The following is a 56,460-nucleotide window of genomic DNA, read 5'->3' on the forward strand; positions in this document are numbered from 1 at the left end:
CCCCGCGCCGTGTGCACGGCCCCGTCGCCGTTGACCCACACCTCCTCGACACCCGGGTCGTCGAGCAGCGGCTGCAGAGCACCGAAGCCACTCACCGCCGCCAGCACGTCCCGTACGCACGCCTCTTCGTCCTCGACGAGCACCCCACCCCGCGCGAGCGCCCGATCATCGTGACGCCGCACCTCCGCCCGGGCCACCTCCCGCGCCCGCTCCGGGTCGGTCGCCGGATCCACCCCCTCGGACCGCAGCCGACGCCGCACGAGGTCGGCGATGATCGACGCGGGCTGCTCCATCCCTGCATCCTCGCAACGATCCGCTCCCGGCCCGCGGAGTTATCCACACCCCATGCGCGGCCTCCGAAGCGGAGACCGTCCAGCACCCGGTACCGTGCAGGCATGAAGCGGTTCACTGTCTCGTGCGGGCTCCTCGGCGTTCTGCTCCTGTCCGGCTGCACCGGGGGTGCCGATCTCCTGCAGTGCCAGAGCGTGGCCGCCGTCGACACGGAGCTCGAGGCCTTCTTCGCCCAGGACACGGTCGGCGGCACGCCGAGCCCGGAGCAGACCGAGCGCCTGAAGGAGCTCGCGGACGAGTACGCCGATCTGGAGGTCGACGGCGAGGTGCAGGAGGCTGCGACCGCGGTGAGCGACGACCTGCGCGCGCTTTACGACTACCGCGTCGGCGTCCAGAACGGCGACGACGCGGACCCCGACCGCGAACAGGAACTCCGCCGGACCGCGATCGATACCTTCGTCGAGGGGCAGGCCGTCTGCATCGAGGGCTCCTCCTGACGCCTCCGTATCGAGCCGCCCGCCGTGGTGTCAACCGGTACGTCCTCCGTCGTCGTGCTCCCTAGGCTGAGGAGCAGACCTGCGAGGAGACGACGTGCACCGCGCCACACCAGCCGCCCCCGAACCGACCCTAAGCGTGGTCATCCCGGTCAAGGACGACGCGGCGGAACTGCGGCGGTGTCTCCGCGCCCTCGCCCGGCAGACGCTTCCTCCCGACGAGATCATCGTCGTGGACAACGCCTCGACCGATGATTCGGCCGCCGTGGCTGTCCGGCAGGGTGCACGGGTCGTGCGGTGCGACACCCCGGGCATCCCCGCGGCGAGCGCGACCGGGTACGACGCGGCGACGGGCGACGTGATCCTGCGACTCGACGCGGACGGTGTCCCGGGGCCGCGGTGGATCGAGACGATGGCAGCCGCGTGCATGCGGGATCCGCGGGTCGGCGCCTGGACGGGCGGCGCTCATTTCGTGGACGGCCCTCGGTTCTTGCGCCGCCCCCTCGCGGCGGCCTACCTCTTCTCCTACGTCGTCGTGTGCGGCTCGGCTCTCGGTCACGTACCGCTGTTCGGGTCGAACCTCGCCCTCCGCCGCTCGACGTGGCTCGCCGTCCGGGACCGTGTGCACCGCGACGACGCCGCGCTTCACGACGACCTCGATCTCGCCTTCCACGTCGGCGAGCGCCACCGCGTCCGCTGGCTGCTGCACACCGACATGGGCATCTCCATGCGCCCGTTCGGCAGCGGCCATTCCTTCGCCCGTCGCGCCTGGATCGGCGCCCGCACCGTCCTCGTGCACTGGCCGGAGGACTTCCCTCCCGTGCGCTGGGTGCGGCTCACCCTGCGCCGCGTACTGCACCGGCTCGGCGTCCCCGCGCCCGGAGCCCGCCGATGATCGCCGCGCTCCTCGGAACACCGTCTGCCACCGAGCTGCACGTCATGACCCTCAACATCCGCCGCGACCTCGGCGCGCTCGCCTGGCCGCGCGCCGACCGCTGGGAGACCCGACGCTCCCGGCTCACCGCGCTCCTGCGCACGGAGCAGCCGGACGTCCTCGGTGTGCAGGAGGCCCTCCCCGCGCAGGCTGCCGCCGTCTCCGCCGCGCTCGGCCCGTCGTTCCGCCGCGTCGGCCACGGCCGCCTCCCCGGGCCCCGCGGCGAGGGCTGTCCGCTCTTCTACGACACCGACCGGCTGGAGCTGCGCACCTGGCGACAGATCGCGCTCTCCCGCACCCCCGATCGCCCCGGTTCCCGCTCCTGGCTGAGCGTCACGCCGCGGGTGGCGGTGGAGGCGTCCTTCCGCGACCGCCGCACGGACGCCATGCTCACCGTGCTCAACACCCACCTCGACGCCTTCTCGCCGTGGGCGCGGCTCCGTCAGGCGCAGGCGGTGCACGACGTCGCCGCCGCCTCTGCGGCCCCCGTCATCCTCCTCGGGGACATCAACGCCTCCGCCGGCTCAGCAGCATGGCGCGCCCTCGAATCCGACGACGTCCTCCGCGATTCGTGGACGGCCGCCGTGTCCCGCCGAACCCCGGCCTGGGGCACGTTCGCCGGCTACCGGACGCCGCGCCGAGGGCGCCGCATCGACGGCATCCTCGTCTCCCCCGCGCTTCCCGTGCGCCGAGCCGGCATCGACGCGCGGCAGTATGGAGGGGGCTGGCCGTCCGATCATCTCCCCGTGCACGCCCTGATCGATCCGGCCTCGCCCGCCGCCGTCCCACCCGAGGAGCACGCATGAAGGAGGACTTCCTCCGCCCGCCGCACTCCGCAGCGGAGTACGGTGCCGACGCCGTCCGGGTGATCGGCATCCTCAGCGTCCTCGTCGCGGCGATCTGGTCCACCCCGACCGACGCCGGCATCCTCGCGCTCGCCCTCCCCGCCCTCATGCTCCCCCGCGTCCTCGGGATGCGCGGCGGCATCGACCTCGCGATCGGCCTGATCGTGCTCATCGCCGCCGCGAGCAACGTGTTCGACCTGTACCGCACGCTCACCGGGTGGGACCTCGTCGTGCACTTCGTCTGCACCGGCGCCCTCGCCGCCACCGGCTACCTCGTGCTCTCCCGCCTCGGCATCGTCACCGCGCAGGAGTCGCCGACGTTCCGTCCCCGCATGCCGATCGTCCTCTGCACCGTGATCGGGCTCGCGGCCAGCGCCGTGTGGGAGATGATCGAGTGGGCGGGTCGTACGTTCATCACCGACGAGATCTTCGTCACCTACGAGGACACCATCGGTGACATGGCCATGGGCGGACTCGGTGCGCTCGCGGCGGGAGTCCTCGTCGCCGTCGTCCGGTTGGAGCGTCATCGCCCTGCGTGACGGCGCGGAACTGCGGGAGGATCCCCAGGGTCGAAGAGCGCGCGGGTCAGTAGACTGAAGCCACCGCGCGGGAGTGGTGGAATTGGCAGACACGCAGGATTTAGGTTCCTGTGCCCCAGGGCGTGTGGGTTCAAGTCCCACCTTCCGCACGACGGGTGCTTCGGCGCCCGCATCGCTCCACCGCCGACACCTCACGACCGACGGGAATCCCGCCAGTGCTCGAAAGCATGCTGCACGCCCCCACCGCGCTCATCCCGTGGCTCGATCCGCAGACGATCATCGGGGCGGCGGGTCCGTGGGCGCTCCTCGTGGTCTGCTTCATCATCTTCGCCGAGACCGGTCTGCTGGTCGGCTTCCTCCTGCCCGGTGACACGCTGCTCATCATCGCGGGTCTGCTGACCCACACGAGCAACGTCTTCGGCGTGAACATCTGGGTCGTCTCGCTGCTCATCGCACTCTCGGCGTTCATCGGCGGCGAGGTCGGCTACGTCATCGGACACAAGGGCGGCCCCGCGGTGTTCGAACGCAAGGAATCCGGCCTGTTCAGCAAGAAGAACGTCGAGCGCACCAACGCGTTCTTCGAGCGCTTCGGCGGCCTCACCGTGATCCTGGCCCGCTTCGTGCCGATCGTGCGCACGTTCGCCCCGGTCGCGGCCGGCGTGGGCCACATGCCCTGGCGGCGCTACTCGCTCTACAACTTCATCGGGGCGATGATCTGGGGCTTCGGCCTCACCATGGTCGGCTACCTCATCGCCTACATCCCCTGGATCCGGCACCTGGTCGTGGAGTACATCGACATCATCCTGCTCGTCGCCGTCGGCGGGACGGCGATCGTCACCCTGTGACACTACCTTTCCGAGCGTCACAAGGCGAAGAAGGCCGCGGCCGCGGGCGAAGACGTGGTGACCGACCATGCGGAGGCGGAGGAGCTCGTCCTCGACGCCGACGTGTTCGACCGGGCCCCCGACCTCGACGGCGACGGCAAGCACTGATCCCGTCGCGGGTCAGCCCGCGTTCTTCGAGCGCTTCTCCTTGGAGCGTGCCACGCTCGCGCGCAGCGCCTCCATCAGGTCGATGACCTCGCCGCCGTCGGCCGCCTTCTCGGCGTCTCCGCCGAACGTCTCGGCCACGTCGAACGTCTCCCCGGCCTCGATCTTCGCGTCGATGAGGGTGCGCAGCTCCTTCTGGTACTCGTCGACGAACTCCTCGGGATCGAAGTCGGCCGAATAGCTGTCCACGAGCGAAGACGACAGCTCCAGCTCCTTCTTCGAGATCCGCACGTCCTCGTCGAGGGACGGGAACTCCGCCTCCCGGACCTCGTCCGACCACAGGAGCGTCTGGAGCACGAGGACCTTGCCCCGCACGCGCAACGCGGCGAGCCGGGTCTTCTGGCGCAGCGTGAACCGCACGATCGCGGTGCGGTCGGTCTGCTCCAGGGTCTTGCGCAGCAGCACGTACGCCTTGGGAGACTTCGAATCCGGCTCCAGGTAGTACGGCTTGTCGAGCGTGAGCGGATCGACCTGTTCCGAGGGCACGAACTCCACGACATCGATTTCGCGGCTCTTCTCCGCCGGAAGCGCGGCGAGGTCGTCCTTGGTGAGCACGACCGTCTGGCCGTCGTCGACGTAGGCGCGGTCGATGTCGGAGTACGCGACCGTCTCGCCGCACACCTCGCACGTGCGCTGGTAGCGGATGCGGCCGCCGTCCTTGTCGTGCACCTGATGCAGCGGCACGTCGTGGTCCTCGGTCGCGGAGTACACCTTGACCGGCACGTTCACCAGCCCGAACGTCAGGGCGCCCTTCCAGATCGTCCTCATCACACCAGTAGACACCAGCCCCACCCGTCACGACCACCCCTTGACTACGCTGGCTCCATGGTGGGAGAGGCGCAGGTCGTACAGGTCGACGGCCGACGACTGCGCGTGACCAACCTCGACAAGATCGTCTATCCGGAGACGGGCACGACCAAAGGCGAGGTCATCGCCTACTACACCGCCATCGCACCCCTGCTCCTGCCACTCCTCGACGGCCGCCCGGTCACCCGCAAGCGCTGGGTCGAGGGGGTCGGCACCGCCGCCGCCCCCGAAGACTCCTTCTTCACGAAGCAGCTCGAGCCCGGGGCTCCGGACTGGATCCCGCGGCAGGACATCCAGCACTCCGACGGCCCCAAGGCGTATCCGCTGGTGGAGGACGTGCCCACGCTCGTGTGGCTCGCGCAGGTCGCCGCGATCGAGCTGCACGTGCCGCAGTGGCGGTTCACCCCGGAGGGTCTGCCCGGACGCCCGGACCGTCTCGTGCTCGACCTCGACCCCGGACCCGGTGCCGACCTCGCGCAGTGCGCCGAGGTCGCCCGGATCGCCCGGACGCTCCTCACCGGCATGGGTCTCGACCCTCTTCCCGTGACGAGCGGCAGCAAGGGCATCCACCTCTACGCGTCCCTGCCCGGCGAGCAGACCAGTGCCGAGGTCTCCGCCGTGGTCAAGGAGCTAGCCCGAATCATCGAGAACGAGCACCCCGATCTTGCGACGAGCGTCATGTCCAAGGCCGTGCGCGGGGGCAAGGTGTTCCTCGACTGGAGCCAGAACAACGGTAAGAAGACGACGATCTCCCCGTACTCCCTGCGCGGGCGCGCCCGCCCCGGCGTCGCGGCGCCGCGCACGTGGGAGGAGCTCGACGACCCGGGGCTCGCCCACCTCGAACTGGACGACGTGCTCGCACGCGCGGCTGCGGGATTCGACCCCCTCTCGTCGCTCCGCCCCGACGCTCCGGCACTGCCCGCGAACGCGCCCGCCGCGACCCCCGCACCCGCGATCCGGGCGGCGGCTCCCGCCCCCGCCCGCCGCGGACGGCCCCTCGCCGCGCCCGCACCGTCCCCCGCCGGCGCCACCCTCCCCTCCCTCGCCCCGATGCTCGCCGAGAACGGCACCCCCGCGATCGCTCGAAACCTCAGCACCCCCTCCTGGGTGGAGGTGAAGTGGGACGGCATCCGGGCGATCGGCACCTGGCGCGACGGGCACATGTCACTGCACGCCCGTCGCGGCACCGACATCACCGCGCGCTATCCCGAGCTGACGGCCGACGGTGCCCCGTTCCTCCCGGTCGACGAGGCGATCGTCGACGGGGAGATCGTCGCCTTCGACAGCGCCGGCCGGCCGAGCTTCTCGCTGCTCCAGAACCGCATGCATCTCACCCGGCCGCGCGAGATCGAGCGCGAGGTCGTGCGCACCCCCGTCGTGTACATGCTGTTCGACCTGCTCCGTCTCGACGGGCATGATCTCACCGCGATGCCGCTGCGCGAGCGGCGGACGCTGCTCGGCGACATCGTGGCGGGGGTCGACGCGCCCATCCAGGTCCCTCCCGTCTTCGACGACGTGGACGCGGCGCTGGCCGCGAGCGACGAGTTCGGTCTGGAAGGCGTCGTCGTGAAGGATCCGGTGTCACGGTATCGTGCCGGCCAGCGCTCGCCCTCCTGGCTCAAGCTCAAGAACACCCGCATGCAGGAGGCGGTCATCGTCGGCATCCGCCCGGGGAAGGGCGAGCGGGAGGGCACTCTCGGCTCCCTCCTCCTCGCGGTCCCGGAGGGCGGCGACCTCCGCTATATCGGTCGTGTAGGCACCGGCTTCACGGACCGCATCCTCCGCGATCTCCTCGCGCGCCTGGAGCCGCTGCGGGTGCCGCGCGCACCGCTCGACGGCGTCCCCCGCCCCGATGCCTCCGACGCGCTGTGGGTGCGCCCCGAGCTCGTGGGCGAGGTGGAGTTCGCGAACTGGACGCCGGACGGCATCCTGCGGCACGCCCGCTGGCGGGGTCTGCGTCCCGACAAGACCGTCGACGAGATCACCGTCGAGACATGAGGGGCACGCCGCTCAGGCGTGGTGCGGTTCGCAGTCGCTCTGCTCGGCCGGTTCGATCTGGAACGTGGAGTGCGCGACGTCGAAGTGATCCGCGAGGCACGCCTGCATCTCCGACAGCAGCGCCGCCGAGCGGCCGTCCGCCAGCAGGTCCGGCCGCACGCTGACGTGCGCGGTGAAGACCGGAGCCCCGCGGGTGAGCTGCCACACGTGCACGTCGTGGACCCCGACGACGCCGTCGTAGCCGAGCAGGTGGGTGCGGATCTCGCCGACGGCCATGCCCTTCGGCGCCGACTCGGCGAGCACGGAGAACACCTCCTTGAGCAGGACGAACGCCCGCGGGATGATCATCGCCGCGATGAACAACGAGGCGAGGGCGTCGGCCGGCATCCAGCCCGTCACGAGGATCACACCCGCCGCGATGATGACCATGAGCGAGCCGAGCAGGTCGCCCATCACCTCGAGGTAGGCGCCCCGCACGTTGAGGTTCGTGCGCTGGGCACGGCTGAGCAGCCACATCGACACGGCGTTGGCGACGAGGCCGACGACCGCGACGACGAGCATCAGCCCGCCGGCGACCTCGACCTCGGAGGGGTTCAGCAGCCGCTGCACCCCCTGCACGGCGACGACCGTGGCGAGGGCGATGAGGATGACCGCGTTGAGGAGCGCGCCGAAGACCTCCGCGCGCTGATAGCCGAACGTCCGGCGGTCGTCCGCGGGACGCGCCGCCACTGTCGCGGCGATGAGGGCGATCACGAGCGCCGAGGCGTCGGTGAACATGTGCGCGGCGTCCGCGAGCAGCGCGAGCGAGCCCGTGAGCAGGGCTCCGACGACCTGCACGATCATCACGGTCGCCGTGAGGGTCAGCGAGATCGCGAGCAGGCGACGGCTGCTCGCCGAACGGAGACCGCCGGGCGCGGGCGCGTGATCGTGCATGCCCCCAGGCTAGCCCGGCATCGGGTGCGGAGAGGCCGTTTCCGCCTAGTCGGGAACAGTAACGATTCTCACCGTCAGCAGGGGTTCTTCTCCTCGACGCTCAGAGCGCGGTGAGCAGCGGCACGAGCGCCGTGAAGGCGCGGGCGCGATGCGACTGCGCCTGCTTCTCCTCCCCGGTGAACTCCCCCACGGTGCGCTCCGCGCCGTCCGGCTGACCGTCCGGGATGAAGATCGGGTCGTAGCCGAAACCGCCGCTCCCGGAGGCTTCGTGGGCGAGGCGTCCGGGCCAGATCCCCTCCACGACGTGCTCGCGACCGTCCGGGAGGACGAGCGCGATGGTCGACGTGAAGTGCGCGGCACGGTGCGGGTCGGCGATGTCGCGCAGCTGGTCGAGCAGCAGCTCCAGGTTCGCGGTGGCGTCCTTCTTCTGCCCGGCCCAGTACGCCGAGAACACCCCGGGCGACCCGCCGAGCACGTCCACGCAGATGCCTGAGTCGTCGGCGAGCGCCGCGAGGCCGGTGTGCGCGGCAGCCGCACGCGCCTTGAGGAGCGCGTTCTCGGCGAACGTCACCCCGTCCTCGACCGGCTCGGGACCGTCGTAGCCGACGACCTCCAGGTCGGGCCGCGTCTGCTGCACGATCTGCTGGAACTCCGCGACCTTGTGCGGGTTGTGGGTCGCGAGGACGACGCGCATGCTCAGGCTCCTGCCAGAGCGGCGAGCTGCCGTTCCTTCAGGTCCGCGCAGCCGGCGATGCCGAGGTCGAGGAGCGCGTCGAGCTCGCGCTTGTCGAACGGCGCCCCCTCGGCCGTGCCCTGCACCTCGACGAACAGGCCGCGGCCGGTCACCACGACGTTCATGTCGGTCTCGGCACGGACGTCCTCGACGTAGGCGAGGTCGAGCATCGGCTCCCCGTCGACGATGCCGACCGAGACCGCGGAGACGGAGTCGAGCAGCGGCGTCGAGTTCTTGCCGATGAACTTCTTGTCCCGTCCCCACTCGATCGCGTCGGCCAGGGCGACGTAGGCACCGGTGATCGCGGCCGTGCGGGTGCCGCCGTCCGCCTGGAGCACGTCGCAGTCGATGACGATGGTGTTCTCGCCCAGCGCCTTGGTATCGACGACCGCCCGCAGGGCGCGACCGATGAGGCGGGAGATCTCGTGCGTGCGGCCGCCGATGCGTCCCTTCACGCTCTCCCGGTCGTTGCGGCTGTTCGTCGCGCGCGGGAGCATCGCATACTCGGCCGTGACCCAGCCCTTGCCCTTGCCGGTCAGCCAGCGCGGCACTCCGTTCGTGAACGAGGCGGTGCACAGCACCTTCGTCCCGCCGAAGCTGATGAGAGCCGAGCCCTCGGCCTGCGCGCTCCAGCCGCGCTCGATGGTGATCTCGCGGAGCTGCGAGGTGGAACGGCCGTCGGCGCGGACGATGTCGGTCATGTGCTTCTCTCGGTCGGGGATGGAGCGACGGGCTCAGCGCGCGTCGAGGGCGGAATCGGGAAGCGTGATGACGCCGGTCTGGACGAGCTGCACGTCGCGCACCTCACGGCCCATGAGCCGGTTCGCGAGCGCCGTGAAGTCGTCGGCGGAATCGCCTGTGGCCTCGTAGACGTACGTCGCGGTGGCGTCGGGCGGCGCCAGCAGATCGCCGCGCACGAGCTGGCGATACACGTCACCCGCGGTCTCGTCGTCGCTGGAGACCAGGGTCACGCCCTCCCCCATGACGTAGCTGATGGCGCCACGGAGGAACGGGTAGTGCGTGCAGCCGAGGACGAGCGTGTCCACGTCGGCTTCCCGCAGCGGCGCGAGGTACTCCTCGGCCACGGCCAGCACCTCGGGGGTCCCGGTGACGCCGGCCTCGACGAACTCGACGAACCGGGGGCAGGCCGCCGTGAACACCTGCAGGCGCTCGTTCACCTCGAGCATGTCCTGGTACGCCCGGGAGCCGATGGTGCCGACGGTGCCGATCACGCCGACCCGGCCGTTCCGCGTCGTCGAGACCGCGCGTCGCACGGCCGGACCGATCACCTCGACGACGGGCACGTCGTAGCGCTCGCGCGCATCGCGCAGCATGGCCGCGGAGGCGGTGTTGCAGGCGATCACGAGCATCTTCACCCCCTGGTCGACCAGCGTGTCCAGGACTTCGAGTGCGTAGCGGCGCACGTCGGCGATGGGCTTGGGGCCGTACGGCGAGTGGGCGGTGTCGCCGATGTAGACGAACGATTCGCGGGGCAGCTGGGCCCGGATGGCCCTGGCCACCGTGAGCCCGCCGACACCGGAGTCGAAGATCCCGATGGGCGCGTCGTTCATGACTCCCCAGCCTACCCGCGTGCGCGGCGCCTCGTGCATCCTGGCCTCACTAAGCTGAGCGCATGACCACGTCGACGGCGCTGCTCACCGACCGTTACGAGCTCACGATGCTCGCCGCCTCGCTCCGGGACGGCACCGCCTCCCGTCCGAGTGTCTTCGAGCTGTTCTCCCGTCGGCTGTCCGGCGGACGCCGCTTCGGCGTCGTGGCCGGCACCGGGCGACTGCTCGGGCTGCTGCGCGATTTCCGCTTCGGAGACGACGAGTTGCGCTTCCTCCGCGACGAGCGCGTCGTCGACGCCGAGACCCTCGCCTACCTCGAGCGCTACCGCTTCACCGGGACCATCCGCGGCTACCGCGAAGGCGAGCTCTACTTCCCCGGGTCGCCCATCCTCACGGTGGAGGGCTCGTTCGCGGATGCGGTGGTCCTGGAGACCCTGGCGCTGAGCGTGCTCAACCACGACTCCGCCGTCGCCACGGCCGCCGCGCGCATGAGCATCGCCGCCGGGGAGCGACCGCTCGCCGAGATGGGCTCGCGCCGCGCGGCGGAGCGCTCCGCCGTCGCTGCGGCACGGGCGGCCTACATCGCCGGCTTCGGCGCCACGAGCAACCTCGAGGCCGGGCGCGCCTGGGGCATCCCGACCATGGGCACTGCCGCCCACTCCTGGACGCTGCTGCACGACAGCGAGGAGGACGCCTTCCGGGCGCAGGTCGAGAGCATGGGCGTGGACACCACGCTCCTCGTGGACACCTACGACATCCGCACCGGCGTCGAGACCGCGATCCGCGTGGCCGGGACCGGACTGGGCGGCGTCCGCATCGACTCCGGCGACCTCCCGATCGTCGCCGCGGAGGTCCGCGCACAGCTCGACGAGCTCGGCGCCACCGAGACCCGCATCACGGTGACCAGCGACCTGGACGAGTACGCGATCGCAGCCCTCGCCGCCTCCCCCGTGGACGCCTACGGCGTCGGTACCTCGGTCGTCACCGGCTCCGGGTATCCGACCGCGAGCATGGTCTACAAGCTCGTCGCCCGGCAGGACGCCGACGGGGCGTGGATCGGGGTCGCCAAGGCCTCGGCCGACAAGGCGTCGTTCGGCGGGCGAAAGGCGGCCTTCCGCACCGTCGACGATGGCGTCGCCGCAGCGGAGACCGTCGTCGTCTCCGACGGGTTCGAGGCGCTCGACACCCCTGCCGAGCACCCGGACGGACGACCGCTCCAGGTCACCCTCGTCGACGGCGGCGAGATCGACTCCGCCTACGAGGGCGCGGCGGGGACCGCTGCCGCCCGTGCGCATCACCTGCGTGTGCGCGAAGAGCTGCCGGTGCGCGCGCTCGCACTCAGCAAGTCGGACCCGGCGATCCCGACGGTCTACGTCGAGGCGGACTGAGGCGCAGACGGCGGTCGGCGGTCAGCCGACCATCGACTCGTAGATCTCCTTGCACGTCGGGCAGATCGGGAACTTCTCCGGATCACGACCGGGCGTCCACTTCTTGCCGCAGAGCGCGCGGACGGGCTTGCCCGTGATCGCCGACTCGAGGATCTTGTCCTTCTTGACGTAGTGCGAGAAGCGCTCGTGGTCGCCCGGTTCGATGTTCTCCTCGCGGAGGAGCTCTTCCAGTTCGCGATCAAGCGTTGCCACGCCGCCCTGATCGGGGCTGTCCAGCGGAGTACTCATCCCGTGATTCTAGCCGCGTCCGAGCCTCGACGGGGCGGGTCTCACGCCGTCTCGACGAACTCCATCAGACGCTCGCCGCTGTGCTCGAAGATGCGTCCGCCGATCACGGCTCCGCCGATGAACGCGACCGCTCCGGTGACGATGCCGACCCAGAACGCCGCAGGCGCGAAACCGGGATCGGCGACGATGCTCGCGCCGAACAGCCACATGGTCGGCACGCTCAGGAGGATCGCACCGAGGAATGCCGCCGCCGGGCCGTAGACCCCCCGGGAGGTCGGTCGCTGCGGCTGCTGGAACGGGCTGTCCCCGGGGCGGGACACCGCATACGGCGCCACCACCGACACCACGCTCGAGATGCCGAGAGCAGAGAAGAGCAGGCTCGCGCCGAGGCCGACGAGCGGGAGGAGAAGACCCCAGCGGCCGGCCAGCACGAGCGAGAGCGGCACGGCGATCGCCAGCACCGGCACGGCGACCAGGAGCACCGGCACCAGGCGCCCGAGACGATCCGGGACTCCCCGGACGCCGCTCGCGACGTGCGTCCAGAGGGCGGTCGAGTCGTAGGCGACGTCGTTGTGCGGCAGCCATCCGAAGAAGAGGGCCATGACGGGCACGGGGACGAGCGCGGCGATCTCGACCGGCACGCCCGCGACGATCAGCGGGAACACGGTCAGCACGCCCGCCACGGGCACCACGATGATGTTCATGATGTACCGACGGTCGCGGAGCCAGTACACGAGGCTTCGCGCGGCGATGGCGCCGAAGGCGTTCGAGGGCAGCAGGGCGAACCACCCGAGTCCGGTGCGCTCGCGTGCCGCCACCGGACGCTCCGTCGTCGTCAGCAGGCGCCGCACGAACCAGGTCCAGGCGAGCCACAGCAACGCCAGGGTGGCCACGGCAATCAGTCCGCTGACCCAGGCCGCAGCCGTCTCACCGGCGGCCGCGGCGAACATCGCCGCCGGCGACGCGGCGAGCGGGGTGAAACCGATCACCGAGGTCAGGGTCGCCAACGATGCCGGCACCTCGCCGTCCCAGCGGAGCGAGCCGAGGAACACCGCGACAGGGAAGGCGATGACGATCAAGGCGAGGGCGAACAGCGCGGTCAGCTCGCGGGATCGACGCTCCGGCAGCAGCAGCGCGTTGAGCGCCATCCCGACTCGGGAGAGGAGGATGGTCGACAGCAGCCCGACCGCCGCCAGGAGGACGGCCGGCACCCACGGCGCGCCGGCGCGGACGGCGACGATCGTCACGCTGACGTAGACCGCGAGGAGCGCAAGGCTGGGCACGCTGATCAGTGAGGCGATCGCGAGGACTCCGGGCATCTTCCGCTCGTCGACCCCGAACACCGCGAAGCGCCGCGGATCGAGCTGGTCGACGGCCCCCACGAGCAACGGCCCCACGAGGAAGCCGAGCAAGACGGCCGCACCGCCGAGCACTGTCACCGCCTGGGAGACGGGAACCGGCGCGTCGCCGAGGCTGAACACCGCCACGCAGACGACCACCGTGACCGCGATGACGGCGCCGAAGGAGAGCAGGGTGCGCCCCCGGTGTTCCCCACGCAGGGCGCCCAGGAGAAGCGCGAACCTCAGTCGGAGAACGTGTGCAGCCACTCGAGTCCCTCCACCTCTCCGCTGGAACCCGCGAGCTCCACGAAGCGCGATTCGAGCGTCTGCCCCGCGCGCACCTCGTCGATCGTGCCCTCGGCGAGCACCTCGCCGTTGACGATGATGGCCACCCGGGAGCACACGCGCTCGACGAGGTCCATTCCGTGGCTCGACAGGATCACGGTGCCGCCGTGCGAGACGTAGGCGCGCAGGATGTCGAGGATCACGGCGGAAGAGACCGGATCGACGGACTCGAACGGCTCGTCGAGCACCAGGACGCGCGGCGAATGGATCATCGCGCCCGCGAGCATGATCTTCTTGGTCATACCCGCCGAATAGTCGGACACCACCCGGTTGAGGGAGTCGCCGAGATCGAAGGCCCGGGCGAGGTCGCCGGTGCGCTTCTCGATCACGTCGGCGGCGAGGCCGCGGAGCAGCCCGTAGTAGTAGAGCAGCTGCCGGCCGGTGAGGCGGTCGAACGTGCGCAGCCGGTCCGGCAGGACGCCCATCACGCGCTTCGCCGCCAGCGGCTCGCTCGCCTGGTCGATGCCGCAGATGAGGACACTGCCCTCGTCCGCACGCAGGAGGCCGGCGACGATCGACAGGGTCGTCGTCTTGCCGGCACCGTTGGGGCCGACGATGCCGTAGAACGAGGCAGCGGGCACGGTGAGATCGATGCCGTCGACCGCGCGGTTCTCGCCGAACTGCTTCACGAGACCGCGGATCCGGATGGCTTCGGTGGCGGGCTCCGCCGCCTCCGCCTCGACGACCTCGGCCGGCGGCTCCTCGGCGGTCACGCCTTCGACCACTTCGACGACCTCGACGTCCGCGACACGGCTGTCCTCCAGCGCAGGCTCCTTCGTCACCGGGAGTGCGGTGTCCGATGTCTCGACCGTGGACTCCGTCGAGGGGGACTCCGCGATGGCGGTGGGGTCCTCGACGCGCGTCGCCGACTCGGAAGTGTCGTCGTCCGACGTCGCCACCTCGGCAGACGCGGTGTCGGATTCACCGACCTGTGCGGACACGGTCGGCGCCGGCGTCGTGCTGGGCTCGTCGGGCTGCGCCTCCGCGGCAGCCTCGGCTTCTGCCGCCTTCGCCTCCGCGGCCGCGGCTTCCGCGGCCTTCGCGGCAGCCGCCTTGGCCGCAGCCGCCTTCGCCGCAGCGGTCTTGGCGGCGGCGGTCTTGGCCGTCGTCTTGGCCGCGGATGCCTTCGCGGCGGCCGTCTTCGCGGCAGCCGCCTTCGCCGCAGCCGCCTTGGCCGCCGTCGTCTTGGCGGCAGCCGTGCTCGGCTTCGTGGTCGTCGCCGACGGACGCTTCGGGCTCGTGGTCCGCGCGGCGGTGTTCTTCACCGCGGCCGCCCGGGCGGCGGACGCCGTGCGAGCGGCCGCGGGATCCACACTCGCTGCGGGCGTCGGCTCGACCACGACCTCAGACGTGGGGGCCGCCTTCTCGGCTGCAGCCTTGGTCGGTGCGGGCCGCGCGGCGGTCGACTTCTTCGCCGCGGGGGTCTTCGCCGCGGGAGTCTTCGACGCCGTCGAGGACTTCGCCGGGCTGGAGGACTTCGCCGGGCTGGAGGACTTCGCTGCCGTGGACTTCGCCGGAGCGGCCTTGGCACCGGTCGTCTTCGCCGGAGCGGCCTTGGCACCGGTCGTCTTCGCCGGAGCGGCCTTCGTATCGGCGGCCTTCGCCGCCGTGGACTTCGGGCTCGTGGACTTCGTAGCGGCGGTCTTCGCTGAGGTGGATTTCGCAGCGGTGCTCTTCGAGGCAGCGGTCTTCGCCGCTGCCGACTTCGGCGCAGAAGACTTCACTCCGGTCGTCTTCTTCGCGCCGGCGGAGGACGAGGCAGATCTCTTGGTGGCCGGTTTCCGAGCGGGCGCGGAGGCCTCGGTCGGAGTCTCGGCTCCCTCTGCCTGGGGGGTGGGGTCATCAGGGGAGGAAGTCACCGTCCTACGGTATCAACGGGTGGCTGAGAGCCAAGGCCCCACGCGACAATCCGCAATCCGATCCCCTTCTCTGCGCGTTTCGCAAGGGGGTTGTCGTCCCTGTGCATTGCGTGTGTACTCGATCACGAAATGGCAACGGGGCCCGCCTGGCCCCGGGCTTCTCAGGGGGAATCGCTAGCATGATTCCCGGCACGACGAAGTGTCTGGTCGGTGAACCGACCGTGAACACAACTTCCTTAGGAGTATTCGTGACTCTTCAGACCGTCATCCTCGCAGCCGGAATGGGCTCCCGCCTCGGCCATGCGCTGCCCAAGCCGCTCACCGAGCTCAACGACGGCCGCACGATCATGGGCCAGCAGCACGACAACATCCGGGCCGCTTTCGGATCCGACGCACGCATCACCACGGTGGTGGGCTACCGCGCGGAGACCATCATCGAGGCCTTCCCCTCCGTGAACTACGTCCACAACGACCGCTACGACGAGACCAACACCTCGAAGAGCCTGCTGCGCGCCTTGAGCGCCACCGGCAAGAGCGGCGTGCTGTGGATGAACGGCGACGTCGTCTTCGACCCCATGATCCTCGGTCGCGCCGCCGCGTACATCGAGCGTGACCAGTCGTTCGTCACCGTCAACACCGCCAAGGTCAGCGATGAAGAGGTGAAGTACACCGTCACCGCGGAAGGCTTCATCAAGGAGCTGTCGAAGTCCGTCAAGGGCGGCCTCGGTGAGGCGGTCGGCATCAACTACATCTCCTCCGGCTTCAAGAAGGCGTTCATGCGCCAGCTGCAGCGGGTCGAGGACCAGGACTACTTCGAGCGGGGTCTTGAGCTGGCGATCGCCGAGGACGGCCTGCTGCTCGAGCCGATGGACGTCTCCGACCTGTACGCGGTCGAGGTCGACTTCGCGGAAGACCTGGAGCGCGCGAACCTCTTCGTGTGACGTTCCCCTCCGAGAGCCCCGTTCCGCCATGGACCGGGGCTCTCGGTGTTTTCGCGGACGGGCTTCATAGGATCGGCACATGGCCCCCAAGGTGCACAAGATCCACTCCCTGCCGGACGACGCCCCGTGGGACAAGGGTGTGCCGCCGGTCGGCTCCCCGGAACACCCGATGATGGTCCGCGGGCTCGACCGGGTGCTCTCGATCCAGCGCCCGCTGGTGCTCGCCCACATCCGCAGCATCCGGCTCCGCAACCCGCACGCGACCCCCGACGAGATCATCCGGATCCTGGAGCGCCGCTACCTCGCGGCCGTCACGACCGGCGGAGCCGCGGTGGGGGCGACCGCCGTCGTGCCGGGTATCGGCACGGGGATCACCCTCGCGCTCTCCGGCGTCGAGACCGTGGGGTTCGTGGAATCCACGGCCCTCTTCGCGCAGTCGGTCGCCGAGGTGCACGGCATCGCGGTGGGCAACCCCGACCGTGCCCGCGCTCTCGTCATGACCCTCATGCTCGGCAAGGAGGGCGTCGACCTCGTCGGGCAGCTCGCCCGGCAGGTCACCGGTCGCGGCAGCAGCCGGTCGGCGTACTGGGGCGAGCTGGTGACGAAGTCGCTCCCCCGCGCCGCCGTGGGGCCGCTCGTCGACCAGCTCAAAGGGATGTTCGTGAAGCAGTTCGCAGCCAAGGGCGGGGCTTCCTTCATCGGCAAGGCGATGCCCTTCGGGATCGGCGCGGCGATCGGCGGGGCGGGCAACCACATCCTCGGACGCCGCGTGCTCACCACCTCCCACCGAGCCTTCGGAGCCGCGCCCCTCACCCTCCCCGCCGAGCTGGAGCCCATCCCCGGCGCCGAGAAGGTGGAGCTGCGGATGCTGCGAGGAGCGCGCTACGCCGGCAACGCGGTCGCAGGAGCCGCGGGCACCGTGGCGCGCGGCGCGGGATGGGTCGGGCACCGGGTCGGCGAGATCGCCGGTCGCCGACGTGAGCGCCCCACGAAGGAACTCGACGCCGGTCCCGGAGACGGCGATCACGGGCTGCCACCGCGACCCGGTTCCGACACGACCACCGAATGAGGGAGCGCGCACCTCGCCAAAGGATCCGCCGCCCCGTTGTGCCGATCATCCAACGGACGGCGCGGACCCGACGCTAGGGTGGAATCCGTGACGGACAAGCCCGACCCCTTTACCACCGCCGGAAAGATCGCGGATCTGCGCGCTCGCTACACCGAGGCCGTCGTCGACGCCGAGACGAAGGCGAAGGAGAAGCAGCACGCCAAGGGCAAGATGACCGCCCGCGAGCGCATCGAGCTCCTCGTCGATCCTGGCAGCTTCGTCGAGTTCGACGAGTACGTACGCCACCGCACCACCGCGTTCGGCATGGACCGCTCGCGCCCGTACGGCGACTCCGTCGTCACCGGCGTCGGCACCATCCACGGCCGCACCGTGGCCGTGTACTCGCAGGACTTCTCCACCTTCGGCGGATCGCTCGGCGAGGTCGCCGGCGAGAAGATCGTCAAGATCATGGAGTTCGCCCTGGCCGGTGGCATGCCCTGCATCGGCATCCTCGACTCGGGCGGCGCGCGCATCCAGGAGGGTGTCGTCGCGCTCGGCAAGTACGGCGAGATCTTCCGCCTGAACACCCGAGCCTCCGGCGTGATCCCGCAGATCTCGATCATCATGGGTCCGGCGGCCGGCGGCGCGGTCTATTCCCCCGCCCTCACCGACTTCGTCATCATGGTCGACAAGACCAGCCAGATGTTCGTCACCGGACCCGACGTGATCAAGACCGTCACCGGCGAGGACGTCGGCATGGAGGAGCTCGGCGGCGCCTACACGCACAACACGCGCTCCGGCGTCGCGCACTATCTGGCCGAGGACGAGGACGACGCGATCGACTACGCGCGCACGCTCCTCGGCTTCCTGCCTGACAACAACATGGCGGAACTGCCGTCTTACGAGAGCGCGTTCGAGTTCGAGACCACGGACGCGGACCGCACGCTCAACACGCTCATCCCGGACTCCCCGAACCAGCCGTACGACATCCACACCGTGATCGAGCACGTCGTGGACGATGGCGACTTCCTGGAGGTCCAGCCGCTGTTCGCGCCGAACATCGTCATCGGCTTCGGACGCATCGAGGGCCGTTCGGTCGGCATCATCGCCAACCAGCCCTCGCAGATGGCGGGCACGCTCAACATCGAGGCGGGCGAGAAGGCGAGCCGGTTCGTGCGTTTCTGCGACGCGTTCTCGCTGCCGATCGTGACCCTCGTCGACGTGCCGGGGTACCTGCCCGGCACCGACCAGGAGTGGACCGGCGTCATCCGCCGCGGAGCCAAGCTCCTCTACGCCTACGCCGAGGCCACCGTGCCGCTCGTGACGGTGATCCTGCGCAAGGCCTATGGCGGCGCGTACATCGTCATGGGCTCCAAGCAGCTCGGCGCCGACGTGAACCTGGCCTGGCCCACCGCGGAGATCGCCGTGATGGGCGGCCAGGGCGCTGTCAACATCCTCTACCGCGGGGAGATCCGCAAGGCGGAGGAAGCGGGAGAGGACGTCGCCGCCGTCCGCACCCGCCTCGCGAACGAGTACACGTACAACGTGGCCTCGCCCTTCCTCGCGGCCGAGCGCGGCGAGCTCGACGGGATCATCGAGCCGGCGAACACGCGGGTGGCGATCGCGAAGGCGCTCCGGGCCCTGCGGGGCAAGCGTGCCGAGCTGCCCCCGAAGAAGCACGGGAACATCCCGCTGTGAGCGGCCAGGAACCTGCCGTCGACGGGGCGATGCCTGCGCCCGTGATGCTGGAGGTCACCCGCGGCACCGCGACCGAGGAGGAGCTCGCAGCCCTCATCGCCGTGCTCGGGGACGCCTACGCGAACGAGCGGGCGGAGGCGACGGTCGAGGAGCCACGGGTCTCGGCATGGACCCGCACGCAGCGTCCGCTGCGTCGGCCCCTACGCCGGGACATTCCCTGGGGACGTTTCGCCGGCTGAGCCGGTCGCGGATTTTGTCCCCCAAAATACCTACAGACAACCGTTGCGCGACCCCGCAGACTGAAGGGGACGCTTCGCGTTCGGCTGGTCTCTCTGTCCCAGGGTAGACAGACGCTGATCGGCCACCAGCGGACGGTTTTCGGGTAACTGTCCGCACGGCGAGGGGCAGGCGGATTCGCCGCCCCTCGCCCACTCTCAGCTCCGCGCGTCGGACGCCGTCCCCCGCCGCTCCCTCGCGATCTCGTGCCAGAGGTCGACGGAATCGTCGTCCGATGCCCGAAGGCCCGCGCGACCGACGACGGTGACGGCGACGAGCGGGTCTCGTGCGGAGCGGATGATGATGCGCCCCGTGCCGGCGCTGCGCAGCACCGACGCGAGCTCGTCGCGGATCTCCATGCGCCGGCCCTCGTCGACGCCGTCGAGACCGCCCTCGTCGAACACCGTCACGGAGGCGCCGCGGCGGCGCGCGGCATCGATCGCGTTGCGGACGTCGTCGTTCAGGAGGTCCGCCCCACGCAGCTCGTCGCGAAGACGCCCCTCCGCGAGGCGGGCTTCCAGCCGCTCACCGTCGTCGAGCTGTCCGCGCGACGCCACCACCCGGCTGAGCACGGGGCCGGCGACGGCGAGGGCGAACTGGGTGCGGAGGCGACGCTCGCGCTGGCGCACCCGCTGGGTCGCGTGCCAGGCCGAGACCGCCTGCTGGATCTCCGACAGGCGCTCCGTGTCGCTCACGGCGCGGTCCCAGAACATCACCAGGAGCTGGGCGACCGCGACCCACATGATCGACCCCACCACTCCGAGGTTCAGCGCCACCCCCAGACCCAGCGCGAGGGATGCGGCGACCACGAGCACGACCAGCGTCGCCCAGCCCGCCCACGCGCGGCGACGGACGACACAGACGATGCCGAGCAGACCGAGGGCGCCGATGTACCAGGTGGCGAACGGCGCGGTTCGATCGTCGGGGTCCAGTGAGAGGGTGACCAGCACCGGGATGATCGCGCTCGCTCCGAGAGCGAGGAGCGCCGACCACAGCGGCATCCGCACCGTGGCCGGACTCCCGAGGATCGCGACGTTCACCACCACGAGATACACGGCGATGGCCAGGACCATGAGCAGCGGGGCCGTCGGCTGCTCGATCCACCAGATCCCCCGGGCGACGAAGTACAGCGCGAACCCGACCGCGAGCGAGGTCGCGACGCTGCGCACGGTCCGGTTCATGAGCGCTCCCACCCGAGGGTCACGACGGTGCCTTCCGCGTCCGAGGCGATGTGCGCGGTTCCGGCCACACCGGCCATGCGGGCGAGGATCGAGGCGCGGATGCCGAGCCGGTCGGGACCGATGGCGTCGACGTCGAAGCCGCCGCCGGTGTCCGAGATCGTCACGGCGATGCCCTCGTCACCGTGACCGACGACGAGGATGTGCAGTCCGCGACCATGCGCGTGCGCGACCGCGTTCCCGATCGCCTGGCGCGCCGCGAGGACGAGGGCTCGCGCGGCACGCCCCGGGATGAGGCCGCTGCCGCCGCGCTCCTCCACGATGGCGTCCGCGCCCAGCTCGGAGAGGGCCCGCCGCAGCTCCACGACGATCTGCGCGGCCCCCACCGGCTCGTCGCTGCCCTCTTCCGCGACCGCCGCCTCGGTGTTCGCGAGCCGCGTGAGGGCTTCCCTGGCCATCGCCACGGCGAGCTCCCGTGCCCGCTCGCCCTCCGCGCGCTCTGCCGCGATGAGGGCGGCCAGGACGCTGTCGTGCATGAGGGCCGACATGGCGACCCTCTCCTCCTCGGCGGCGGCCGCGGCGGCCGCCGTCGCATACGAGGCCACGGCCGTGCCCCGCGCCTCGTCGACGCCCGCGGCGACCGAGCGGAACATCCAGCCGAGCGAGACGATCACGACGCCAAGGATCAGCGTGAAGGAGACGTCGAACGCCGTCGTCACCCAGAACTCCCGGGAGAAGTCCCCCTGCACCAGACGCACGTATCCGTAGACGAACGGCACTCCGACGGCCCACGCGAACTGCAGCCGCACGGGGAAGGCGAGCATCGCCGCCACCACGCCGACGTTCACGAGGAAGAAGATCCACGGCTGATCGCCCGCCACCTTGTCCGCGGGGTCGACGACCAGAGGCCATGCCGCGAGTGCCAAGACATACACGACCGCGAACGTCCCCGCGGCCAGACGCACGCCGCGGCCGACCAGACAGGCGACGAGCATCGCGGTGAGCGGCACGAAGACCGCCACGAGCATCACGATGTGCGCGGTGTCCGGACGGGAGAGCGTGTTGACCGCTGCGATCAGCGCCTGCGCGCCGAGCACGCCGGAGCCCAGGGCGACCACGATCGCGAGGATGCGCTCCATCCGCTTGCCGGTGAACCGCTCGAAGCCGTTCTCCGCGCTGCCGGGAGACGGGATCTTGCTCCAGGCGTCGCGGACGCTCAGCGGCTCAGCGGGCACTCGGCGCCCCGTCGGCCGTCACGATGCCGTCTTCCATCGCGCGCCGCAGCAGATCGACCTTGGTGGGTGCCGGCCGACCGACCTCGACGTACTTCACCCGGATCCGGGTGATGTTCTCCTTCGCGGTGGAGTACGCGACGCCGAGACGCTCGGCCACGGCCTTCAGCGGCAGGCCGGTCGCATACAGGCGGAGCACCTCCCGCTCGCGGGTGGACAGCTGGGCATCGGCGAACGCGCGGTCGCCGTCGACCGCACTCGCCCATTCGACGTTGTTCAGCGCCTCGCCCTGCGCCACGGTGCGGATGGCGTCCAGCACGTCGTCGAGGGCAGAGGACTTGCTGACGACACCGGCCGCACCCGCCGCCAGGGCCTCGCGGACCGCGGCCGGCCGGTCGGCGACGCTGTGGATCACGACGCTGGCGCCGTCGGCGACGAGGGACACGACGTTCTCCGTCACCGTCGTCCCGTCTCCCAGCGTGAGATCGAGCACGACCACGTCGGCGGGCGGAGCTCCCGTCGAGGACCGCCATACGAGGTAGGAGCCGACCGTGCTCCCGGTGAACACGACGGTCTGGCCGTCCCTGGCGCACGCGGCCTCGAGGCCGAGGCGGACGGACTCGTGGTCGTCGATGAGGGCGACGGTGCTCATGCCCACAGCCTAGTGAGTCGCGGACGCGGGACCGGGAATGCGCTCACCGGGTGAGCAGGGCGACGACCTCGAAGTGATGCGAGTGCGGGAAGAGGTCGAACCCGCGGAGCGCGTCGACCCGCCACCCCAGGCCCCGGAAGGTGCCGAGGTCACGTGCGAGGGCGACGGGGTCGCAGGCGACGTAGGCGATCGCGGACGGAGCCAGCGCATGCACGCCCTCCACGACCGCCCGGCCGGCGCCGGAACGGGGCGGGTCGAGCACGACCGCCCCCGTCGCGCCTCCGCGCCGCGGCTGCTGGAGGAAGCGGTCGACGCGTGCGGTCACGGCGGTCACGTCGAGCGGCGCGAGGTTCGCGGCGGCATGCGCGGTCGCGCGTCGGCTGGACTCGACGGTGACGATGTCGGTCCCACCGAGATCGGCGAGAGTCCGCGCGAAGAGGCCGACACCGCCGTACAGGTCGTAATGCGTCGCGTCCGGCTCCACATGACCGTCCAGCAGTCCGTACACGGCGCCGTCGAGGACGGAGGCGGCACGCGGATGCACCTGCCAGAACCCGCCGGCGTCGACGTCGAACGTGCGGTCGCCGACGCGCTCCTGCACCACCTCGGGCTTCGGGCGAGGGCGGCGGTCCCTGGGAGCCCGGCGCTCGGCCTCGGGGTGCCGGATGATGCGCACGCGGCCGTCCGCAGGCTCCACGAGCTCGATGCGTCCGGCCTTCTCGCCCCGCAGGGCCAGGGCGGCCTCGGCGATCGCGGGGCGGGCGAGCGGGTAGGTCGAGACCGGAACGACCCGGTGGCTGCGGGCGGCGAACGGGCCGATCCGCCCGCCGTCGTCGACGTGCAGCGTCACCCGGCTGCGCCACCCCGTCCCGTCCCCGGACTCCACCGCCTCGATCTCCGGGGCTTCGAGGCCGGGACCGGCGAAGCGGTAGAACGCCTCCGAGAGGACCTGTCGCTTGAGCGCACGCTGGTGGTCGAGGTCGATGTGCCCGAGGTCGGCACCCCCCGGCCGCTGGGCGGGGTCGTGCGCGACGTCCGCCTCCGGCCAGATGTGCGGCCGGCGATGCGGGGAGGCATCGAGGACCTCGATCGTCTCGGCGCGCCAGAAGCTCCGGGTGTCCGGCTCCCCGGCGGCGGGGGACGGATCCAGCAGGCGGGCACGGACGCGCTCCCCCGGGACCGCGTCCGAGACGAAGACCACGCGTCCCTCGTGACGGGCGACGAAGGTGCCTCCGTGGGCGATGCCGGTGATGTCGAGATCGAGCACGTCGGCTGCGGAGGAAGTCATCCTTCGAGGATACGGTGGTCTCCATGCGCGTCTGCCTCGCCTCCACCTCCCCCGCCCGGCTCATGCTGCTGCGTCAGGCCGGCATCGAACCGCTCACCCTGTCGCCGGAGGTGGACGAGGACGCCCTGGCCGCCGCCGCAGAGGAGCGCATGGGCCCCCTTGCGCCCGCCGACCTCGTGCTGCTGCTCGCCCGTGCGAAGTCCGCGGCCGTCGCCGAGCGGCTGGCCGCCGAGGGCGCGTTCGACGGCATCGTCATCGGAGGGGACTCGATGTTCGCCCTCGGGGACCGGGTGTACGGCAAGCCCTACACGCCGGAGGAGGCTACGCGCCGGTGGCAGGAGATGCGCGGCGCCACGGGGGTGCTGCACTCCGGGCACTCCGTGTTCCGCGTATCCCCCGGTTCCGAGCCCGTCGAGGCGACCGCGGTCGCGGAGGCGGCGGTGACGTTCGCCGATGACATCAGCGAGGAGGAGATCGCTGCGTACGTGGCGTCGGGCGAGCCGCTGCACGTCGCGGGAGCCTTCACCGTGGACAGCCTCGGCGGCGCCTTCATCACCAAGGTCGAGGGCGATCCCTCCACCGTCGTGGGGATGTCGTTGTCCACCGTGCGCCGTCTCACCGCCGACCTCGGGGTCCGGTGGACGGATCTGTGGTCGTAGACTCCCCTCCACGTTTTTCCCTCTTTCTTGTCGAGAGTCGTCAAAAGTATCGGGATGCTACTCGCTAGGCTGGCAACCATGCCTGAAATCGCGAAGGTGCTCGTCGCCAACCGCGGCGAGATCGCCGTCCGCATCGTCCGTGCCGCTCGTGACTCCGGGATCGCCTCGGTCGCCGTCTACGCCGACCAGGACAGGGACGCGCTGCATGTGCGCCTGGCCGACGAGGCGTACGCGCTCGGTGGCGCGACGAGCGCCGAGACGTACCTCCAGATCGAGAAGATCCTCTCCGTCGCCCGCCGCGCCGGTGCCGACGCCGTGCACCCCGGCTACGGCTTCCTCGCGGAGAACGCCGAGTTCGCGCGCGCGGTGATCGACGCCGGGATGATCTGGATCGGCCCCTCCCCGGAGGCGATCGAGGCGCTCGGCGACAAGGTCACCGCCCGCCACGTGGCCGAGAAGGTCGGTGCACCCCTCGCGCCCGGCACCCCCGGCCCGGTCTCGGGCGCCGACGAGGTCGTCGCCTTCGCGCAGGAGTACGGTCTGCCGATCGCGATCAAGGCGGCCTACGGCGGCGGCGGACGCGGCCTCAAGGTCGCCCGTGAGCTCGACGAGGTCGCGGAGCTGTTCGAGTCCGCCACCCGTGAGGCCGTCGCGGCGTTCGGTCGTGGCGAGTGCTTCGTGGAAAAGTACCTCGACAAGCCCCGGCACGTCGAGACCCAGTGTCTCGCCGACGCCGAGGGCAACGTCGTCATCATCTCGACCCGCGACTGCTCGCTGCAGCGCCGGCACCAGAAGCTCGTCGAGGAGGCGCCGGCCCCGTTCCTCACGCCCGAGCAGAACGAGAAGCTCTACTCGGCGTCCAAGGCCATCCTCAAGGAGGTCGGCTACGTCGGCGCGGGCACGTGCGAGTTCCTCATCGGCGCCGACGGCACGGTCTCCTTCCTCGAGGTGAACACGCGCCTCCAGGTCGAGCACCCCGTGTCGGAGGAGGTCACCGGGATCGACCTCGTCCGCGAGCAGTTCCGCATCGCCGCCGGTGGGACGATCGACTACGACGACCCCCAGCCGCAAGGCCACTCCATCGAGTTCCGCATCAACGGCGAGGACCCGGGTCGCGGGTTCCTCCCCCAGCCCGGCCCCATCCACGTCTTCAAGACCTTCGGCGGCCCCGGCATCCGTCTCGACTCCGGGGTCACCGCCGGGGACGCGGTCTCCGGCGCGTTCGACTCGCTGCTCGCCAAGATCATCGTCACCGGCAAGGACCGCGCCGAGGCCCTGGAGCGCGCGCGTCGGGCTCTGGACGAGTTCGAGGTCGCGGGTCTGCCCACCGTCATCCCGTTCCACCGCAAGGTCGTCCGCGATCCCGCCTTCACGGCCGAGGACGGGACGTTCGGGGTGTACACGCGCTGGATCGAGACCGAGTTCGACAACGACATCCCCGCGTGGGACGGCGAGCTGGAGGCGCCGGCTCCGGCGAACGCCCGGCACACCGTCGTCGTCGAGGTCGGCGGCAAGCGCCTGGAGGTCAGCCTGCCCGATCGCGTCGCGGTCGCGCCCGGCACCACCGGCCGCCCGGCGGCCGTCCCGCCGTCGCGCCGCAGCCATGCCACGGTCGCCAACGCCGGGGCGTCCGGTGACGCGGTGAAGTCGCCGATGCAGGCCACGGTCGTCAAGGTCGCGGTCGAGGAGGGGCAGCAGGTCGTCAAGGGCGACCTCGTCGTCGTCCTCGAGGCGATGAAGATGGAGCAGCCGCTGCAGGCGCACAAGGATGGCGTGGTGGGCAACATCGACGCCGCCGCGGGCACCACGGTCTCCGCCGGTCACCAGCTCCTCACGATCTCCTGACCCGAGACCCCGCTTTCACGCCGAGACCCCGGGCTGCAGATGTCTGCAGCCCGGGGTCTCGTCGATTGCGGGGGGTCTCGGGTCAGGAGATGTTCACGAGATGCATCGCGCGGCTCGCGTCGGTGATGCTGCTCGACAGCGAGGGGTACGCGGCGAACACCCGCGAGACCTGGTCCACGGTGAGGCGACGCTCGACGGCGATCGCGATCGGGTAGATCAGCTCCGAGGCCTTCGGGGCCACGATCACGCCGCCGATCACCGTGCCGGAGCCCTTGCGGGCGATGAGCTTGACGAAGCCGTCCTTGATGCCCATCATCTTCGCGCGCGGGTTGGCGGCCAGCGGGAGCTTGTAGACCATGCCGTCGGCGAGGCCGTCCTCCACGTCCTTGACGCCGTAGCCGACGGTCGCGATCTCCGGCGCCGTGAAGATGTTGGAGGTGATCTTGATGAGCTCGAGCGGGATGACGATGTCGCCCAGCGCGTGGAACACCGCCGTCCGCCCCTGCATCGAGGCCACCGAGGCCAGCGGGAAGAAGTTCGTGCAGTCGCCCACCGCGTACACGTTCGGCACCGAGGTGCGCGCGACGCGGTTCACCCGGACGTGACCGGAGTCGTCCAGCTCGACGCCGGCCTCCTCCAGGCCGATGCCCGCGGTGTTCGGGATGGAGCCGACCGCCATGAGGCAGTGGCTGCCCTCGACGGTGCGGCCGTCCGACAGGGTCACGGTGACGCCGTCGCCTGTGACCTCGACCTTCTCGGCCCGCGACTTGGACAGCACCTGCATGCCGCCGCGCTTGAACACCTTCTCCAGCACCCGCGCCGCATCCTGGTCCTCGCCGGGGAGAACCTGCTCCCGGCTGGAGACGAGCGTGACCTTCGCGCCGAGGTTCATGTAGGCGGAGGCGAACTCCGCGCCGGTCACGCCGGAGCCGACGACGATGAGGTGCTCGGGCAGCGCCTTCATGTCGTAGAGCTGCGTCCACGTGAGGATGCGCTTGCCGTCGGGCTTGGCGGAGTCGAGCTCGCGCGGCGAGGCGCCGACCGCGACGACGATGGTGTCGGCCTCGACGCGGTCGAAGTCGGTGCCCCGCTCGCCCGTGGAGACGACGATGGCGTTCGGACCCTCCAGCCGGCCGTGACCGGAGAGGATCCGCACGCCGGCGTCGAGGAGGGTGGTGCGCATGTCCTCGGACTGCTGACCGGCCAGCGCCACGAGGCGCTTGTTCACGGCGGCGAGGTTGATGGCGATCTCCGGCTTGAGCGGCTTGCCGTTCTCGCCCTTGGCGTAGAAGTTCACGCCCAGGTCGCTGGCCTCGGAGATGGCGACCGCGGCGTCCGCCGTCGCGATGAGGCTCTTCGACGGCACCACGTCGGTGAGCACGGCCGAACCGCCGACACCGACGCGCTCGACGAGGGTGACCTCCGCTCCGAGCTGGGCGGCCGCCAGGGCCGCCTCGTAACCGCCGGGTCCGCCGCCGAGGACGGCGACGCGCTGAGTGCGCTCGAAAGTGGTGGAAGACATGCTCTCCATTCTTCCGCAATCCTGGCACCGGAGCCTGCCACTTCCTAGAGTGGATCCATGCCTGAAACCCACAGCAACCCCCTCGACGACCCCACTGCGAACCCGTTCGAGGTCGCAGCCGAAGCCGCCGCCGACATCGCGCGGCTGACCGGCGTCGAGAAGCACGACATCGCCCTCACGCTCGGCAGCGGCTGGGGCAAGGCGGCCGACCTCATCGGCGAGACCGTCGCGACCATCCCCGCGACCGAGGTCACCGGATTCTCGAAGCCCGCCCTGGAGGGCCACGTCGGCACCCTGCGCAGCATCCGGACCCCGGGCGGGAAGAACGTCCTCGTCATCGGCGCCCGCACGCACTACTACGAGAACCACGGCGTGCGCCGGGTCGTGCACAGCGTCCGCACCGCCGCAGCCACCGGCGCGAAGATCATGGTCCTCACCAACGGCGCGGGAGGCATCCGCGAGACGTGGAAGCCCGGGCAGCCCGTGCTGATCAGCGATCACATCAACCTCACCGCCGACTCTCCCCTGGAGGGCGCGACCTTCATCGACCTCACCGACCTGTACGCGAAGCGTCTGCGCGACATCGCCCGGACGGTCGACCCCACGCTCGACGAGGGCATCTATACGCAGTTCCGCGGCCCGCACTACGAGACCCCGGCCGAGGTGCAGATGGCGAAGCACATCGGCGGCCACATCGTCGGCATGTCCACCGCGCTCGAGGCGATCGCCGCGCGCGAGGCCGGCATGGAGATCCTCGGGTTCTCGCTCATCACGAACCTCGCCGCCGGCATCCAGCAGACGCCGCTGAGCCATGCCGAGGTCATCGAGGCCGGACGCGAGGCGGAGCCGGTGATCTCCGCCCTGCTGGCCCGGGTGGTCGAGGCCCTGTGAGCGAGGAGCGGCTCGCCCAGGCCCGCGCCTGGCTGCGCCAGGACCCCGACCCGCAGACCCGCGACGAGCTGGCGGGCATCGTCACCCGTGCCGCTTCCGGGGACGAGGCCGCTGCGGCGGAGCTCGACGACCGCTTCGGCAGTCGTCTCGCGTTCGGCACGGCCGGGCTCCGCGGCGCGCTCGGGGCGGGAAGCAACCGGATGAATCGGGTGCTCGTCTCCCAGGCCGCCGCGGGCTTCGCGGCGTACCTGCGCGAGCGGGCCGCGGGGGCGACGCCGACGGTCGTGATCGGCTACGACGGACGCCGGAACTCCCGGGTCTTCGCTCAGGACTCCGCGGAGCTGTTCGCCGGGGCCGGCCTGCGCGCGATCCTGCTCCCCCGCCTGCTGCCGACGCCCGTGCTGGCCTTCGCCGTGCGTCACCTCGGCGCCGATGCCGGCGTGATGGTGACCGCGAGCCACAACCCGCCGGACGACAACGGCTACAAGGTGTACCTCGGTGGCCCGGATGCCGGCTCGCAGATCGTCGCTCCCGCCGACGCCGAGATCGCCGCCCACATCCAGCGGATCGCGGACAGCGGGGACGTCCGGGCCCTGCCGCGGTCCACCGCCTACGAGACCGCGGCCGAGGACCTCGTCCAGGCCTACGTCGCCGCCACCGCCGCGGTCGCGCCGGCGCCCGCGGGGGCCCGCCGCCTGCGCTGGGTCTACACCGCGATGCACGGTGTCGGCTGGGAGACGGTCGCCCGCATCGTCGATGCCGCCGGCTACCCGCGGCCGATCGTGGTCGACGAGCAGCTGCATCCGGACGCGACGTTCCGCACGGTCTCCTTCCCGAACCCCGAGGAGCCGGGGGCCATGGATCTCGCGTTCGCCACCGCCAGGAGGGCGAAGGCGGACTTCATCCTCGCGAACGACCCGGACGCCGACCGCCTCGCCGTGGCCGTCCCGGACGAGACCGCCGCGGACGGCTGGCGCCGTCTCACGGGCAACGAGGTCGGCCTGCTGCTCGGCGCGCGTGCCGCGCGGCAGGCGGCGGGCACTCCCGGCGCCTCGCTCGCCTGCTCGCTCGTCTCCTCCCCCGGGCTCGGCGCCATCGCCGCCCACCACGGGCTGGACTTCCATGAGACGCTCACCGGCTTCAAGTGGATCTCCCGGGCGCCAGGCATCGTCTTCGGCTTCGAGGAGGCCCTGGGCTATCTCGTCAACCCCGAGACCGTGCGCGACAAGGACGGCATCTCCGCCGCGGTCGCCGTGCTCGGCCTGGCCGCCGAGGCTCAGGAGCGCGGGCTCACCCTCGCCGATCTCGTCCGCGAGGTGGGCGACGCGTACGGGCACTTCGCGAGCGCGCAGGTGTCGGTGCGGGTGGCGGATCTGTCGCTCATCGGCACGGTGATGCTCTCGCTGCGGTCGCTTCCGCCCACGCAGATCGCGGGACGTTCGATCGCGTCGGCCGAGGACCTGCTGCAGAGCGCTCCGGGGCAGCCCTCCGGAGACGTGCTGCGGTACCGGCTCTCGGACGGCTCCCGGGTGATCGTCCGGCCGAGCGGCACGGAGCCGAAGCTCAAGGTGTACATCGACGCCACGGGGGATTCCGCCGAGGCGGCCGCAGCGGCCGTCGCCGAGCTGGAGGCGGGCGTCCGGGTCCTCCTGGACGAGCGCTCCTGACCATGCCCGTCCGCCACGTCGTCGTCAGCGCCCACAACGGCGTGCACGCACGGCCGGTCGCGGAGCTCGTGCGCCTCGCGCAGGCGCACGAGCTCCCGGTCACGCTGCGCACCGCGGACGGCGCGGCCGTGGATCTGCGCAGCGTCCTCGCGGTGATGGACCTCGCCCTCGCACCCGGCGACGCCGTGACCCTGGAGACGCCGGCAGGCCCCGCCTCGGAGAGCGTCCTCGACCAGCTCACCCGCGTGCTCGCCCCCGACGCCTGAGCCTCAGCCGTCGATCACGGCGACGAGCTCGTCGAGGAAGCCCTCGAAGGTCGCGCTGCGCCGGACGATCCGCTGCACGCTCTCGCGCTCGCTGAACACCTCCACGAGCTGCTCGAACACGGTCTGGAAGGCGGCGCGGTCGCTCTCGCTGAAGGCGGCCAGCGCGACGACCTGCACGCGTCCGTCGCCCCAGGCCGCCGACCCCTCGGCCACGCCGAGCGCGATCGCCGTGCGCGCCGCGGTCATCTGCAGCGCGTGCGGCACGGCGAGCGCGTCGGTGAAGGCCGTGGAGGACATGCGCTCCCGGATGATCGTGTTCTCCACGTAGTCGTCGCCGATCAGGCCGGCCCGCACGAGCGGCGCGCCGAGCCGCCGGATGATGGCCTCCTCCCCCTCGTCCGGAAGGGGATGCACGAAGGCGTCGGGGTGGAAGTAGCGCGCGAGCTCCTCCCGGAGCCGGGCGAGCCGTCGCCCCCGGCGCAGGCGCCCTGCAGCCTGCTGGATGCGGTCGACGTCCGCGTCGGTGAGGAACGGCTGGATGCGCACGAAGCGGTCGCCGGAGGCCCCGGGCTCGATCGTGCTCAGCACGAGGTCGGTGTCGAACGACGCCCAATCCGGGTCGACGTTCGTGATGACGCTGGTGACCTCGATGGCCGAACCGAGCGAGCGGTCCACGCTCGACCGCAGGAGTTCGTGGAGTTCGTAGTAGCCGGGGCAGACGATGGTCGCCGTGAGGATGGACTCCGCTTTGCGACTCCGCTCCAGCCGCCCCCCGACGTGCATGGCGATGTAGGCGATCTCGTCGTCGTGGATGGGCGTGCCGAGCCGGTCGTGCAGGCCGCTTGCGATCGACACCGCGACCTCGAAGATCATCGGGTACGTCGTCTTCAGCGAGCGGGTCAGCGGATTCCGGGTGAGCGCGCTCTCCTCGGCACGGCGCAGGAGGTTCTGCACGTGCAGCGCGAGACGGAGCACGAAGGTCTCGTCGACGAGGTCGACCCGGTAGTCGTCGGCCGCCCGCGCGATCTCCGCGCGGACCGCCGCCTCCACGTCCGGACTGACGCCGCTGCGCGCGAGTTCCCGTGTCGCCTCGCCGCCCGGAGCGACGATGCGCGTCAGGACGAGGGAGGCCAGGTGTCCGCTGTCCCCCTCCCCGAGCACCACGTCGAAGTGCGCGGCCGCGAGCCGCGCGATGACGGCACCGACCCGCGGGATCTCGGGTCGAGCGCCGGACGGCGGAGCCTCGAGGGCCCGGCCGGCCGCCACCCGCTCGGCGGCGATCGCGATGTGCAGCAGGACGTCGGCGATCGCGAGTTCGTTGACGTAGTAGCCCAGCTCGCCGAGTTCTCCCACCAGGGCGGACTTGAAGGGTCCCACCGCTCGCGCGTCGACCGCGGTCCCGGAGAGGGCCCGCCGGAAGATCTCGGGGTGGAACGAGGCGTCGTCCATCTCGTCATGGGCGAGGCGGCTGAGCAGACGCCGCTGCGCCGCTTCGTCGCCGCGGAGCCGCACCCGTTCGCGCGCCCGCTCCAGCATGAGGTCGGTGCCGTCGAGGAGGCCGCGCACCCGCACGAGATCGGCCTCGAGGGTCGCCTCGCTCACGTGCAGCGCGTCCGCGGTGTCGAAGACGTCGATGCCCTCCGGCGCGTCGAGGAGGAGCCGGACGAGCGCGTGGAGGCGTTCCCGCGGTGCGGAGTCGCCGCCCTGCCGCACCCGGAGCGCGCCGCGGGCGCCGGGGCCCGCCCGATAGCCCGCCGGGCCGGACTCGACGACCGCGGCACCGGGCGTGCGGGCGTTCAGGGCCGCGACGTAGGAACGGATGCTGCGGGGCGTCACGCCGAGGAGGTCGGCCAGCGTGCCCGCGGTCGCCCAGCCCTCCTCGCGCAGCAGGGCGGCGAGGAGCTGGTCCTGACGCTGGCGCGACATGATCCCTCCGAGTTCCCGTGCTGACGGCACTGTCCGACTGCTCTCCATGATGACAGCCTCCGGCGGCAGGGGCGCGGCGAGCAGGGTTCCGCAGGGGCGGAAGAGAACGTGTTGGTGCCGCCGCGCCCGCGTTTCCCAGACTGTTCTCAGGAAGGTGACATCGATGAGGATTCTCGTGGTCTGCGGCGCCGGTGCGTCGAGCACGTTCGTCGCCCAGCGCCTGCGCACCGCCGCCGCCGCGGCGGGACTGGACTGGGACGCGGACGCCGGCGTCGAGAGCACCGTCTCCCTCGGAGGGCACGACCTCGTCCTCGTGGGCCCGCACCTCCGCGAGCGCCTCGGCGCCATCCGCGTTCTGACCCGCGCGCCCGTCGCGGTCCTGCCGGACGATGTGTTCGCCGATCGCGACGGCAGCCGCACGCTTCTCCTCGCCCAGTCGACCTTCGCCGCCGCCGGCGGGGCCCCGAAAGGAACACCATGACCGCCACCCGCACCGTCCGCATCGGCTCTTCACACGGACTGCACGCCCGGCCCGCCAAGATCTTCGCGCAGGCCGCGAAGGACTCCGGCCTCGCGGTCACGATCGCCAAGGACTCCGGCAAGCCGGTCAACGCCGCGAGCATCCTCGGGGTGATCGCCCTGGCCATCGAGCACGGCGACTACGTGACGCTCACGGCCGAGGGCGACGGCGCGGAGGGGGTCCTGGACACGCTCACCGAGCTGCTGACCACCGACCACGACCAGGACGCCGCCGGATGAGCGCGCTGCGAGGGGTGGGCATCGGTCTCGGCGTCGCGCAGGGGCCGGTCGTCCGCATGACCGAGGCACTGCCCGCGCCCGAGAACACGCCGAGCACCGCGGGGGCGGAGGCCGAGCGTGCGCGGGTCCGCGAGGCCGTCGCCGTCGTCGCGCAAGAGCTAACCCAGCGCGGCGAGGCCGCCGGTGGTGCGGCGCAGGAGGTGCTCGAGGCGCAGGCGATGATCGCCGAGGACCCCACCCTGCAGGACGAGGTCGACAGCAGGATCGACGCCGGCGCCACCGCGGAGTGGGCTGTGCACGACGCCTTCGCGGGCTTCCGGGCCACACTCGAAGCCGTCGGCGGCTACCTCGGCGAGCGTGCCGCCGATCTCGACGACATCGCGCAGCGGGTGCTCGCCCGACTGCGCGGTGTGGAGGCCCCCGGCGTGCCCGACCCTGGGCACCCGTTCGTCCTCGTGGCGCGCGACCTCGCGCCCGCCGACACCGCGCTGCTGAACCTCGACCAGGTGCTCGCCCTCGTCACCACCGACGGCGGCCCGACCTCCCACACGGCGATCCTCGCCAGGGAGAAGGGCATCGTGGCTGTGGTCGGCGTCGGCGACGGGCACGCTCTGACGACCGGGGAGACCGTGATCGTCGACGCGGCCGCGGGTGTCATCACCCGCGAGCCGACCGATGACGAGCGCGCCCGCGCCGCCGAGCGCGCCGCCGCCCGCCGCGCCGCCGACGACGCCCCGCTCACACCCGGCGCGCTCGCCGACGGCACATCGGTCGCGCTGCTCGCGAACCTGGGGAAGCCGGCCGATGCCGCCGACGCGGTCGCGCGGGGCGCCGAGGGCGTCGGCCTGTTCCGGACGGAGTTCCTGTTCCTCTCCGCGTCGCAGGCGCCGACGGTCGCCCAGCAGCGGGACGCCTACCGCGAGCTCCTGGAGGCCTTCCCCGGCAAGAAGGTCGTCGTGCGGATGCTCGACGCGGGGGCCGACAAGCCGCTGGCCTTCCTCAACGACGCACACGAGGAGAACCCGGCCCTGGGATTGCGCGGCCTGCGGGCACTCCGCGCGAGCGAGGACATCCTCCGCGAGCAGCTGACCGCGCTGGCCGAGGCCGACGCCGCGACCGACGCCGACCTGTGGGTCATGGCACCCATGGTGGCCACCGTCGAGGAGACCGTGTACTTCACCGGCCTCGCCCGCGAGTACGGGCTGAAGACGGCCGGCGTCATGGTCGAGGTGCCCTCCAGCGCCCTGCTCGCCGATCGGGTGCTCGCGCACGCCGATTTCGCGTCCATCGGCACCAACGACCTCACCCAGTACACGATGGCCGCGGACCGGCTGCTCGGCTCCGTCGCGTCGTTCCAGGACCCCTGGCACCCCGCAGTGCTGCGCCTGGTGCGCGAGGTCGGCGCGGCCGGCGCCCGTCTCGGCAAGCCGGTCGGCATCTGCGGCGAGGCCGCGGCCGATCCGCTGCTCGCCGTCGTCCTCGTGGGGCTCGGCGCGACGAGCCTCTCCATGGCGCCGTCGGCCCTCGCGGACGTCCGCCAGGCGCTCGCCGCCCGGACTCGCGACGATGCCCTCCGCCTCGCGGAAGCCGCGCTCGGCGCGGACGACGCCCCCTCCGCCCGCACCGCTGCGGCGACCCTCGCCGCGGCACTCCCCCCTCATCAGAAAGAGACCACATCATGACGACGACGTCACCCGCTGCCACCGCCCCCGGTGGCCTCCGCGTGGGCGTGCAGCGTTTCGGCACGTTCCTCTCCGGCATGATCATGCCGAACATCGCGGCCTTCATCGCCTGGGGCTTCATCACGATGCTCTTCATCCCGAAGGGCTTCTTCGGGGCCGAGAGCCCGTTCGGCTGGCACTGGGCCGGCGTCGCCGAGATCATCGGCGGCGGCGGCGACTCCGCCGTCCTCGGCTGGCAGGGCGCGATGACCGCGGTCGCCGAGGGCGCGGACGGCAACATCCTGGCCTACGTGGGCCTGGTCGGCCCGATGGTCACCTACCTGCTGCCCCTCCTGATCGCGAACACGGCCGGACGCATGGTCTACGGCGAGCGCGGTGGCGTGGTCGCCACGATCGCGACCGTCGGCGTGATCGTCGGGACGAACATCCCGATGTTCCTCGGCGCCATGATCATGGGCCCGATCGCCGCGTGGATCATGAAGCAGGTCGACAAGCTGTGGGACGGCAAGATCCGCCCCGGCTTCGAGATGCTCGTCAACAACTTCTCCGCCGGCATCCTGGGCATGATCCTCGCCATCGTCGGGTTCTTCGCCTTCGGCCCGGTCATGCTCGGCATCAGCGCCGCGCTGGGGGCGGCCGTCGACTGGCTCGTCTCGCTCAACCTGCTGCCGCTCGTGTCGATCATCGTCGAGCCGGCCAAGGTGCTGTTCCTCAACAACGCCATCAACCACGGCGTGTTCACCCCGCTGGGGATCGAGCAGGCCGCCGAGACGGGGAAGTCGATCCTCTTCCTCATCGAGGCGAACCCCGGCCCCGGCCTCGGTCTGCTGCTCGCCTTCACCTTCTTCGGGGTCGGCGCGGCGAAGGCCTCCGCTCCCGGTGCCGCCATCATCCAGTTCTTCGGCGGCATCCACGAGATCTACTTCCCGTACGCGCTCAGCAAGCCGACCACGATCCTCGCGCTCATCGCGGGTGGAGCGGCCGGTGTGACCACCAACATGGTCCTCGGCGGGGGACTCGCCTTCCCGGCGGCCCCGGGCAGCATCATCGCCGTGACCGCCGCGGCCATCGGCCCCGGCGTCGCCAACCTCCTCGTCGTCTACCTGTCGGTCATCATCGCGGCGACCGTGACGTTCCTCATCACCGGCGTCATCCTGCGGGCCTCGCGCACGCGCGACCTCGCCGCCGAGGGCGACGCGTTCGGCGCGGCCATCGCGCAGACCGAGGCGAACAAGGGCAAGTCGTCCGCGGCGATGGACGCCCTGCGCACCTCGACCGCGACGCCGGCTCCGGAGACCACGCCGGCTCCCGCCACCACCGCGGTCGCGGCGGCCCCGATCGAGACCATCGTGTTCGCGTGCGACGCCGGCATGGGCTCGTCCGCCATGGGTGCCAGCGTGCTCCGCAACAAGCTGAAGAAGGCCGGCATCGAGGGCGTCACCGTCACGAACGCCGCCATCGCCAACCTCGACGGCGGCGCCGACGTGGTCATCACGCAGCAGCAGCTCACCGACCGGGCCACGGCGAAGTCGCCGGACTCCCGGCACGTGTCGGTGGACAACTTCATGAACTCGCCGAAGTACGACGAGGTCGTCGAGATGGTCAAGGAACAGCGAAAGGACGAAGAATGAGCGTTCTCACTGCCGAGCAGGTCCGCATCCACCCGGGAGGCGCGTCGCGGGACGATGCGCTCCAGGAGGCGACGGACATCCTCGTCGCCGCCGGTGCGGTGACCCCGGCGTACGTCGACGCGATGCGCCAGCGCGAGGAGACCGTGTCGACGTACATGGGCAACGGGCTGGCCATCCCGCACGGCACGAACGAGGCGAAGGACGCCATCCTCGCCTCGGCCCTCTCCGTCGTCCGCTACGACGGCGGCGTCGACTGGGACGGCGAGCAGGCGCGATTCGTGATCGGCATCGCCGGGGTCGGCGACGAGCACCTCGACATCCTGTCGCGCATCGCGATCCTCTTCTCGGAAGAGGACGACGTCGCGCGGCTGGAAGCGGCGGCGACGCCGGACGAGCTGTTCGCTCTCCTCTCGGAGGTGAACGAGGGATGAAGGCGGTCCACTTCGGGGCGGGCAACATCGGGCGCGGTTTTGTCGGCCTGCTCCTGCACGAGGGCGGTTACGAGGTCGTGTTCAGCGACGTCGCGGACGCGCTCGTGGAGGCGATCGACCGGGCGGACTCGTACACCGTGCACGAAGCCGGCCCCGGAGGGACCGACCACGTCGTCTCCGGGTTCCGTGCGGTGAACAGCCGCACGGACCCGGCCGTGGTGGCGGAGGAGGTGGCGACGGCCGACGTCGTCACGACCGCCGTCGGCCCCACCGTGCTGCGGTTCGTCGCCCCGTCGATCGTCGCCGGGCTCGCGCTGCGCTCGCCCGAGGCCGCGCCGCTGCAGGTGATGGCGTGCGAGAACGCCATCGGCGCCACCGATCAGCTGCGGCAGGAGATCGTCGCCGCGGCGGGGCCGGACGCCGACGCCCTCCTCGCGCGTGCGGTGTTCGCGAACACCGCCGTCGACCGGATCGTGCCCGCGCAGCCGGAGGGCGGCGGCATCGACGTCACGGTGGAGCCGTACTTCGAGTGGGCGATCGAGGCCCGGCCGTTCGGCGACACCCCGCCGCGCATCCCTGGCGCCCATTTCGTCGACGACCTCGCTCCGTACATCGAGCGCAAGCTCTTCACGGTGAACACCGGTCATGCCGCCACCGCGTACTTCGGGGCACGGGCGGGCATCGAGCGGATCTCGGACGCCCTCGCGGACGAGGCGATCGCCGCGCAGGTCTCCGCGGCGCTGGAGGAGACCTCTGCGGTGCTGGTCGTCGAACACGGTCTCGACCCCGCGGAGCTGGCGCAGTACCGCGCGACCATCCTCGAGCGGTTCCGCAATCCCGCGCTCGTGGACACCGTGCAGCGCGTCGGCCGGCAGCCGCTGCGGAAGATCTCCCGGCACGAGCGCTTCATCGGTCCCGCGGCGATGGCGGCCGAGCACGGACTCTCGACGAACGCCCTCGTGGCAGCCGTCGCCGCCGCGCTGGCGTTCGACGACCCCGCCGACGAGCAGTCGGTCGAGTTGCAAGCCCTGCTGCGCACCGAAGACCCCACGGGCTTCACCGTCCGCACCACGGGACTCGATCCGGAGCACCCGCTCTTCTCCGCCGTCCGCGACGCGGTGGCGCGCCGTCAGGCGGCACTCGCCGGCTGAGAGGACGCGGCGTCCGGGCGGGAGTAGCGTAGCTGCTGTGCAGCAGAAGCCCCGACGCCGCGTCCTGAGACGAGTCCTGTGGAGTGTGGCGATCGTCCTCCTCCTCGCCGTCGGCGGAATCCTCGTGTGGAGCCAGGTCGGTGTCATGGCCGCAGAGCCCGAACCGCTCGCCGCCGTCCGGGAGAATCCTGCGATCACCGTGACCGACGCCGAGGAGGGGATCGTCCTGGAGCCCGCGGACGGCGACTCCGACCGCGGACTCGTCTTCATCCCGGGAGCGAAGGTCGACCCGTGGGCCTACGCCTCGATCCTCCAGGGGCTCGCGGAGGAGGGCACCACGGTCGTCATCACCCGGCCCTGGCTCCACCTCGCCTTCTTCGATCCGCGCGGCCTCGACTCGTTCACGAGCGCCGCGCCCGACGTGGACACCTGGGCCGTGGGCGGCCACTCCCTCGGCGGCGTGCGCGCCTGCCAGCTCGCGACGGACGCCGACGCCCTCGTCCTCTTCGCCTCCTACTGCGCGACCGACCTCGCAGGCACCGACCTTCCTGTACTGAGCGTCTCCGGGAGTGAGGACGGCCTCTCCACGCCGGAGAAGATCGCGGACGCCCGGTCTGAGCTCCCCGCAGACGCCGAGTTCATCGAGATCGACGGCGCCTCCCACGCCTCCTTCGGTGACTACGGGCCCCAGTCCGGTGACGGCACCGCGACCATCGACGACGAGGAGATGCACGCCGAGGTCACCGAGGTCGTCGGCGGCTTCCTGGAGCAGGTCGCGCCCTAGGCCGCCCGCGGATCCCCGAGGATCGGGTCGAGCAGCGGATGCAAGTGCCGGGTGGGGAGAACCCCCGCGGCCGACCGCGCACCCGCCGAGAGCGCCGACGCCAGGTCCGCTCCTGCCAGCCGCGCGTCGAGGACTCCGGCCAGGAATGCGTCGCCCGCGCCGTTGGTGTCGACGACGGCGGTCGGCAGCGCGGGCACCCGCAGCTCGGCCCCGTCCTCCCCCACCGCGACCGCTCCCTCGGCGCCGAGGGTGCACACGGCGAACGCCGCTCCCCCCGCGACGACGGCGCGCAGGAACTCCACCGGGTCGGCCAGCCGATCCGCGTTGCAGAAGACGGCCGCGGCCCCCGCCAGGAACGGCCGGTGGTACGCGTCGATGCCGTCGTAGTCGTGCACGTCGACCCAGAGCGGCGTGCCACTGGCCGCCGCGAGCGGGAGCAGCCGCCGCGGCTCGGCGGCCAGATCGAGCACGACGGCGTCGGCGGCGGCCATCGCCGTGGCGTACGCGGCGTCCTCCATCCCCGTCGTCTCCCCCGGAGTGGAGAGGTACAGCGACACCCGGTCACCCTGCGGAGTCATCAGGTTGAGGTGCCGTTCCGTGGTTCCGTGCGTCCACTGCGCGACCACCCCGGCGGCCTCGAGTGTCGCACGCACCCGGAGCCCGTCCTCGTCCTCCCCGGCGACGGCATGCAGCACGACGGATCGGCCGAGCGCCGTCAGGCTCAGCGCCTTGCCCGCACTCGTGCCGCCGACCGTCTCCCAGCTCGCCTGCGCGAACTGCATGTGCGGCACGGGCTCGGGGAGCCGGTCGAGGAGGACGATGCGGTTCCAGGAGGCGGGACCGGCGAGGAAGACGGAAGCGGGCATGCTCTCATCCTCGCGCGCCACGGGTGGTCACCCGATGCGCGACACCAGGGCTTCCAACCCCATCCCGTAATCGATGCGCACGACGGGGAGGGCGAGCTTGTCCGTCCCGATCACCACGTATCCGGGGTCGATGGTCCGCGCCAGTTCGTAGCCGGCCTGCCGGACACCCTCCTTCGCGGTGTCGTCGTAGTGGCCGAACGGGTAGGCCACCACCTCGCGGACGCCGAGCACGTCCCCCGACGTGGCGAGATCGGCGGCGATCTGCGCGGGCGTCCCGTTGACCATGCGTCCCCTGCCGTCGTCGCCGGCCTGATGCATGTCGTGGGTGTGCGAGCGTCGCTGGACCCACGGCGACGGTGCGGGGTCCTGCCGATAGGCCGTGACCATGAACGAGGTGCTGAGGAGCCGGTGCGCGTCCACGACGGGCACCGCGAGGTCGAACCACGTCTGATCGGCGTCGTCGTCGGTGATGATCACGCTCCGCACCGGGAGGGAGAGCCGCCCGTCGATGAACGCGCTGAGCTCGTCCCAGGTCGGCAGATAGAAGCCGGTGCTCGCGATGTAGGCCATGTGCGCCTCGAAGTCGCCGATGTACGCGTAGTTGCCGCGGAGCCACCCGCTCTCCCCCGCCGGGTCGGCCGTGAACTGGTGGTACATCAGGATGGGCACGCGCACGTCGTCGGCCGCATTCTCCTCGGGCGTCTTCCAGGCCGCGAAGAGCTCCGTCTGCTGCTGTGCGCACGCGACGGGATCCGCGCCGTTCACGCGTGCTTCCACCGTGAAGGCGGTGGCGGCGTCGGCGCTGGTGTACCAGCCCGCGAACACCCGGCCGTCGAGCTGCGGGATGGGCAGCCCCCGGTACGGCTCGTCCTGGAACTGCAGCATCGGCGCCGTCGGCGCCCCCTCGCCCCGGAACGTGACGGCGCACGCGCGGGGATCGTCTGCGTCCGCGAGGATCTGCTGCGACGGCGTGAGCGGGGGCCCCGTGACGGTGCCCTGGGCCTTCGGGACCCGCTCCTCCGGCGCGCGATGCAGCCCCGCGAACGCCGCCACACCCCCTCCGACGACTACGACGGCGACGAGCGCGCCGACCAGGCCGGCTCGTGAACGCGACGGCCTCCCCCCGGAGCGCATGTCAGGCGTCGAAGCCCTCGGCGATCATCTCCACGAGCTCCTCCCTCTCCTCGACGGGGAGGAAGGCCGCGGCGGCGGCGTTGAACTGGAAGGCCTCGAGGTCGTCGAGGTCGTACTCGAAGGTCTGCACGAGCAGGGCCAGCTCGCGCGTGAGCGAGGTCGCGCTCATGGTGCGGTTGTCCACGTTCACGGTCACCGCGAAGCCGAGCTGGTAGAGCAGGTCGAACGGGTGATCGGCGAGCGTCTTGCCCCACGCGGCGACGGCCCCCGTCTGCAGGTTCGACGACGGGGAGAGCTCCAGCGGGATCTCCCGGTCGCGCACCCAGCGCGCGAGGTCGCCGAAGCGCACCTGCACCTCGTCGCCCTCCTGTGTGACGACCTCGAGGTCCTCCGCGATGCGGACGCCGTGTCCGAGGCGGAGCGCACGACCGTCCAGCAGGGCCGAGCGGATCGACGCGAGACCCGCGGCCTCCCCCGCGTGCACGGTCACCGGGAAGAAGTTCTCGGCGAGGTAGTCGAAGGCCGCGCGGTGGTCCGACGGCGGGAAGCCGTCCTCGGGACCGGCGATGTCGAAGCCGACGGCACCCCGTCCACGGAAGTCCACTGCGAGCTCGGCGATCTCCCGAGCGCGGTCCGTGTGTCGCATGGCAGTGAGGAGCTGCCCCACGCGGATGCTGCGACCGTCGCGGTCCGCCGCATCCTCGCCCTCCTCGATCCCCTGCTGGACGGCTTCGACGGCGTCCTCCAGGGAGAGACCACCGCTCTGGTGCTGCTCCGGCGCCCAGCGCACCTCGCCGTAGATGACCCCGTCGGCCGCGAGGTCCTGGACGAACTCGCGCGCGACACGGGTCAGCCCCTCGCGGGTCTGCATGACGGCGGTGGTGAGCTCGAAGGTCTTCAGGTACTCCACCAGCGATCCGGAGTCGCTCTTCTTCGCGAACCAGGAGCCGAGCGCCGACGAGTCGGAGGCAGGGAGGTCGAGACCGATCGCGTCAGCGAGCTCGATGATCGTGGCCGGACGCACGGCGCCGTCCAGGTGGTCGTGCAGCGACACCTTCGGCAGGCTCCGCAGCGAGACGCCCTGGATGGCGACGTCGCCGCTCGCATCGATCGACATGGGGATCCTCTCGGTCGCGGGGTGTTCGTCCAGGCTAGCGCCCGGGCCTCACGCCGTGATGCGCTCGCGGACGATCGGCCCCAGCGTCGGCGCGTCGTCGCCGAGCTCCCAGGCCCCTTCGAGGGCCTCGATGGCTCGGGGGAAGCGCGCCTCATCCGCCGCCGACAGGGTGAACAGCGGCTGCCCGGCGGACACCCGGTCACCGGGCTTCGCGTGCAGGTCGATGCCTGCCTCGAAGATCACCGGGTCCTCGGCCCGCGCACGGCCCGCGCCGAGACGCCAGGCGGCGATCCCGAAGGGGAGCGCGTCCATCCGGGTGACGATGCCGTCCGCAGGAGCTGTGACGACGTGCGTCTCCCGCGCGACCGGGAGGGCCGCATCGGGGTCGCCGTCCTGGGCGCGGATCATCGCCTTCCAGGTGTCCATGGCGCGGCCGTCGTCCAGCGCCGCCTCCACGTCCGCATCGGGCTGGCCGGCCAGGGCGAGCATCTCCCTGGCGAGCGCGACGGTCAGCTCCCGCACGTCGGCGGGTCCTCCGCCGGCGAGGATCTCGACCGACTCGCGGACCTCGTTCGCGTTGCCGATCGCGCGGCCGAGAGGGACGTTCATGTCGGTCAGAAGTGCCGTGGTGGCGACGCCGGAGTCGGTGCCGAGCGCGACCATCGTGCGGGCGAGCTCGCGGGCGCGGTCGATGTCCTGCATGAACGCGCCGGAGCCGAACTTCACGTCCAGGACGAGGGCGTCGGTCCCCTCGGCGATCTTCTTCGACATGATGCTGGAGGCGATCAGCGGGATCGCCTCCACAGTGCCGGTCACGTCACGGAGCGCGTAGAGCTTCTTGTCGGCGGGAGCGAGACCGGAGCCCGCGGCGCAGATCACGGCCCCGACGTCGCCCTGCATCTGCGCGAACATCTCCTCGTTGCTGAGCGCCGCGCGCCAGCCGGGGATCGATTCCAGCTTGTCGAGCGTGCCCCCGGTGTGGCCGAGGCCGCGGCCGCTGAGCTGCGGGACCGCCACGCCGAACGAGGCGACCAGCGGGGCCAGGGGCAGGGTGATCTTGTCGCCGACGCCACCGGTGGAGTGCTTGTCCACCGTCTTCTTGCCGAGGGTCGCGAAGCTCATCCGCTCACCGGACGCGATCATCGCATCGGTGAGCACGCGGATCTCGTCGCGCTCCATGCCGCGCTGGAAGATCGCCATCGCGAAGGACGCCATCTGCGCGTCGGACACGTAGCCGCGCGTGTAGGCGTCCACCATCCAGCGCAGCGCCGGCTCGGGGACGACGCCCCCGTCGCGCTTCGCACGGATCACATCGACCGCGTCGAACGGCTCCACGGTCATCGTGCTTCCTCCAGGTCGCGCGGCCCGAACGCGTCGGGCAGCACCTCGTCGATCGTGCGGATGCCGGAGACGGTCTCCAGCAGCATGCCGGGTACGGCGTGCTCGAACAGCAGCTGCCGGCACCGGCCGCAGGGCATGATCGTCTCGCCGTCGTTGTTCACGCACACGAAGGCGACGAGCTGCCCGCCGCCGGACATGAACAGGTCTCCCACGAGCGCGCACTCCGCGCACAGCGTGACGCCGTAGGAGGCGTTCTCGACGTTGCAACCGGCGACGATCCGCCCGTCACTGACGAGAGCTGCCGCCCCCACGCGGTAGCGCGAGTACGGCGCGTAGGCCTTGGTCATGGCTTCCGCGGCGACCTGGCGCAGCTCGTCCCAGTCGATGTCCGTCATGGTGGTGGTTCCTTCTTCCCTGCGTGTTCTACGACTTGATGTACGGCTTGCCGCTGGCGGCAGGGCCCCGGATCTGTCCGGCGAACCCGGCGACCGCGAGCAGCGTGACCACGTACGGGAGCATGAGCATGAACTCGCCGGGGATCGGCGTCTTCAGGATCGAGAGCAGGTTCTGCAGGTTCGTCGCGAACCCGAAGAGCAGGGCGGCGAGTGTCGCGCGGATCGGGTCCCAGCGTCCGAAGATCACCGCGGCGAGGGCGATGAAGCCGAGTCCGGCCGTCATCTCCTTGCCGAACTGCGGGACCGAGACGAGGGTGAAGTACGCGCCGCCGATGCCGGCGATCGCGCCCGCCAGCAGCACGTTCCAGAACCGCGTCGGGTTGACCCGAATGCCGACCGTGTCGGCCGCCTGCGGGTGCTCGCCCACCGCGCGGAGGCGCAGGCCCCACTTGGTGCGGTACAGGCCCCACGCGACGACGGCCACGGTGATGAACATGAGGTACACGATGAAGGTCTGGTTGAAGAGCACCGGACCGATGATCGGGATGTCGCTCAGCACCGGGATCTCGATGCGCGAGAAGCGGACCGGGGTGTTCAGCTCGGCCTCGTTCGGGGCGAGGAGCGCGCCGTAGAGGAATCCGGTGAGGCCGGTGACGAGGACGTTGAGCACGACACCGACGATGACCTGCTCGACGAGGTACTTGATCGCGAACGCCGCCAGCACGCTCGCGACGAGCACGCCACCGATCATGGCGCCGATGAGGCCCACGAAGGCGTTGCCCGTGATGCTGGACAGCAGCGCCGCCGAGAACGCGCCGAGGAGCAGCTGCCCCTCGATGGCCACGTTGACGACACCGGCCCGCTCGCCGATGACACCGCCGAGCGCGCCGAACACCAGCGGCACCGAGAGCGACACGGCGCCGAACAGGAGACTCGTGACGGGGACGAGGCCCCCGGCCGCGGCCCAGACGAGGAACGCGAAGACCGCGAGCACGCCATAGGCGACGATGAGCCAGATCGATGGCGCACGGTACGTCCAGGCCCGGAGGAAGGCCCCGACCGTGAGGACGACGAGCACGGCGAAGACCACCCAGAACGTCGGCGCGGTGGGCAGCTCCACGTCGGGGAGCTCGAAGGCCGACGTGCGGTCGCCGAGGCGGAACGTGCTGATACCGCTGCGCGGCACGGCGAGGAAGAGCACTGCCAGCAGCGCGGTGACGACTGCGAGGCTGATCGGCGCCTTGAGGTGGCGCTCCCGGACGGTGGCGAGCTGCACCGTGCCGTCGGCGGCTTCGGTCTGCACGAGCGACATCATGCCGTCACCGCCTTCTTCGCGGCCTTGGCTCTCGCCTTGGCCGCCTTCTCTGCGTCGGACTTGGGGAGGAAGAACACCGTGCGCAGCAGCGGCGGCGCGGCGATGAACAGCACGACGAGCGACTGCACGACGAGCACGATGTCGACGGGGATGTCCTGCGCCTGCATCGAGAACGAGCCCGCCTTGAGGGCACCGAACAGGATTCCGGCCGCGAACGTCCCCCACGCGCGGCTGCGTCCGAGGAGGGCGACCGTGATGGCGTCGAAGCCGATGCCGGCGTCGATGGTCTCGGTGACCCCGGTGGTGACGGCGCCCTGGAGCTGGTTCATCCCGGCGAGGCCGGCGAGGGCACCCGCGAAGAGCATCGCGTAGACGTAGACGCGCTTGACGCTGATGCCCGCGGCGCGCGCGGCGTGCGGGTTCTCCCCCACCGCGCGCATGCGCATGCCCAGCGAGGAGCGCTCGATGAGCCACCACACGAACACCGTCGCGATGACCACGATGACGAAGCCGAGGTCGAGGAGCGGGAACTGCGGGCCGAGCAGGGTCGGGAACTGCGCGCTCTCCGGCGTTGCCGAGCCCAGCGCCTGGTTGGTCCCCGGCTTCTGCAGGAGCCCGGGCGTGCGGATCATCCACAGCAGCAGGTAGTACGCGATGTAGTTGAGCATGATCGTGAGGATCACCTCGTGCGCGCCCGTGCGTGCCTTGATGAGACCGGCGATACCGCCCCAGAGCGCCCCGCCGGCGATACCGGCCAGCAGGGTGACAGGCAGGTGGAACCAGATCGGCAGGTCGAGGTTGAACGTCAGCAGGGCCGCGACCGCGACGCCGACGAGCATCTGACCGCGGGCACCGATGTTGAACAGGCCGACGCGGAAGGCGAGGGCGACGCCCAGGCCGGCGGCGATCAGCGGAGCCGCGAAGCCCAGCGTGTTCGTCAGCGGGCGGATCTGCGCGGCGAAGTCTGCGCCACGGGCGTTGAAGATCGCTCCGCGGAACAGCGCCTCGTAGCCGTTGTAGACCGCGTTCCAGGCCGCGACGAACGTGTCGCTCGGCTTGGCGAAGAAGTAGCCGGAGGCCTTCTGCACGTCTTCGTTGGTGAAGGCGATGAGGATGCCGCCGACGATGAGCGCGAGGACGATCGCCAGGATCGTCGTGACCGCGCTGCCGCGGAGGATCTCCTTGAGCACGACGTTCCCGCGCGGGGCCGGGGGCACCTCGTCCGCGAGGCCCGTGCTGGGCGGGAGCTGCTCGGGGGGCAGGCCCTTCGTGACGTCTCCTGCACCGGGTGTCGCGCCGCTCACGCGGTCACCTCCGCATCGGCCGCTCCGGCCATCATGAGTCCGAGTGTCTCCCGGGGCGTGTCACCGGGGACGATGCCGACGATGGTGCCGCGGTACATGACCGCGATCCGGTCGGCGAGGGCGGCGACCTCGTCGAGCTCGGTCGAGACGACGATCACGGGGACGCCCGCGTCGCGCGTCTCGATGATGCGCTTGTGGATGAACTCGATCGAGCCCACGTCGACACCGCGGGTCGGCTGCGCCGCCACGAAGAGCCGCAGCTCCCGGCTCATCTCGCGCGCGATCACGACCTTCTGCTGGTTGCCTCCGGAGAGGGTGCCCGCGGGGGTGTACGGGCCCTGCGTGCGGATGTCGTACTCCGCGATGCGCTCCTTGGCGAAGTCCTCCAGGGCGCCGCGGCGCAGCGTCCCGGCCCGGCTGAAGGCGGGATCGTCTGAGCGGTCGAGGATGAGGTTCTCGGCGACCGAGAATCCGGCGACGAGGCCGTCCTCGGTACGGTCCTCCGGCACGAACCCGACACCCGCGTCGAGGATGCCGCGGACGCTCTTGCCCACGAGCTCGATGCCGTCGAGGATGATGTTCCCCTCGACGCGCGCGGCGAGGCCGACGATGGCCTCGACGAGCTCGGTCTGGCCGTTGCCCTGCACACCGGCGACGGCCAGGACCTCGCCCGGTCGCACGGTGAAGTCGACGTCGTCGACGACGATGGCTCCGGTGGAGGTGAGCACCCGGAGGTTGCGGACCTCCAGACCACCTTCGCCGAGGCGCGGCGCCTCCTTGTGCACGGTCAGCTCGACCGCGCGGCCGACCATGAGCGAGGCCAGCTCGGCGTTGGTGGCGGTCGGCGAGGCCTCCCCCACGACTCGTCCGAGCCGGACGATCGTGATGCGGTCGGCGACCTCGCGCACCTCGCGCAGCTTGTGCGTGATGAAGACGATCGCGGTGCCCTCGTCCCGGAGCTGCCGCATGATGGCCATGAGTTCGTCGGTCTCCTGCGGCGTCAGCACCGCGGTGGGCTCGTCGAAGACGAGGACCCGGGCGTCGCGGGACAGCGCCTTGATGATCTCGACGCGCTGCTGCACGCCCACCGGCAGGTCGCCGACGACGGCGTCCGGATCGATGTCGAACCCGAACCGCGCGGCGACCGTGCGCACGTGCTCGCGTGCCTTCGCGATGTCCAGCGTGCCGAAGCCCTTGGTCTGCTCGTGACCGAGCATGACGTTCTCGGCCACCGTGAACACCGGCACGAGCATGAAGTGCTGGTGCACCATGCCGATGCCGGCGGCCATCGCGTCGCCGGGGCCGCGGAAGTGCTGCACGGCGTCGTCGAGGAGGATCTCGCCCTCGTCGGCCTGATACAGGCCGTAGAGCACGTTCATCAGCGTCGACTTGCCTGCGCCGTTCTCGCCGAGGAGAGCGTGGATCTGACCGGGTTCGACCACGAGATCGATGTGGTCGTTCGCCACGAGGCTGCCGAATCGCTTGGTGATGCCGCGAAGTTCGAGCTTCATATCTGCACCTTATCCAGAAGAGTCACCGAGGAGAATCGTCGCCGCCCACAGTGCGGGGCGAGTGGCAGCCTGCGCCACTCGCCCCGTGCTGGGTACGGCTCCGACTCAGCGGGTGGGAGAGTTCTCGGACTCCACCGTGATGTCACCGGAGATGATCTGCTCCTGCAGGGCGGACAGCTCGTCCATGAGGCCCTCGGGCAGGTCCGCCTCGAAGTCGCCGAAGCCGGAGAGCTTCACGCCCTCGTTCTCGAGCGTGCCGATGTAGGGCTCCGGGTCGAACTCGCCGGCGGCGGCCGCGAGCGTCGCGTCGCGGACGGCCACGTCGATGGCCTTCATGATCGAGACGAGCGTGATGTCGGCGACGCTGGGGTCGGCGACGGCGAGGTCGCTGTCGACACCGAGCATCAGCGTGTCCTTGCCGCTGTCGTTGATCGCCGCCGCGGCGCTCTGGTACACCGGGCCGCCGACGGGGAGGATGACGTCGACACCCTGGTCGAGCACGCCCTGGGCGGTCTGCTTGGCCGTGTCGTTGGCGTCGAAGCCGCCCGTGAAGGAGCCCTTCTGGGTCGCGGCGTCCCAACCGAAGACCTGGACGTCGGCCGACTTGTCCTCGTTGTACTTCTCGACACCGAGCTGGTAGCCGTCCATGAAGACGGCGACCGACGGGATCTGCATGCCGCCGAAGGTGCCGACCTTGTTCACGCCGGCCTCTGCGGACCAGGCGGCCGCCGCGTAGCCGCCGAGGTAGGCGGCCTGGGCGGTGTCGAAGACGAGGGGCTTGATGTTCGGCGCGTCGGTAGTGCCGTCGAAGTCGTTGTCGGCCCAGTCGTCGATGATCGCGTAGTCGATCTCGGGGTTCGCGAGCGCGGACTCGACCGTGGCGGCGGACAGCTTGAAGCCGACCGAGACGATGAGCGAGCAGCCCTCGGAGACGGCGGTCTCGAGGTTCGGCGCGTAGTCGTTGTCGTTGGCGGACTCGAACTCCAGCGGCTTGATGCCGAGCTCGTCGGCGGCGCTGTCCATGCCCTCCTTGGCCGACTGGTTGAACGACTTGTCGTTCCAGCCGCCCGCGTCGGAGATGAGGCAGGGCTTGAAGTCGGAGTCGACGGGAGCGGATCCGCCCTCGGACTCGTCGGTCGGCGCCTGACCGCAGCCGGCAAGAGCGAAGACGACACCGGCGGCGACCGTCGCGCCGAGCAGCTTCTTGGTGGTGGAGATGGTCACGGATGCCTCCCTCAACGAACCCGCGGCCATCGCGGATCGATCAAAGTTACCTAGTGTTTCGACGTTCGTGCACGTCGGCCCCGGGCGGCCGGGCCAATGGTTACAAAGCTGAAATCAACCCTGCCGATGAGCACGAGGCGGTGCTCATCAGAGCACATCGCCCTGTCCGTTGAGTTTCAGCGACTCCACCACGCCCTTGACCCGCTGCGCGTTCTCGACCGTCGTGACCAGGAGCGCGTCGGGGGTGTCGACCACGACGATGTCCTGAACGCCGACGAGGCTGATGACACGGGTGGTCTGGCTCACGAGGATGCCGCTGGCCGCATCGCTGAGCACCCGGGCGCGGGGTCCGAGGACGGCGAGGTCGTTCTTGCGGCCGTTCGTGATGAGCTTCGTCAGCGACGCGAAGTCCCCCACGTCGTCCCAGTCGAAGTGCCCGGGGACGACCGCGAGGCGTCCGCGCCGTGCCGCCGGCTCCGCGACGGCGTAGTCGATCGCGATCTTCTTCAGCCGCGGCCAGATGCGGTCGACGGCGGGCCCGCGGAGCTCCCGGTCGTCCCAGGCCTCGGCGAGCTCGAGCAGGCCGGCGTGCAGCGCGGGCTCATTGGCGGCGAGCTCGTCCAGCAGGACGCTCGCCTTCGCGATGAACATGCCCGCGTTCCACAGGTACGTGCGCTCGGCGAGGTAGGCCCTGGCCGTCTCCAGATCCGGCTTCTCCACGAAGCTCTCGACGAGGGCCGCCTCACGGGCGCGCTCCACGACCAGCTCCGGACCCTTCTTGATGTAGCCGAAGCCGACCGCCGGCTCCGTGGGCGCGATGCCGATCGTGCAGATGTACCCCTCCCTCGCGACCTCGACCGCGTCGCGGACGGCGAACTCGAAGACCCGTGTGCCCCGGATGACGTGATCGGCACTGAACGAGCCGATGATCACGTCCGGGTTGCGCCGGTGCAGCACGGCCGCCGCCAGCCCGATCGCCGCCGCGGATTCGCGGGGCTCCGACTCCAGGAAGACGTTGAGGTCGGCGATACCGGGCAGCTCCGCCTCCACAGCCGCACGGTGGGCGCGACCGGTGACCACCGCGATCCGGTCCGGTCCGGCGAGCGGCTCCAGGCGGTCCCACGTATCGCGCAGCAGCGAATGGCCGGACCCGGTGAGGTCGTGCAGGAACTTCGGGGCGTCCGCCCGGGACAGCGGCCACAGCCGACTGCCGATGCCGCCGGCAGGGATGACCGCGTAGAAGTCTTCGATCGGCTCGCTCATGCAGGCCAGCGTACCGGCGGCGCTATCGTCGACCCATGAGCCGGTCCCGCAGACCCCCGATCGCCCACGTCCGCCGCCTCGCCGCCGCCGTCGTCGCCGGCGTCCTGGCCGTCCTCGTCCTCACTCCCGCCGTCGCCTCCGCGGCCGGCGGACCCGCAGGTGACGTGTTCGCGCGGACGAACGCCCAGCGGACCGCTGCCGGGCTGCCCGCACTGGTGTCCGATCCCGGCCTCGATGCTGCCGCCGCGGAGTGGGCGCGTCAGCTGGCGTCGTCGTGCACCTTCGAGCACAGCTCCTCCGCCTGGCGCAGCGCCCGCGTCGCCGCCTTCGGCTGGACGGCGAGCGGGGAGAACATCGCGGCCGGACAGCCGGACGCCGCCGCGGTCGTCTCGAGCTGGATGGCGTCGCCCGGTCACAAGGCCAACATCCTCGACCGCCGCTACACCGGACTGGGAGTCGGCTACGCCACCGGCTCCTGCTACCGCACCTACTGGGTGCAGATCTTCGGCGTCGGCTCGCCGGTGAAGACCCTGCCCGGAGGTGCCGGCGATCTCAACGGCGATCGGTCGGCCGATGTGCTGGCTCGGACCACCTCCGGAGACCTCCGCCTCTATCCCGGCACCGGGACCGGACGATTTGGAACGGCGACCACCGTCCTCCCCGCCTGGGGCGATCGCACCTTCACCCCCCTCGGCGACTTCACGGGGGATCGCATCCCCGACATCGCCCGCGTGGAGGCGGACGGCCGACTGTCGCTCTTCTCCGGCAACGGACGCGGCGGGTTCGCCGCTCCGGTCGCGATCGGTACCGGGTGGTCGCGGTTCAGCCAGCTCATCGGCGGCATGGACTTCGACGGCGACCGCCTCGCGGACGTGATCGCCCGCACGCCGTCCGGGGAGCTTCTCCTCTACCGGGGGAACGGCCGCGGCGGGTGGCTCTCCGGCGGCGCGCGCATCGGCTCCGGATGGCAGAACTTCACGGCGGTCTTCAGCCCCGGCGACTTCACCGGCGACTCCCGCAGCGACCTCATCGGCCGCCGCGCAGACGGCACGCTCTGGCTCTACGCCACCACGGGCAAGGGCACCTGGGCCGCCGGGCGACAGATCGGGAAGGGATGGGGATCGTTCACGGCCCTGGCCGGAGCCGGCGACTTCGACGGCAACGGCACCCAGGACGTCCTCGCCAGGAACGCCTCGGGCGCGCTCCTGCTGTACGGAGGCACCGGGCGGGGCGGATTCCTCCCGGCGCGGTCGGCGGGGAGCGGATGGAACGGCATCGCGCAGCTCGGCTGACCACGCGCCGGGCTTAGGGTTGCCTTCGTCGCCCGGGGCGTCCGCGCGGGAATAGGATGGACACCGATCGGGCGTGCCTGACCCTCCTCCAGGCCAGATGTGGACGAAGCAGCGCACGCGACCGAAACACATCGATCCAGGGAGGACGACCGTGTCCACAAGCGCTCGCTTGACACCGTCGATTTCGGAAACCACGTCCAAGACCCCCCGCGGCACCCTCTACCGGGGTCGCGAAGGCATGTGGTCGTGGGTGCTTCACCGCATCACCGGAGTCGCCATCTTCTTCTTCCTGTTGGTGCACGTGCTCGACACGGCGCTGATCAGGGTGTCGCCGGAGGCGTACGACGCGGTCATCGGCACATACAAGAACCCGGTCATGGCGATCGGCGAGGTCGTGCTCGTGGCGGGCATCGTGTTCCACGCCATGAACGGCCTGCGCATCATCGCCGTCGACTTCTGGTCGAAGGGCGCCAAGTACCAGCGCCAGCTCTTCTGGGGCGTGCTGCTCGTGTGGGGCATCATCATGGCCGGCTTCGTGCCGCGCCACCTGATGCTCGCGTTCGCCGGCTTCGGAGGAGGACACTGATGACCGCCCAGACCGTCGCCGCCCCCGCCCGTCGCCAGCGCGGGATCAACCTCGAGAAGTGGGGCTGGGTCTTCATGCGCGTCTCGGGCGTCGTGCTCGTCGTGCTGATCTTCGGCCACCTCTTCGTCAACCTCATGGTCGGCGAAGGCATCCACGCCCTCGACTTCGCCTTCATCGCCGGCAAGTTCGCCACGCCGTTCTGGCAGTGGTGGGACGTGCTGATGCTCTGGCTCGCGCTCATCCACGGTGCCAACGGCATGCGGACGATCGTGAACGACTACGTGACCAACCCGACCGCGCGCAAGGCGCTCGTCTGGGCCCTCGGCCTGGCCGCGGGCCTGCTCATCCTCCTCGGCACCCTGGTCGTCTTCACGTTCGACCCGTGCCTGGGTGTGACCGAGTCGAGCACGCTGTGGGAGACCTGCCAGGCGCAGGGCTAGAAGAAGAGGCAAACGAGAAGTGACTACCCAGACGCAGGATTCCGTCGTCCGTGACGGCGTGCACTACCACCAGTTCGACATCGTCATCGTGGGCGCCGGCGGCGCCGGGATGCGGGCAGCCATCGAGGCCGGCCCCGGCGCGAGGACGGCCGTGATCTCCAAGCTGTACCCGACGCGCTCGCACACCGGTGCCGCGCAGGGCGGTATGGCGGCGGCCCTCGCGAACGTCGAGGAGGACTCCTGGGAGTGGCACACCTTCGACACCGTGAAGGGCGGCGACTACCTCGTCGACCAGGACGCGGCGGAGATCCTCGCGAAGGAGGCCATCGACGCGGTCATCGACCTCGAGAACATGGGTCTCCCCTTCAACCGCACCCCCGAGGGCAAGATCGACCAGCGTCGCTTCGGCGGGCACACGGCCGAGCACGGCAAGACCCCGGTCCGACGCGCCTGCTACGCCGCCGACCGCACCGGTCACATGATCCTGCAGACGCTGTTCCAGAACTGCGTCAAGCTCGGCATCAACTTCTTCAACGAGTTCTACGTGCTCGACCTCATCACCGTGAAGGACGCGGCGGGCGCGACGCAGATCGCCGGCGTGGTGGCGTACGACCTCGCCACGGGCGAGCTGCACGTCTTCCAGTCCAAGGCCGTGATCTTCGCGACCGGCGGTTTCGGCAAGATCTTCAAGACCACCTCCAACGCGCACACCCTCACGGGCGACGGCGTCGGCATCGTGTGGCGCAAGGGCCTCCCCCTCGAGGACCTCGAGTTCTTCCAGTTCCACCCGACCGGTCTCGCCGGCCTCGGCATCCTCCTCACCGAGGGCGCCCGCGGTGAGGGTGCGATCCTGCGCAACGCCTCGGGTGAGCGCTTCATGGAGCGATACGCCCCCACCATCAAGGACCTGGCGCCTCGTGACATCGTCGCGCGCTGCATGGTCCAGGAGGTCGCGGAGGGCCGCGGCGCCGGTCCTCACAAGGACTACGTGCTCCTGGACTGCACGCACCTGGGCGCCGAGGTGCTGGAGACCAAGCTCCCCGACATCACGGAGTTCGCCCGCACGTATCTGGGCGTCGACCCGGTCGTCGAGCCGGTCCCCGTGATGCCGACCGCGCACTACGCCATGGGCGGCATCCCCACGAACAACAACGGCGAGGTACTCGCGGACAACGACACCGTCGTCCCGGGCCTCTACGCCGCCGGCGAGTGCGCCTGTGTCTCGGTGCACGGCGCCAACCGTCTCGGCACGAACTCGCTGCTCGACATCAACGTGTTCGGCAAGAGGAGCGGCCGCAACGCCGTCGAGTACGTCAAGACGGCCGAGTTCGTCCCGCTGCCGGAGAACCCCGCCGCCTTCGTCTCCGACATGCTCGAGGGCCTGCGCAACAACCAGGGCACCGAGCGGATCGCGGTCCTCCGCAAGACGCTGCAGGACGAGATGGACAAGGGCGCGCAGGTGTTCCGCACGCACGAGTCTCTGCAGCATGTCCTCGGTGTGATCGCGGAGCTCCGCGAGCGCTACAAGAACGTGCACGTCGACGACAAGGGCCACCGGTTCAACACCGACCTGCTCGAGGCCGTCGAACTGGGCTTCCTGCTCGACATCGCCGAGGTCGTCGTCTACGCCGCGCAGAACCGCGAGGAGAGCCGCGGCGGACACATGCGCGACGACTTCCCGAAGCGTGACGACGAGAACTACATGAAGCACACCATGGCGTACCTCACGGGCGACCCGCACTCCTCCGACCCGAGCGACCACATCAAGCTCGACTGGAAGCCGGTCGTCTTCACCAAGAACGACAAGGGCGAGTTGAACTACCCGCCGATGGAGAGGAAGTACTGAGCATGTCGAACGCCATCGCCGAAGCGCCGGCCGAGACGACCGAAGACACCGGGATCCAGTCCTTCATCGTCACCTTCAACATCCGCCGGTTCGACCCCGAGTTCGACGCCGAGCCGCACTGGGTCGACTACGACGTAGAGCTCTACTCCACCGACCGCGTCCTCGACGCCCTGCACAAGATCAAGTGGGAGGTCGACGGCTCGCTGACCTTCCGTCGCTCCTGCGCGCACGGCATCTGCGGCTCCGACGCCATGCGCATCAACGGCCGCAACCGGCTGGCCTGCAAGACGCTGATCAAGGACCTCGACATCTCGAAGCCGATCTACGTCGAGGCCATCAAGGGCCTGCCGCTGGAGAAGGACCTCGTCGTCGATATGGAGCCGTTCTTCGCGTCGTACCGCGAGGTGCAGCCGTTCCTCGTCGCGAACTCCGTGCCGGAGAAGGGCAAGGAGCGCACGCAGTCCATCGCCGACCGCGAGATCTTCGACGACACCACCAAGTGCATCCTCTGCGCCGCGTGCACCTCGTCGTGCCCCGTGTTCTGGACCGACGGTCAGTACTTCGGCCCGGCCGCGATCGTCAACGCGCACCGCTTCATCTTCGACTCGCGCGACGACAACGCCGCCGTGCGGCTCGACATCCTCAACGACAAGGAGGGCGTCTGGCGCTGCCGCACGACCTTCAACTGCTCCGAGGCCTGCCCCCGTGGCATCGAGGTCACCAAGGCCATCGCCGAGGTGAAGCAGGCGGTCCTCCGCGGCCGTCCCTGACGCGCCGACACAGGCATTCACGCGAGAACAGGCGGTCCCGGACGGGGCCGCCTGTTCTCGCATCTGCGCCTGTTCTCGCGGAGGCAGGCCGGGCGCGCGAAGGCAGGGCCCGCGCTTGGGTAGGGTGGGGGCGTGTCCGAGCCCGGTTCGGCGACCGACGGTCGCCTCGATGCCGCGGTCGAGCGCGCGACCGCGCTGACCCGGCGCACCCTCGGCCTCTTCCCGGTGCGGGTGTGGCGGCACTTCCTGCAGCACAACGGCTTCCTGCTCGCCGCCGGGGTGAGCTACCAGGCGCTGTTCGCCATCTTCGCCGCGATCTACCTCGCGTTCGCCATCGCCGGCCTCTGGCTCGGCGGCAGCGAGGAGGCCGTGAACGGCCTCATCGGCATCATCAACAACTACATCCCGAATCTCATCCTCGACGAGGGCGGCGTCTTCACCCCCGCGCAGGTGCAGGAGATCGCATCGAACACCAGCGGGTTCCTCGGCATCACCGGTCTCATCGCCCTCGGCACGGTGATCTGGACCGCGATCGGCTGGGTGACCTTCTCCCGGCGGGCCGTGCGCGACATCTTCGGCCTCGAACCCGACCGGCGCAGCTACCTCCTCCTCAAGGCGCGCGACCTGCTCGCCGCTCTCATCTTCGGAGTCGCTCTCATCGTCGGCTCCGCCCTGAGCTCGGCCAGCGCAGCGGTCCTCAGCTGGGTGCTGTCGCTGCTGGGCTGGGACGCCGGCTCCGAGGGCCTCAACATCAGCATCCGGATCGGCACCGTCCTGGTGTCGTTCGTCCTGCTGACGGGAGCGCTGGCGGCGATGGTGCGCTTCCTCACCGGCACCTCGCTGCACTGGGGCACCATCTGGCCCGGCGCCCTCCTCGGCGGCGCGGCCATGACGGTGCTGCAGTTCGGGGTCGGGTTCCTGCTGAGCTACACGCCGTCGAACCCGCTGCTGGCGACCTTCGCGATCTTCGTCGGACTGCTGCTGTGGTTCCGGGTGAACGGGGTGGTCATGCTCGTCGCCGCCTCATGGATCGCCGTCGCCGCCCAGGACCGCGACCTCCCGCTCCTGCTGCCGACAGAGGCCGAGCGGCGGGTGGCGGAGCACGCCACGCTGCT

Annotated in this window: 53 protein-coding genes, 1 tRNA gene and 1 pseudogene (2 of these 55 only partly in view); 30 read left to right on the plus strand and 25 right to left on the minus strand. The window is 70.8% G+C overall.

The genetic code is table 11. The features are described 5' to 3' along the window. Nucleotides 1-293, minus strand: the start of a protein-coding gene (locus WFJ36_RS10815) for a CpaF family protein (protein WP_336643281.1). The gene continues 886 nt to the left of window position 1, outside the view; the window shows 293 of its 1,179 coding nt (coding positions 1-293); the start codon lies at nt 291-293; the stop codon falls past the left edge of the window. 102 nt (nt 294-395) lie between these two features. On the opposite strand from WFJ36_RS10815, the gene WFJ36_RS10820 reads away from it, so the two are divergent. The 6 genes and pseudogenes from WFJ36_RS10820 (at nt 396) to WFJ36_RS10845 (ending at nt 4,095) form a co-directional block, all read left to right on the plus strand. Beyond that, nucleotides 396-788, plus strand: coding sequence for a hypothetical protein (locus WFJ36_RS10820; RefSeq protein ID WP_336643282.1), 393 nt, complete (start codon nt 396-398; stop codon nt 786-788). 136 nt (nt 789-924) lie between these two features. Continuing rightward, nucleotides 925-1,680, plus strand: a complete 756-nt coding sequence (locus WFJ36_RS10825) for a glycosyltransferase family A protein (protein WP_336643283.1) — start codon at nt 925-927, stop codon at nt 1,678-1,680. Continuing rightward, nucleotides 1,677-2,525, plus strand: a complete 849-nt coding sequence (locus WFJ36_RS10830; RefSeq protein WP_336643284.1) for an endonuclease/exonuclease/phosphatase family protein — start codon at nt 1,677-1,679, stop codon at nt 2,523-2,525. The genes WFJ36_RS10825 and WFJ36_RS10830 overlap by 4 nt, the downstream gene beginning before the upstream one ends. Beyond that, nucleotides 2,522-3,103 carry a hypothetical protein gene (locus tag WFJ36_RS10835; protein WP_336643285.1) on the plus strand — a complete coding sequence of 194 codons (582 nt, stop codon included), beginning with the start codon at nt 2,522-2,524 and terminating at the stop codon, nt 3,101-3,103. Before WFJ36_RS10830 ends, WFJ36_RS10835 begins: the two co-directional genes overlap by 4 nt. A gap of 67 nt (nt 3,104-3,170) precedes the next feature. After that, nucleotides 3,171-3,252 (plus strand) — tRNA-Leu (locus tag WFJ36_RS10840). Between the two features lie 78 nt (nt 3,253-3,330). Next, nucleotides 3,331-4,095: pseudogene (locus WFJ36_RS10845) on the plus strand (DedA family protein). A gap of 12 nt (nt 4,096-4,107) precedes the next feature. Here WFJ36_RS10845 and ku read toward each other — a convergent pair. Continuing rightward, nucleotides 4,108-4,920 carry a non-homologous end joining protein Ku gene (gene ku / locus WFJ36_RS10850; RefSeq protein ID WP_136051108.1) on the minus strand — a complete coding sequence of 271 codons (813 nt, stop codon included), beginning with the start codon at nt 4,918-4,920 and terminating at the stop codon, nt 4,108-4,110. Nucleotides 4,921-4,977: 57 nt separating this feature from the next. Here ku and ligD point away from each other — a divergent pair, with 57 nt between their 5' ends. Continuing rightward, a complete protein-coding gene (ligD, locus tag WFJ36_RS10855) occupies nt 4,978-6,957 on the plus strand; it encodes a non-homologous end-joining DNA ligase (RefSeq protein ID WP_336643286.1) in 1,980 nt (659 codons plus the stop codon). 12 nt (nt 6,958-6,969) lie between these two features. On the opposite strand, the gene WFJ36_RS10860 is transcribed toward ligD, so the two are convergent. The 4 genes from WFJ36_RS10860 to murI form a co-directional block, all read right to left on the minus strand. Next, on the minus strand, nt 6,970-7,890 hold the full coding sequence (locus WFJ36_RS10860) for a cation diffusion facilitator family transporter (protein WP_336643287.1): 921 nt from the start codon (nt 7,888-7,890) through the stop codon (nt 6,970-6,972). 100 nt (nt 7,891-7,990) lie between these two features. Beyond that, a complete protein-coding gene (gene rdgB, locus WFJ36_RS10865; protein ID WP_336643288.1) occupies nt 7,991-8,584 on the minus strand; it encodes an RdgB/HAM1 family non-canonical purine NTP pyrophosphatase in 594 nt (197 codons plus the stop codon). Nucleotides 8,585-8,586: 2 nt separating this feature from the next. Beyond that, nucleotides 8,587-9,324, minus strand: a complete 738-nt coding sequence (gene rph, locus WFJ36_RS10870) for a ribonuclease PH (RefSeq protein ID WP_071329683.1) — start codon at nt 9,322-9,324, stop codon at nt 8,587-8,589. A 33-nt stretch (nt 9,325-9,357) separates the two neighbouring features. Continuing rightward, nucleotides 9,358-10,194, minus strand: coding sequence for a glutamate racemase (murI, locus tag WFJ36_RS10875; RefSeq protein WP_060923537.1), 837 nt, complete (start codon nt 10,192-10,194; stop codon nt 9,358-9,360). A gap of 62 nt (nt 10,195-10,256) precedes the next feature. Here murI and WFJ36_RS10880 point away from each other — a divergent pair, with 62 nt between their 5' ends. Next, a complete protein-coding gene (locus WFJ36_RS10880) occupies nt 10,257-11,582 on the plus strand; it encodes a nicotinate phosphoribosyltransferase (protein ID WP_336643289.1) in 1,326 nt (441 codons plus the stop codon). 21 nt (nt 11,583-11,603) lie between these two features. Here the strand turns inward: WFJ36_RS10880 and WFJ36_RS10885 are convergent, their stop codons facing one another. The 3 genes from WFJ36_RS10885 to WFJ36_RS10895 are packed head-to-tail and all read right to left on the minus strand — an operon-like array spanning nt 11,604 to nt 15,279. Next, a complete protein-coding gene (locus WFJ36_RS10885; RefSeq protein ID WP_060923586.1) occupies nt 11,604-11,870 on the minus strand; it encodes a DUF3039 domain-containing protein in 267 nt (88 codons plus the stop codon). Nucleotides 11,871-11,911: 41 nt separating this feature from the next. Next, nucleotides 11,912-13,477 carry a hypothetical protein gene (locus tag WFJ36_RS10890; RefSeq protein ID WP_292789947.1) on the minus strand — a complete coding sequence of 522 codons (1,566 nt, stop codon included), beginning with the start codon at nt 13,475-13,477 and terminating at the stop codon, nt 11,912-11,914. Further along, a complete protein-coding gene (locus WFJ36_RS10895; RefSeq protein ID WP_336643290.1) occupies nt 13,453-15,279 on the minus strand; it encodes an ABC transporter ATP-binding protein in 1,827 nt (608 codons plus the stop codon). The genes WFJ36_RS10890 and WFJ36_RS10895 overlap by 25 nt, the downstream gene beginning before the upstream one ends. Nucleotides 15,280-15,662: 383 nt before the next feature. Here WFJ36_RS10895 and WFJ36_RS10900 point away from each other — a divergent pair, with 383 nt between their 5' ends. The 4 genes from WFJ36_RS10900 to WFJ36_RS10915 all read left to right on the plus strand — a co-directional run bounded on the left by WFJ36_RS10900 (nt 15,663) and on the right by WFJ36_RS10915 (nt 19,340). Then, on the plus strand, nt 15,663-16,355 hold the full coding sequence (locus WFJ36_RS10900) for a phosphocholine cytidylyltransferase family protein (RefSeq protein WP_336643291.1): 693 nt from the start codon (nt 15,663-15,665) through the stop codon (nt 16,353-16,355). A 79-nt stretch (nt 16,356-16,434) separates the two neighbouring features. After that, a complete protein-coding gene (locus tag WFJ36_RS10905) occupies nt 16,435-17,424 on the plus strand; it encodes a hypothetical protein (RefSeq protein ID WP_336643292.1) in 990 nt (329 codons plus the stop codon). Between the two features lie 87 nt (nt 17,425-17,511). Then, entirely contained in the window at nt 17,512-19,101 is a 1,590-nt protein-coding gene (locus tag WFJ36_RS10910; protein ID WP_371259856.1) for an acyl-CoA carboxylase subunit beta, read from the plus strand. Continuing rightward, nucleotides 19,098-19,340 (plus strand): acyl-CoA carboxylase subunit epsilon, encoded by a 243-nt coding sequence (locus tag WFJ36_RS10915; RefSeq protein WP_336643293.1) that lies wholly within the window; start codon nt 19,098-19,100, stop codon nt 19,338-19,340. The genes WFJ36_RS10910 and WFJ36_RS10915 overlap by 4 nt, the downstream gene beginning before the upstream one ends. Before the next feature lie 195 nt (nt 19,341-19,535). Here the strand turns inward: WFJ36_RS10915 and WFJ36_RS10920 are convergent, their stop codons facing one another. The 4 genes from WFJ36_RS10920 to WFJ36_RS10935 are packed head-to-tail and all read right to left on the minus strand — an operon-like array spanning nt 19,536 to nt 23,727. Continuing rightward, the gene (locus WFJ36_RS10920) at nt 19,536-20,558 is read right to left on the minus strand and encodes a hypothetical protein (RefSeq protein ID WP_071329677.1); all 1,023 of its coding nucleotides are present in this window, start codon (nt 20,556-20,558) and stop codon (nt 19,536-19,538) included. Beyond that, the gene (locus WFJ36_RS10925; protein ID WP_336643294.1) at nt 20,555-21,790 is read right to left on the minus strand and encodes an ATP-binding protein; all 1,236 of its coding nucleotides are present in this window, start codon (nt 21,788-21,790) and stop codon (nt 20,555-20,557) included. Before WFJ36_RS10925 ends, WFJ36_RS10920 begins: the two co-directional genes overlap by 4 nt. Beyond that, nucleotides 21,780-22,439, minus strand: a complete 660-nt coding sequence (locus WFJ36_RS10930) for a response regulator transcription factor (protein ID WP_071329676.1) — start codon at nt 22,437-22,439, stop codon at nt 21,780-21,782. Before WFJ36_RS10930 ends, WFJ36_RS10925 begins: the two co-directional genes overlap by 11 nt. Before the next feature lie 43 nt (nt 22,440-22,482). Continuing rightward, nucleotides 22,483-23,727: a class I SAM-dependent RNA methyltransferase gene (locus WFJ36_RS10935; RefSeq protein ID WP_292789959.1), complete on the minus strand. Its 1,245-nt coding sequence runs from the start codon at nt 23,725-23,727 to the stop codon at nt 22,483-22,485. Between the two features lie 23 nt (nt 23,728-23,750). Here WFJ36_RS10935 and WFJ36_RS10940 point away from each other — a divergent pair, with 23 nt between their 5' ends. Together WFJ36_RS10940 and WFJ36_RS10945 are read left to right on the plus strand one after the other, a co-directional pair. Further along, a complete protein-coding gene (locus WFJ36_RS10940) occupies nt 23,751-24,386 on the plus strand; it encodes a Maf family protein (protein ID WP_071329734.1) in 636 nt (211 codons plus the stop codon). A gap of 78 nt (nt 24,387-24,464) precedes the next feature. After that, entirely contained in the window at nt 24,465-26,231 is a 1,767-nt protein-coding gene (locus WFJ36_RS10945) for an ATP-binding protein (protein ID WP_071329674.1), read from the plus strand. Nucleotides 26,232-26,313: 82 nt separating this feature from the next. On the opposite strand, the gene WFJ36_RS10950 is transcribed toward WFJ36_RS10945, so the two are convergent. Continuing rightward, nucleotides 26,314-27,762: an NAD(P)H-quinone dehydrogenase gene (locus WFJ36_RS10950; RefSeq protein ID WP_025105680.1), complete on the minus strand. Its 1,449-nt coding sequence runs from the start codon at nt 27,760-27,762 to the stop codon at nt 26,314-26,316. A gap of 48 nt (nt 27,763-27,810) precedes the next feature. Between WFJ36_RS10950 and WFJ36_RS10955 the strand changes: the two genes are divergently transcribed. Genes WFJ36_RS10955 through WFJ36_RS10965 form a run of 3 tightly spaced genes read left to right on the plus strand, consistent with a single transcriptional unit; the run spans nt 27,811 to nt 30,577 of the window. Further along, nucleotides 27,811-28,644, plus strand: a complete 834-nt coding sequence (locus WFJ36_RS10955; RefSeq protein ID WP_071329673.1) for a purine-nucleoside phosphorylase — start codon at nt 27,811-27,813, stop codon at nt 28,642-28,644. Continuing rightward, the gene (locus tag WFJ36_RS10960; protein WP_071329672.1) at nt 28,641-30,311 is read left to right on the plus strand and encodes a phospho-sugar mutase; all 1,671 of its coding nucleotides are present in this window, start codon (nt 28,641-28,643) and stop codon (nt 30,309-30,311) included. The genes WFJ36_RS10955 and WFJ36_RS10960 overlap by 4 nt, the downstream gene beginning before the upstream one ends. Before the next feature lie 2 nt (nt 30,312-30,313). Further along, complete coding sequence (locus WFJ36_RS10965; RefSeq protein ID WP_071329671.1) at nt 30,314-30,577, plus strand: HPr family phosphocarrier protein; 264 nt, start codon at nt 30,314-30,316, stop codon at nt 30,575-30,577. 3 nt (nt 30,578-30,580) lie between these two features. Here the strand turns inward: WFJ36_RS10965 and WFJ36_RS10970 are convergent, their stop codons facing one another. Then, a complete protein-coding gene (locus tag WFJ36_RS10970; protein ID WP_292789964.1) occupies nt 30,581-32,503 on the minus strand; it encodes a BglG family transcription antiterminator in 1,923 nt (640 codons plus the stop codon). A gap of 163 nt (nt 32,504-32,666) precedes the next feature. Between WFJ36_RS10970 and WFJ36_RS10975 the strand changes: the two genes are divergently transcribed. Genes WFJ36_RS10975 through WFJ36_RS11005 form a run of 7 tightly spaced genes read left to right on the plus strand, consistent with a single transcriptional unit; the run spans nt 32,667 to nt 38,941 of the window. Then, nucleotides 32,667-32,984 (plus strand): PTS sugar transporter subunit IIB, encoded by a 318-nt coding sequence (locus WFJ36_RS10975; RefSeq protein ID WP_292789966.1) that lies wholly within the window; start codon nt 32,667-32,669, stop codon nt 32,982-32,984. Further along, nucleotides 32,981-33,262 carry an HPr family phosphocarrier protein gene (locus WFJ36_RS10980; RefSeq protein WP_071329668.1) on the plus strand — a complete coding sequence of 94 codons (282 nt, stop codon included), beginning with the start codon at nt 32,981-32,983 and terminating at the stop codon, nt 33,260-33,262. The genes WFJ36_RS10975 and WFJ36_RS10980 overlap by 4 nt, the downstream gene beginning before the upstream one ends. Next, nucleotides 33,259-34,944, plus strand: a complete 1,686-nt coding sequence (gene ptsP / locus WFJ36_RS10985) for a phosphoenolpyruvate--protein phosphotransferase (RefSeq protein WP_083391808.1) — start codon at nt 33,259-33,261, stop codon at nt 34,942-34,944. The genes WFJ36_RS10980 and ptsP overlap by 4 nt, the downstream gene beginning before the upstream one ends. Next, nucleotides 34,941-36,575: a PTS mannitol transporter subunit IICB gene (locus WFJ36_RS10990; RefSeq protein WP_071329667.1), complete on the plus strand. Its 1,635-nt coding sequence runs from the start codon at nt 34,941-34,943 to the stop codon at nt 36,573-36,575. Before ptsP ends, WFJ36_RS10990 begins: the two co-directional genes overlap by 4 nt. Next, on the plus strand, nt 36,572-37,006 hold the full coding sequence (locus WFJ36_RS10995; RefSeq protein ID WP_025105671.1) for a PTS sugar transporter subunit IIA: 435 nt from the start codon (nt 36,572-36,574) through the stop codon (nt 37,004-37,006). The genes WFJ36_RS10990 and WFJ36_RS10995 overlap by 4 nt, the downstream gene beginning before the upstream one ends. Further along, a complete protein-coding gene (locus WFJ36_RS11000) occupies nt 37,003-38,157 on the plus strand; it encodes a mannitol-1-phosphate 5-dehydrogenase (RefSeq protein ID WP_292789972.1) in 1,155 nt (384 codons plus the stop codon). Before WFJ36_RS10995 ends, WFJ36_RS11000 begins: the two co-directional genes overlap by 4 nt. Nucleotides 38,158-38,194: 37 nt before the next feature. Then, nucleotides 38,195-38,941 (plus strand): alpha/beta hydrolase, encoded by a 747-nt coding sequence (locus WFJ36_RS11005; RefSeq protein WP_292789974.1) that lies wholly within the window; start codon nt 38,195-38,197, stop codon nt 38,939-38,941. Here the strand turns inward: WFJ36_RS11005 and WFJ36_RS11010 are convergent. The 10 genes from WFJ36_RS11010 to WFJ36_RS11055 form a co-directional block, all read right to left on the minus strand. Further along, on the minus strand, nt 38,938-39,807 hold the full coding sequence (locus WFJ36_RS11010) for a carbohydrate kinase family protein (RefSeq protein ID WP_292789976.1): 870 nt from the start codon (nt 39,805-39,807) through the stop codon (nt 38,938-38,940). The genes WFJ36_RS11005 and WFJ36_RS11010 overlap by 4 nt on opposite strands. 27 nt (nt 39,808-39,834) lie before the next feature. Next, nucleotides 39,835-40,860, minus strand: coding sequence for a polysaccharide deacetylase family protein (locus WFJ36_RS11015; protein ID WP_292789978.1), 1,026 nt, complete (start codon nt 40,858-40,860; stop codon nt 39,835-39,837). 82 nt (nt 40,861-40,942) lie between these two features. Further along, entirely contained in the window at nt 40,943-42,058 is a 1,116-nt protein-coding gene (locus WFJ36_RS11020; protein WP_292789980.1) for an adenosine deaminase, read from the minus strand. Between the two features lie 48 nt (nt 42,059-42,106). After that, nucleotides 42,107-43,399, minus strand: a complete 1,293-nt coding sequence (locus WFJ36_RS11025; RefSeq protein WP_292789982.1) for a thymidine phosphorylase — start codon at nt 43,397-43,399, stop codon at nt 42,107-42,109. Further along, the gene (locus tag WFJ36_RS11030) at nt 43,396-43,794 is read right to left on the minus strand and encodes a cytidine deaminase (protein ID WP_025105664.1); all 399 of its coding nucleotides are present in this window, start codon (nt 43,792-43,794) and stop codon (nt 43,396-43,398) included. The genes WFJ36_RS11025 and WFJ36_RS11030 overlap by 4 nt, the downstream gene beginning before the upstream one ends. 28 nt (nt 43,795-43,822) lie before the next feature. Continuing rightward, complete coding sequence (locus tag WFJ36_RS11035) at nt 43,823-45,106, minus strand: ABC transporter permease (RefSeq protein WP_082749974.1); 1,284 nt, start codon at nt 45,104-45,106, stop codon at nt 43,823-43,825. Further along, nucleotides 45,106-46,413, minus strand: a complete 1,308-nt coding sequence (locus WFJ36_RS11040; protein ID WP_292789986.1) for an ABC transporter permease — start codon at nt 46,411-46,413, stop codon at nt 45,106-45,108. The genes WFJ36_RS11035 and WFJ36_RS11040 overlap by 1 nt, the downstream gene beginning before the upstream one ends. After that, nucleotides 46,410-47,924 carry an ABC transporter ATP-binding protein gene (locus WFJ36_RS11045; protein ID WP_292789988.1) on the minus strand — a complete coding sequence of 505 codons (1,515 nt, stop codon included), beginning with the start codon at nt 47,922-47,924 and terminating at the stop codon, nt 46,410-46,412. The genes WFJ36_RS11040 and WFJ36_RS11045 overlap by 4 nt, the downstream gene beginning before the upstream one ends. Before the next feature lie 105 nt (nt 47,925-48,029). Continuing rightward, the gene (locus WFJ36_RS11050) at nt 48,030-49,148 is read right to left on the minus strand and encodes a BMP family lipoprotein (protein WP_071329658.1); all 1,119 of its coding nucleotides are present in this window, start codon (nt 49,146-49,148) and stop codon (nt 48,030-48,032) included. Between the two features lie 147 nt (nt 49,149-49,295). Beyond that, nucleotides 49,296-50,411, minus strand: coding sequence for a mannose-1-phosphate guanylyltransferase (locus WFJ36_RS11055; RefSeq protein WP_292789991.1), 1,116 nt, complete (start codon nt 50,409-50,411; stop codon nt 49,296-49,298). Nucleotides 50,412-50,446: 35 nt separating this feature from the next. Here WFJ36_RS11055 and WFJ36_RS11060 point away from each other — a divergent pair, with 35 nt between their 5' ends. From WFJ36_RS11060 to WFJ36_RS11085, 6 genes are all read left to right on the plus strand, one after another. Continuing rightward, complete coding sequence (locus WFJ36_RS11060; RefSeq protein ID WP_336643295.1) at nt 50,447-51,703, plus strand: FG-GAP-like repeat-containing protein; 1,257 nt, start codon at nt 50,447-50,449, stop codon at nt 51,701-51,703. Nucleotides 51,704-51,854: 151 nt separating this feature from the next. After that, nucleotides 51,855-52,289 carry a succinate dehydrogenase, cytochrome b556 subunit gene (gene sdhC, locus WFJ36_RS11065; protein WP_082758508.1) on the plus strand — a complete coding sequence of 145 codons (435 nt, stop codon included), beginning with the start codon at nt 51,855-51,857 and terminating at the stop codon, nt 52,287-52,289. Then, nucleotides 52,289-52,729, plus strand: coding sequence for a succinate dehydrogenase hydrophobic membrane anchor subunit (locus WFJ36_RS11070; protein WP_060921490.1), 441 nt, complete (start codon nt 52,289-52,291; stop codon nt 52,727-52,729). Before sdhC ends, WFJ36_RS11070 begins: the two co-directional genes overlap by 1 nt. Before the next feature lie 19 nt (nt 52,730-52,748). Further along, a complete protein-coding gene (gene sdhA / locus WFJ36_RS11075; protein ID WP_071329654.1) occupies nt 52,749-54,575 on the plus strand; it encodes a succinate dehydrogenase flavoprotein subunit in 1,827 nt (608 codons plus the stop codon). 2 nt (nt 54,576-54,577) lie between these two features. Next, on the plus strand, nt 54,578-55,345 hold the full coding sequence (locus tag WFJ36_RS11080; RefSeq protein ID WP_292790000.1) for a succinate dehydrogenase iron-sulfur subunit: 768 nt from the start codon (nt 54,578-54,580) through the stop codon (nt 55,343-55,345). Between the two features lie 132 nt (nt 55,346-55,477). Continuing rightward, nucleotides 55,478-56,460, plus strand: the 5' portion of a protein-coding gene (locus tag WFJ36_RS11085) for a YihY/virulence factor BrkB family protein (protein ID WP_336643296.1). The gene runs 223 nt beyond the window's last position; the window shows 983 of its 1,206 coding nt (coding positions 1-983); its start codon is at nt 55,478-55,480; its stop codon lies off the right edge, out of view.

The sequence above is a fragment of the Microbacterium sp. MMO-113 genome (genome assembly GCF_037148555.1).
Classification (GTDB): Bacteria; Actinomycetota; Actinomycetes; order Actinomycetales; family Microbacteriaceae; genus Microbacterium.

Coding starts and splice junctions, on each gene's coding strand:
- WFJ36_RS10835 (WP_336643285.1), top strand. CDS start 2,522: ATGAAGGAGGACTTCCTCCGCCCGCCGCACTCCGCAGCGGAGTACGGT.
- ligD (WP_336643286.1), top strand. CDS start 4,978: ATGGTGGGAGAGGCGCAGGTCGTACAGGTCGACGGCCGACGACTGCGC.
- WFJ36_RS10955 (WP_071329673.1), top strand. CDS start 27,811: ATGCCTGAAACCCACAGCAACCCCCTCGACGACCCCACTGCGAACCCG.
- WFJ36_RS10820 (WP_336643282.1), top strand. CDS start 396: ATGAAGCGGTTCACTGTCTCGTGCGGGCTCCTCGGCGTTCTGCTCCTG.
- WFJ36_RS10950 (WP_025105680.1), bottom strand. CDS start 27,762: ATGGAGAGCATGTCTTCCACCACTTTCGAGCGCACTCAGCGCGTCGCC.
- WFJ36_RS11020 (WP_292789980.1), bottom strand. CDS start 42,058: ATGTCGATCGATGCGAGCGGCGACGTCGCCATCCAGGGCGTCTCGCTG.
- WFJ36_RS10970 (WP_292789964.1), bottom strand. CDS start 32,503: ATGTCGCGCCAGCGTCAGGACCAGCTCCTCGCCGCCCTGCTGCGCGAG.
- WFJ36_RS11070 (WP_060921490.1), top strand. CDS start 52,289: ATGACCGCCCAGACCGTCGCCGCCCCCGCCCGTCGCCAGCGCGGGATC.
- WFJ36_RS10860 (WP_336643287.1), bottom strand. CDS start 7,890: ATGCACGATCACGCGCCCGCGCCCGGCGGTCTCCGTTCGGCGAGCAGC.
- WFJ36_RS11000 (WP_292789972.1), top strand. CDS start 37,003: ATGAAGGCGGTCCACTTCGGGGCGGGCAACATCGGGCGCGGTTTTGTC.
- WFJ36_RS10830 (WP_336643284.1), top strand. CDS start 1,677: ATGATCGCCGCGCTCCTCGGAACACCGTCTGCCACCGAGCTGCACGTC.
- WFJ36_RS11010 (WP_292789976.1), bottom strand. CDS start 39,807: ATGCCCGCTTCCGTCTTCCTCGCCGGTCCCGCCTCCTGGAACCGCATC.
- WFJ36_RS10940 (WP_071329734.1), top strand. CDS start 23,751: ATGCGCGTCTGCCTCGCCTCCACCTCCCCCGCCCGGCTCATGCTGCTG.
- WFJ36_RS10995 (WP_025105671.1), top strand. CDS start 36,572: ATGAGCGTTCTCACTGCCGAGCAGGTCCGCATCCACCCGGGAGGCGCG.
- WFJ36_RS11025 (WP_292789982.1), bottom strand. CDS start 43,399: ATGACCGTGGAGCCGTTCGACGCGGTCGATGTGATCCGTGCGAAGCGC.
- WFJ36_RS10975 (WP_292789966.1), top strand. CDS start 32,667: ATGAGGATTCTCGTGGTCTGCGGCGCCGGTGCGTCGAGCACGTTCGTC.
- WFJ36_RS11045 (WP_292789988.1), bottom strand. CDS start 47,924: ATGAAGCTCGAACTTCGCGGCATCACCAAGCGATTCGGCAGCCTCGTG.
- WFJ36_RS10945 (WP_071329674.1), top strand. CDS start 24,465: ATGCCTGAAATCGCGAAGGTGCTCGTCGCCAACCGCGGCGAGATCGCC.
- WFJ36_RS11080 (WP_292790000.1), top strand. CDS start 54,578: ATGTCGAACGCCATCGCCGAAGCGCCGGCCGAGACGACCGAAGACACC.
- WFJ36_RS10965 (WP_071329671.1), top strand. CDS start 30,314: ATGCCCGTCCGCCACGTCGTCGTCAGCGCCCACAACGGCGTGCACGCA.
- WFJ36_RS10905 (WP_336643292.1), top strand. CDS start 16,435: ATGGCCCCCAAGGTGCACAAGATCCACTCCCTGCCGGACGACGCCCCG.
- WFJ36_RS10980 (WP_071329668.1), top strand. CDS start 32,981: ATGACCGCCACCCGCACCGTCCGCATCGGCTCTTCACACGGACTGCAC.
- WFJ36_RS10935 (WP_292789959.1), bottom strand. CDS start 23,727: ATGACTTCCTCCGCAGCCGACGTGCTCGATCTCGACATCACCGGCATC.
- WFJ36_RS11035 (WP_082749974.1), bottom strand. CDS start 45,106: ATGTCGCTCGTGCAGACCGAAGCCGCCGACGGCACGGTGCAGCTCGCC.
- ku (WP_136051108.1), bottom strand. CDS start 4,920: ATGAGGACGATCTGGAAGGGCGCCCTGACGTTCGGGCTGGTGAACGTG.
- ptsP (WP_083391808.1), top strand. CDS start 33,259: ATGAGCGCGCTGCGAGGGGTGGGCATCGGTCTCGGCGTCGCGCAGGGG.
- WFJ36_RS10920 (WP_071329677.1), bottom strand. CDS start 20,558: ATGAACCGGACCGTGCGCAGCGTCGCGACCTCGCTCGCGGTCGGGTTC.
- WFJ36_RS11060 (WP_336643295.1), top strand. CDS start 50,447: ATGAGCCGGTCCCGCAGACCCCCGATCGCCCACGTCCGCCGCCTCGCC.
- rdgB (WP_336643288.1), bottom strand. CDS start 8,584: ATGCGCGTCGTCCTCGCGACCCACAACCCGCACAAGGTCGCGGAGTTC.
- WFJ36_RS11030 (WP_025105664.1), bottom strand. CDS start 43,794: ATGACGGACATCGACTGGGACGAGCTGCGCCAGGTCGCCGCGGAAGCC.
- rph (WP_071329683.1), bottom strand. CDS start 9,324: ATGACCGACATCGTCCGCGCCGACGGCCGTTCCACCTCGCAGCTCCGC.
- murI (WP_060923537.1), bottom strand. CDS start 10,194: ATGAACGACGCGCCCATCGGGATCTTCGACTCCGGTGTCGGCGGGCTC.
- WFJ36_RS11055 (WP_292789991.1), bottom strand. CDS start 50,411: ATGAGCGAGCCGATCGAAGACTTCTACGCGGTCATCCCTGCCGGCGGC.
- WFJ36_RS10990 (WP_071329667.1), top strand. CDS start 34,941: ATGACGACGACGTCACCCGCTGCCACCGCCCCCGGTGGCCTCCGCGTG.
- WFJ36_RS10885 (WP_060923586.1), bottom strand. CDS start 11,870: ATGAGTACTCCGCTGGACAGCCCCGATCAGGGCGGCGTGGCAACGCTT.
- WFJ36_RS10880 (WP_336643289.1), top strand. CDS start 10,257: ATGACCACGTCGACGGCGCTGCTCACCGACCGTTACGAGCTCACGATG.
- WFJ36_RS10930 (WP_071329676.1), bottom strand. CDS start 22,439: ATGAGCACCGTCGCCCTCATCGACGACCACGAGTCCGTCCGCCTCGGC.